The organism is Rhodococcus sp. IEGM 1351, from assembly GCF_030056875.1.
In the GTDB taxonomy this organism is placed as follows: domain Bacteria; phylum Actinomycetota; class Actinomycetes; order Mycobacteriales; family Mycobacteriaceae; genus Rhodococcus_F; species Rhodococcus_F opacus.
Map to the genome: position 1 here is coordinate 1 of NZ_JASHKU010000031.1, position 49,706 is coordinate 49,706.

Below are 49,706 nucleotides of genomic sequence, written 5' to 3' on the forward strand. Positions count from 1 at the left end.
CGCCGGACGAAAGTAGTCACAGTTCAAACAGTTACACCGTTAACTTGACAGACCCGGCGCGGGGGAGAAGACGGGATACGGCCTGCACGAAACCGCGGTGTGTTGAGCGCGATGTCGTCCCGGCCGCCGGTAAAGGTCGCTGGCAGCACGCGCCCGTGACTTCGTGTCAGGTTCCTCGCGAGCGAAACCAGTGAATTCTCGACGAGGATGTCGCGGCCGGCTCGGCCGGATGTTGTCCCGTCCAAGCGGTTCGGGTCGTCGCGTCGTTCGACACAGAGATCGCCGGTGGCGCGGCGCGGCGGAGGATGGCGGAGTCGGGAATCATGATGTGGACCGCGGGCTCGTCGGGGTGGTCCTGGGCGAGGTCGCTCGTCCGGGCCGCGGTACGCCTGGTGTCGGTGGGGTGTCATCCGTCGATGGTGGTGATCTCGGGAAGGCCGCCGCGATTGTGCGTATGACGCGGATGGAGTCGACCTGCATGTGTGCTTCGCTGTCTGTGTCGGCGGGCAGCGGCGGTAGATCTGCACCGGTGGAACGAACTGGGCTTCGGAGGTGTTGCCGTGTGTGCGGCGTCGCTGCGGGTCGGCGGGTTCGTCCACGGCGGGCGGTTCGGTGGGCGTGGGTTTGCCGCAGGTGCCCTGAGCGGTTCGGCCGGCGCATGCTGGCCCCGGGGACCGGGGACCGGGGACCGGGGACTGCGGTCTGGGGTCTGGGGTCTGGGGTCTGGGGTCTGGGGTCTGGGGTCTGGGGGGCGGGTGTTGTGGTGCTGGTTCGGGTAGGCGGGGGTCGTGTGGGGGGGGGTGTTGCGCGTCGCCACGCCCGGGGGGCAGGGCGATGCGGCGGTACGACCGGCGATGCGGCTCGTCGAGGTTCGGGTCGAAGATCGGCGGCGATGTCCTTGTTCGGATTCATCGGATTTCACCGTCGATCTTCGGTTGCGGTCAGGTCGAGGACGGCGGGCGGTGACGCGGCTGGTGCCGGGGGCCGGGCGGTCTGTCCGGGCCTGAGGCGACCGTGGCGCCATCACGTCGTTCCACGCCGCGATGAATACGGAAAATGCGGGGGTCGGTCGGAGTTGAGGTGTCGGGTGGTCTTGGTGGTGAGAAAGACGGTGAGCGTGACCATCACGGCGAGCGGTGTGAAGCCGAGAGGGGCGTGCACGATCATGGCGGTGACAACGGAGATCGTGACCGAGATCGCGGCACCATCCCGACGGCGGAGTACCGGATGCGAATCGGGAGGGTTCTGCCGGAGGTTCCGAGGTGGTGCGAGTCCACGCGAGAGAGCAGATCGGTTGTTGTCGATCACGTGCTTATTCCCTTCGAGGATGTGTTCACAAGCGATGAGCACGCGTGAGACGTCGACGCCGATGAGGCTGGGCCCCGGGCCCGTTCATTGCGCTCTGGCTACCGGTGAGCACGAAGAAGGTGATCGCGGCGAGAGGTAGTCCGCCGACTGTCGGCACCTTCGAGAAGTTGCTCTGGGGGTTCCGGGGTGATCGCGCAGTCAACCAGCAGGAAGATCACGGGCGGACGCGTTGTCGCCGATCCGGTCCTCGAGGTTGTTGGTGTTCATCTCGGTTTCCTGAGCAGGAAGGTCACCACCGTTGTGGGTGTGGGTGAAGCGGGTGCGGCGTCGACGAGGGTGGACGTAACAGGCATGGGGTTCTCCTCGGGTGGTTCTGGCGAGGGCACCTCGAACGTGGTGCGGGCGACGTGAAGGAAAATCGCGCGCCGACTTCACCGGGGTATGTGGATAACGTCCTCTTCGGAGGCGCAGCGGTGGTCGTCGGCGCAGCGGGGGTGCGTGCTTTTCGGCCATCTGGTGACACACGGAGGAGTTGGGTGCGGGCATCGGTTGCGGTGGGCCGGGAGAGTGTCATGCGTAGACCCTGTGACGGGTCGTGTGTGGTGTGGTGTGCGTGTGATCCGCTCAGCCCGAGATCCGGGGTCCGCGGAGCAGCGCTGGCGGGGCGCCCTGGTGGGGTGGTGCGCGGAGGACCCGGCGGAGGAACGGTTGCGGCGTGGCCGTGACAGCACGAAATTCAGCGCTGAAATGTGGTGTCTGACCGACCGTGTTCAGGGGCACGCGTGCAGGCGTCTTCGCGCCCCCCAAGGATGGGATCGAACAGGGCAGTGCTGCGGCACCGATCAGAGTGTGCTCTGCCGTGACATGAGAACGAGCGTCCGAATCGAGTGGTCGGATCCAGCAGTCGAATCGAGCGTCTGAAAAAGGGCGGGGGACACCCACCCCCTCCGGGGGTCACTCCCCCCGGCCCTTCGGGCCTAGGGGGGAGTGTACTACTAGAAATTGCGCCGCGCCAACATGTTTCGGAATGCCCATGTCACACGCCTGCGGTGATGCTGTGTCGACCGCGCAGTGGGACGCCGGTACAGCGTGCCCTTGCGTGGACTCGCCGCGCCGGCATCGGGGCCGCGTGGACCGCCACCACCGACCCTGCCCGTAGCGCTCGCAGATCGGCGTCTCACACGCGGCTCGGCCGGGTGTGAGACATGTCGCCGCAGTGGTCGGATCACCGTCGAAACGCCCGGCACTGGACCGCTCATTCGAGCGCTCTGCGACGGGGGTCCGCGACCGCTGTTCGGAGCGCTGCGGCGGGCGGGTTCCCATGGCCGCACCCACACCGCTGCGCCACCTGCGGCGAACACCGCCTCGAACCTCGCCGACACGGCGAACGAGTCCCCCCGAATGCCCCTACCTCGCGCAGGCTTGCGATGCGGCACACACCGGTCTCGGGGAGTGGCGCAGGGACCGCGGGGATCCGGGTCGCCGAGATGCCCTCGGTGGAGCACCAACCGGCTCGGAGCTGCTCGTCGAACGCGCCGCTCGGAAGTTGTCCACATACCCCGCTGAACCCGGCGCGCGTTTTTTGCCACAGTGCTCCCGCATCACTGCCGTAGTGGTGTCTTCACCGAGCGAAAGGAGCCCGCGGTGAACGCACGTCGTGACACGGTCAAGGACTGGGTGGTTCAGCAGTACCGCGAGATCGTCGGCGACTGCGACACCGCACGCGCAGGCAAGCAGGTCGATTCGGACGCCCAACCCGACACGCGTCGGCCGCTTCACCCCCCACCTCACCGATCGCTGTCACTGGCGTACCTCGGGCGGCAACTGCGTGTCCGGTGCCGCGGCGGTGTACGCGCCACGGCTGCTGCCGGCCGTCGACGGCAACGAGACCGCGACCGAGACCGACGTCCTCACCCAGCTGCACGGGTCCCAGTGGCCTCTGGTGCTGTAGCTGTCCCACTGTGCGCCGTCGACGTGTCCCGCTACCACGCGCACAAGTCGACTCGGATGCTCGAATCCGTGGTACGTCAGGGCGTCGTCGGTGACGTGATGAGATGTCCCGTCCTCGCCGTCGGCGGCCAGAGGGAAGGGGAAGGTTCGCTCGGACCGGTATGTCGTTCACGCGGATCCGATGCAACAGCTGCCCGGTGCCGTGCGCGTGATCGTGGTAGTGGTAGCCGCAGTCGTCGTGGTAGTCGCGGCGGCGCGGTCGCGCGGCCCGGTCATGGAGTAGCTCGATCAGGTCGCAGAACTCGTCGTCCGTCCAGCCGTGGGTGTGGGGTGCATGTCAGGGGCGGTGGATGCTGTCCGTAGCTCGGTGAGTTTGTGGACCAGGTCGCCTTCGAAGGCGCCGTCGACCTCGAGGCAGCCGCTCCTCGAGCACAAACGCGTAGTCGGGCTGGAAAGACTGCCGCTCGCGTGCGGTTCTCAATCATTGCCCGAGCTCCGGCGACGAAGACTTCATGGGGCCACTCCAGCGTATATTCCGGGTCGGTCGGGTCCATGAACACTCCATTCGCGATGTTCGGACCTAGTTTGACCGTTCCTTGTTCCCGTTCTGGGCGGGGACCGGTTGATGCCTTCGGGCGTCGGGTCCGGCGGTCGGCGCCTGGGGGTGTGGGTGCGGGGGATGACATTCCGGCCGCCCACGACCCTCGCGACGGTTTCGGATGCTGCGGCTATTGCGGCGTTGAACCGGTATTACGGTCGCCCGTACCTGGGCGAGGGTGCCTATGTCGGGGCACATTTCGATTCCTGGTCGAGCACCGATTCCTGGTCGAGCACCGATTCCTGGTCGAGCACCGGCGTCCGGGCGGGCAGGTGGATCGGTTCACCGCGGATGATCGGTCGCGGTGGGTGTTCCTGTCGGTGCGGGTCGCACCGAGGGCGGCGCGGGCGATCGATCCTGGACACGGAGGCGGAAGTGCTGAACGCGTTTCTGACGGCGGTGGGCCCGGATCGGGACCTGGGTGACGAACCAGGTCCCGCTCGCCGCTGGGTGGCCCGCCTGGGACCTGGAAACCGCGCTCCCCGGCCTGCGGGAGGTGGGCTGGACGAAAGGCGACAAGCTGATCGCCCGCAAACGCCCGCAAACGCCCGCATCGGCGGTCGGCTGGGCTGGTCCGCGGGGTGCGGGTGTCGGAATCGACCGGGACGTCTGCGGTAGGGGCGGGTCAGGGGGTCAGCTGTTCTCCGGTGACGAGGAATATCACCCGGGGCCCGACGACGACGGTGTGGTCGCCGAAGCGTTCGTAGAAGCGGCCGAGCAGGGTCACCTCGACCGCGGCCGGGATGTTGCCCGTCCAGCCCGGGTCTTGGATCAGCTCGACGAGTTGTCGGTGTAGCGCATCGAGTCCGTCGTCTCGTGGGCCGAGTTCGGCGGCGACGCACGCTTTCAGCGACGTGTTGCGCCAGGCCGCCCATTCGACTCGGATCGGCTACCAGATGGACACCGGTGATGACCTGGCGTAGATCCCGGGCGACCGGGGCCTGCAAACGCCAACAGCGCCAGCGCCTGGTCCTTGCATGGGCCACGCGAGCCTCGACCTGTTCGTTGAGGTCGAAGACCCGCTCGGCCAGGGGGAGGTCCGCGTGAACCACGGCATCGGTGGCGATCTCGATGGCCTCACCCGCGAGGTGGCTCATCGACGCCAACCGGTCGGTCAGCGCGTCGAGCCGGCGTGAAACTGTGTCCCCCATCGCACAATCATCAGTGGTGTGCGCGTCGACCGGTGACTGCTTTGACCAGGAACAACAAGATCACCGCCCCGAGGAGGCAGGTCAGGAAGCTGAAGATCAGCCCTCTCCTTCGACGTCGACACCGAGCAGCTTCAGGAGGAATCGACCGAGTAGTCCGCCGGCGATGCCGCCGACGATGTTGAGGAGGATGCCTTGTTGGGCGTCGGTTCCCATGATTTTGCGGCCGATCCAGCCGGCGAGTCCACCGATGATGATCCAGCCGATGCTTCCCAGTCCGAGCATCGTGTGGTCCTTTCCTGGGTCGCCCGCGAGGTGGTCTTGGGTGCCGTGGCCGTCGTGCCGGGTTGTGACGGCTCTGTGGTGAGTGAGTATCCCGCGATGTCGCGGTGCCCGCCTGCGTCGTGATCACTTACCCGAGAGTGCCGCCACACTGCCCCTCGTTGTCCGCCAGACCTTCGGGTCCGGTGGTGGTGTGGGATCAGGGGCTGGGTGCCTGCTCGAGCAGGGCTGGGTGGCCGTCGGTCCCGGCGCGATCCGGGTAGTAGGTGTGGCCGATGCTCGGGTCGACCACGACATGGGCGCCGTCGGCGAGGTGCCCGGACCCGACATCGGTGAGATGCCTGTCGCGTTGGTCGTACACGCTGACGATGCCGTTCTCGGCGGCGACGTAAAGGCGTTGCTCGCCTTGGTTGTAGGCGAGGACATCTGGTTGTTCACCGACCGCCGTCGTGCCGGCGGTCTGCCAGATCGCCAGGTCGATGGTGAGCAGGGTGGCGTTGTCCGCGCAGGCAACGAACGCGAGCCGCGCTGATGGGCCGAAGCCGAAGCCGAAGCCGAGGCCGAGGCAGCCAGGCGTCGGAAGCCTGCGGGCGACGTCCAGTGTTTCGGGGGCGATGGCGGCGAGATCGCCCTTCCCTTGCACGGCGACCAGTATCTGGTTGGCGACCGGGGCGTAGGCGATGTTGCCGACCTCGCCGCCGAGGTCGACGGTGCCGCGCACCTGTGCGGTGGTGGCGTCGACCACCGGTTCGGATCCGCCGGATTCGTTGGTGGTCCACACCGTCCCGCGTTTCGGGTGGTAGGCGATCCCGTCCGGATAGTTCCCGGTGGGGGCCTGCCCGATCACGGCGGCGGTGTCCTCGTCGAGGATGACCAGGCGGTTGTCTGCGGTGGCGGTGACGTAGACCCGGCGCCGCTCGGGGACGACGAGGACGCCGTGCCTGGGACAGGTTCGGGATCGTTCGGACGACCTGCCGGGTGCGGATGTCGACTTCGATGACCTCGCTGGCGCCGAGGTGGGCAATGAACAGCAGTCCCCGCTCGGGGCGAGACTGGCGTAGTCGAAGCATGAATTGTTCTCGGGGAGGTCGATTTCCGCGACCGGGTGCAATGGCAGCGGGCTACTGCCGGGCGATGATGACTCGGAGGAACATGCGCCGACCAGGATCCACGCCATAACGAGTGCGGGCAGCAGCCGGGCTGGTCCCGGGCTGCGCCGGGCATCGGTGCGGGTGTCCATCCGGCTCCTGTCTGTTTCGGGTGGTCAGGTTCCGGGGCGCCGACGTCGGACCGCTGTTCGTGGAGGTGCTGGTGTTCGCGCAGCCGGCCACCGCGAGGACCAGCGTCGTGGCCATGAGCAGGGAACGGCAGGGTGTCACCTGCCGAATCCGATACATCCGTGCACCCTCGTCACATCCGTGCACCCTCGTCCGAACCGGTCACCCGTGCCGGCGGCCGGTGACGAACTGGGAGATGCCGCGCAGCTGCTGGTCGACGTCGATCAGCACAGCGGCGGCGAGGAAGGCCGGGACCGTGGTGCGGTCGAAGACCCGTACCCCGCACAGCGTTGCGCCCAGCTCGAGTCCCTTCCGCGCAAGGAAGGATTCGCGACCGTAGCTGGTCATCACCGCGATCCGCCCACCCGGCGCCAACACCCGCACCATCTCGTGGAGCACGGCACACGGCTCCGCCACGAGGTACAGCGCCGCGAAGCAGCACACGGCGTCGAACGTCCGGTCGTCGAAGGGAAGCTCGAGCGCGTCGGCGTGAAGGTAGACCGCGCGCGGGCGGGGGTTGTCGTGGACTGCGCGTTCGAGCATCGGCAGTGAGGTGTCCAATCCGATGACGAATCCGTCGCCGGCGAGCCTGTCGGCGAAGAAACCGGTGAAGTTTCCCGGACCGCACGCCACGTCGAGCACTCGTTGCTCACCGTCGAGATGCAGGGCCGCGGCGGCTCGTGCGCGCTCGTCAACCACGGAGAGTCCGTGCAGGCTCAGCGCCGCGACGACGATCGGCCGCCACAGCCGCTCGTAGACGGCGGCAACCCTGTTGTTGGTCATCGCGCGCTGCGCGAGCGTGCGCCGTGTCGGTGGACTCGATTCCAGCAGGTCGATATAGCCGGTGTCCGAGTAGCCCGACGAGCGCAGCGCGTCCTCACGGATCAGCCCGCGGACCAGCGCCGTCGACCACATCCCGTCGGATTCCGGGGCCGCCCCGGATTGTTGTGCGGTCATAACCTTTTCACGAAACCGGACCCTCGATGGTTCACCGAATTTTCCGGGTAGCCCGTCCCACCTGCGGGAACCGTCCCCGACCGACGCCGTCGCCGACGAGCAGAAGGCGCACGCCGGCCGCGCAGAACCCGGATCGGCGATGACCTCGTCACCCGACGGTCAAGTCGCCGTGCATGTTCGGATGATACGTGCAATGGAACGGGTAGGTACCGGGTGCCGACGGCACCGTCAATGTCGCGGTCTCGCCGCCCTCGATCTCGACGTCGAACGCGCCGCCGGCGTCTGCGGTCACCGTGTGTTCGGCCGTGTCGCTGTTGCGTATGGTGACCTGCGCGCCGGGTGCCACCGTGGCGGGCACCGTGTACGCGAATCCCGAGATGACGATCTCGTTCGCTCCCGCCGCCACCGCCCCTTCGGAGGACGGCATCGTCGTCGTGTCGGTGATCGTCGGGGTGGGTGCGTAGTCGACGGTGCTGCCGCCGTCATCGCTGCAGGCGGTGAGCGCACACGCCGCGACGACGGCAGACGCCAGCAGAGCTGCGGAGAGCTTCATACCCGATACCACGAATCATCGACCCATTCCGTTCACCGAACACATGAGAGAAATTTCGCCCGCCCGGTGAACCTGCCGGACTGTCGTTCGTGGGTGTATCCAGAGGGTGACCGGACATTGCCCCGACCGACCACGACACGGGGTCGCATGAGCGCCAACCAATCCCGAGATGAACAGCGACTGGTCGGGTCGTTCGCACAGTGCTGATCGCCTGGCAGCGTTCACCCGGGTGGGCGCAGCCGTGGAGCTGGCATCGCTGCGTCACTCGAACGAATTCGACCAGTTCATCCCCTGGTTCGTCCTCGCCCTTGCGGCGGTCGGCATCGTCGTGCTGACTGTGCGCCGAAGCCCGCCGACGGCGCTGATCGCTCACCCCGACCGTGTGGTTCACGGCGATGGGATTCCGGCCAGGCTCCGTACCGCCGTCAGCCCGTCAGACGTTCCAGACCAATGCTTTTCGATCCTCACCGGTCCAGCTCGACGGGTCACCGACCGCAACGCGATCGCGACGATCACCGCGTCGTCCGCGTAGCCGAGGATCGGAAATGAACTCGGGCACCAGGTCGATCGGCCGCAGCAGGTATCCGAGCAACAGCACCATGACGAACTCGCACCCCACGCGGCAGATCGGGGTCCGCGGCCAACCGCCTGATCAGACGAACCGCATCGGGAAGCAACCGCAACGCGTCCCGGATCCCCAGCTCATCCGGCTTACCAACCCACAACACCACCAATAGAACCAGCCACATCAGCAACAGACCACTGATAACGGCGACGGGATGGACCACCAAGCATCGATCACGCTCTCAGCCCTTCCCGCGTGACGACCGAAGCCGCGTCGGCAACCCCTTCCTGATCTACCCGAGTCATCGCCTGAGCAGAGGGACAACGGTGCGATGGAGATGTGGATCCGCAGCTCGATGTCCGTTCCGGGTACTTCGATCATCACCAGCTTCCTCGGCTCGGTTCGATTCGGTAGAAACTAGGGCACAACAACTTTCGGCTTTGCAGGCCTCTCTTCGGCCAGCCCGGAGACAACACCGGTTTGAGGGGAGCGTTCAGCCGTATCCCGCCGTCTGCGTACCACCCGCGCGCAGCGTCGGGAGTGGATACATCGACCGCGGGAAGTAAGGCCGGAATTGCGGCGGATGCAAGGACGTGCTCGGCGGTGATCCGCACATCGAGGTAGTCGATCGGTCGGGCGGTATCCGAGGGCGGTAGCGGGCTGCTCGGTTCCCGTCGACGAAGACCACCGTCCGGTTGTTCGCGGCCGAGGTCGTCACCACCGCCAGCGACGCCTTGCCGCCGTCGAGGTTTGCGGCGAGCTGTGCCCAATCGACCAGCCGGCACGCGGTCCGGGCCAGCGGGCCGGTCTCGACCAGGCTCGTCAGCCGAACCCCCGGAATTCGGCAGAGCTGCCGGCCCAGCGCACGACCGTGCCGGGACCGCTCCGCAACAACGGCCGGAGGACGTCGTCGATCTCCACGCTCCCGCCACACCGAGAGCGCGGCGGCGGCCCTGTCCGTCCGCCGGAAGGTGCGCGCCCGCGGCGAACAGCGTCGCATTGATCGCTCCGGCGCTGGTTCGGATGAACAGGCCCGGTGCGAGGCCGGCACCTCATAGGAATGGCACGACGACCGATAGAACACCTGCCTCGTATGCCCCGTGTACCCCCGCGCAGGCCACCACCACAGCGATCCGAGACGAGTCGGGGCCATGTCCTCTATCGGGACTGTGCGGTGCGCGCGGTGCCATGACCGTCCCCTTTCATGGCACTCTCGGGCGCGGCAGGCGCCCGAACGGCGGCACTGCCAGACATGTCGCCGGCACGGGACATGCGTTTCCGGCCAGGCTCATTCCTGCAATGCCCGCCTGGTCAGTAATGGCCGCTGGGGCGACGGTTAACCTGCCGCCCCACCTCGACCGCGCGGCAAGTGGGCATGGTTCGGGCCGGGCCGGCACCACTACCGTGGACCGAGAACCGTGTGGTCTGGGCGCAGCCCTCGCTCAAACCCGCGGGCGCCCATGAAAAATTCCAGCGGTGGCCGTGTGTGCCGACCGTTACGCCGGGCTCTGGGACGCTCGGCCGGATCGAGGGTCGTGAAGGGTTGACCAGTCAGTCATCCCCGCCCGTTCTCAGCGCTTGCGTCGATCCCGTACTGCTGTCGATTGCATAGTTATGCGGTGGCTCGACTCATCTCTCATTCGAGAGTTTCTGTGACACGAATGCACCCGGGACAGCCCCGATATTCACCGTGGATCGTCGGGAACCGCCCACAGACCCGAGCCGGTCCGTCGGCCGGTGCCGGGGATCAGTCCCCGCAGCCGGGCGGCGTCTTCGCTCAGTGCCTTCTGCAAGTGGGGGCGTACGTCCTCGGCGACACCTCGTGGGAGTGTGCAGCCTTGTTGCACGAGGTCGGCGGTGTTCTCGATGAGCCGCACCGCTCGCACGACGAGCGGCTCCGGCACAAAGACTGTGGGAAGGTCGCCGTCGTGTTCTCTGGTCAGGACGCCGAGGGTGGAGATCATCGACAACGCTGTCGTCGGCTCGTCGGGACCCCTGTTGGCGCCGGTGAGGGCGGCGACCTCGACGAGGGCGGCGATTGTCGCACCGAGGGCGGACAGGGGCATGGCGATGGTGCGGGGCAGTGTCAGCAGGTCGGCGCCGGGTGCCTCATCTTTGATGCTCAGGGCCAGTTCACGGGCGAGCGTGCGCAGTGCGTGACGATCGAAGTACTGACGGGCGGTGCGTTCGGTGATGTGCATCCGCTCTGCCACGGCAGCGACTCGGTCGGTGAGCAGGTCCTCGAGTCGGTCGGCGGGGACGGTCAGACCGATCCGTGCCAGCTCCTCACCGAGGGCGGACGCCGTCGTCCTCACCCATGATGATGGTCGTGGCATAGGGGCCTCCTGATCAGAGCGTTCCACCACACCTGGTCTGTCTACCAGTTCACCCATGGTGCGTGGTCTGTCTACCAGTTCACCCATGGTGCGGCGGCGGCAGGCGACGGGAATGAACGTCACGTCGGACCCGATTGCGGGTTCGGTGACGCGTGCTGGATCGGACGTTGACAGTTTCCGGGGTGCGCTCGCTGTCGGATCGGAAACTTCCACAGTGGTGTGACAATTTAGTGCAACAATGTGGGAAGGGGTGGGCATGACCGTCACCGACACCAGAAGCGCTCTTGCCGCCAACTCTGCCCGTGAACATCTCCTGCGCCTCGACCGGCTGCGGCTGATCGGCAAGGCGCACAGCGAAGCTCCGGGTTGACGGGGGAGAGGATGCTGCCGGTGACGTCGGCGAGTGTGATGACGATCCATGTCACCACAGCACCATCGGGCGCACGTGCCGCGCCGGCGGACGGGCTAAGGAAACGTCGGCGACGCCCCACGCTGTCGGTGTCCCTCGAAGGCCGCGGTCAGGGAGGGAACACCCCACCATTCCACCGTCGAACATCTCTATGGTGTCGCCGCAGGTTGCGGAGCCGAATCTGCCATTCGCGCTGAACGCGGTGCGCGTGCGCGACAAGCTCTTCTGGTTGTGCGGGTGTCAGCGCATCGGGAGCGGCCAACAACGACTCGGCCACCGCGACCCCGGGAGGCGATGGGTTGAGCTGTCGTCGGCGTTGTCGTCAGACCTGTCGTCGCCCCGACCGCTTGCCCTCGTCGAGGTCTAGGTCTTCTGTGATGACAGGATGTGTCGGACCACTCGGTCATAGTCGGTGACAGCAAAAGAACGCGCGCCACGCGAGCAGAGCTACAGACACGTGAGGACAGATGGCTCAGAGTAAGTTGTCGTCATTGCCCGATACCGGCGATCGTCAGGCCTGGCTGGTGATGACGAAATCGGCGTACCGCCGCCTCGGAGGGGGAAGCAAGTACGACGACAACCCCGCCAGCCACTACAGCTGGGACAGCACCGTCCCGAACCACCTGAACGTCCGTGCCGGTGACATCATCCTGCTGTGGAACGAACGTGAGTCCCTCGGTGTCTCCGTGATCGAGAAGATCGACGAGGGCACCGATACAAAACGTCGCGGGCGCTGCGTCAGCAAGGACTGCAGGAGCACCAATTACGAGCCGAGGAAGACGCTCCGTCCGATCTACCGCTGCTATGAGTGCCGGAAGGTATGATCCTGCCTTCGAGGACGTCGAGGTCATTACCTACCGATCAACGCACGCACAAGCTTGGGTCGACCTGGAGGGTGTGTTCAGCGACAAGGAACTGCGCGCTCTCTGTGTGAAACCGCGATCGCAGAACAGCTTCCGTCCTCTCCGTTGGGATGCCGTACGGGCGGCCGCGATGGACAAGGCCGGTGTCGAGATCTTCGGCCCCCTCGACGCCACTACACGACAGATGCGGGACGGCCACACGACCCGACCCACCAGGGTGCGGCAGGGAATTCCGACAGAACCTGTTGACCAAGTACAACGCGCGGTGCGCCTTCACCGGCGATCTACCTGAGGTGGTGCTCGACGCCTGCCACCTATACAGCTACGCCAAGGTGGGCAGACATCATGAGCATGGCGGGATTTTGCTCCGTCGGGACCTTCACACACTGTTCGACCGCGGCATCATCGCGGTCACGGAAGACGCCACTGTCGATGTAGCTCCCGCTTACCACCAGTTCCCCGTGTACCAGGAACTTCACGGCAAGCAACTCACGTGCGCGTGGATGTCATCCGCTGGGGTATCTGGGCCGCCCTCTCCCTAGGCGGGCGACAGTCACCGACAAGTTCACTCGACACGGCCGAGGCGATGCGTCAGGGATATCTACTTGGAAGTTAAGTCCCGCAGAAGGTTTGGAAGGGCGTGTCGAATCATTGCGAGAGAGAGGTGGTGTGGTCAGACCATTCGTCGCGGCGGTCGAACGCCATCAGCTTTTCGAACGGAGCGGCAGTCCGGGCAGGTTGTTTCGGTCGCGGCGAAGTCAGGTTCCCGGCATGGTTCGGGGACATGGTGTGGGGTCGGGTTCGACGGTGACGGTGTCACCGAATCCGGCGGTGGTCTGCAGGGTGGAGAAAATCAGGAGCCGACCTGCGGGGTGTTCTGCCACCCTTTGTACACCAAAGCGCCGTTGACTACGTTTAAGATAGCAAAAGTACGCTAACATCTCTGTTGTCTACGCTTGCACCGAACCAGGGAGGGCTTGTGATCTGGCCGGAGCACCGCATCGAGACCCGGGACTGGAATCCGCGTCATCGGCAGGGTTCGCGCGCGGACCGCACCCTGGAGACCGTCGACGTGTCGATCCAGCCGATGATCGGCTCCCTCGACTGTGATCTGGTCGGTGGTGTGGCCCGCGCGCACGAGGAGGCGGTCATCGCCGTGGCCCGCCTCGAGGCGGGCTTCGGTGAGCACCTGGCGCCGCTGTCGGATTTTCTGCTGCGCAGTGAGTCGGTGGCGTCGTCGAAGATCGAGCATATCGACGCGGGCTGGCGGGCGTTCGGCAAGGCGCTGGCCGGTGGCAAGGCCAGCGCGGAGGCGAAGTCTCAGCTCGCCGCTGTCAAGGCGCTGATCGCGATGGTCGACGCGGCCGGCGCCGGCCCGATTACCGATGTCACCGTGCTCGGTGCGCACCGGTTGTTGATGGCACCGGACTTCTACACCGCCCGCGACTCCGGCCAGTTCCGCGACGTGCAGAACTGGATCGGCGGCAGCGACTACACCCCGATCGACGCGCTGTTCGTGCCCCCGCCACCGGAACTGGTTGACGAGCTGATGGCGGACCTGCTCGTGTTCGCGAACCGCACCGACCTGCCGATCCTCGCGCAGGCTGCGATTGCGCACGCCCAGTTCGAGTCCATTCACCCGTTCACCGACGGCAACGGACGCATCGGCCGCGCCTTGATCAGCGCGATCCTGCGCCGCCGCGGCCTCACATATCGGGTCACCGTGCCGTTGGCGTCGGTGATGCTCGCCGACACCCGCCGCTACTTCGACCGCCTGACCCGCTACCGAGCGGGCGATGCCGAGGGTTTCGTCGAGTACGTCGCCCGTGCGGCGATCGTCTCCAGCGAGGCCGCGCAGGACTCCGCCCGCGCCCTGGCCGAACTCCCCGGCCATTGGCGCGACATCGCCCGGCCGCGCAGCAACTCCGCCGACGAGAAGATCATCGACGCCCTCCTCGGCACCCCGATCTTCAGCGCCGACACGGCCCAGCGGATCACCGGCACCACCGATGCGAGCGCGTACCGCGCGCTCGGCCGGCTTACTGCGGCCGGGGTGCTCGAGGTGCTGTCCGAGAGTAAGCGCAACCAGATCTGGGCCGCCACCGCCGTACTCGCCGAACTCGACGCGCTGAGCACCACCATCGGCAAACGCACCACCGAGCATCTGTAGCCGCCCGCAGGGCCGCCGTTCTGCGCCTCGGCACCCGTCGGGCGACGGGTGCTGGGTTAGGGCGTGTCTCCCAATAATTTTGGGTATTGTGCGGCAGCATATTTGCTGTGACAGAGGTGATGGATCGCTATCAGATGTTGACCGAGAAGCAGTGGGCGTTGCTCGCACTGCTGCTACCCAGCTCGGATGGCCTTCGGGGGCGGAAGTTCCAGAATAATCGACTCGTGGTGGAGGGGATGCTCTACCGGCTTCGTGCCGGGATCCCATGGCGGGATCTGCCTGCGCATTTCGGCCCCTGGAAGACGGTGTGGAAACGGCATCGACGCTACGCCGGGGATGGAACGTGGGACCGGGTACTCATGGCCCTGGCCGCGATGGCCGATTCCGGTGGCGATCTGGATTGGGCGGTATCGGTGGATTCCACCGTGGTGCGGGTGCACCAGCATGGCGCCAACGCCGCGCGTGACACAGGGGGATCTGCCGAATTACACGAATCTGCTTGACGAACCGGTCGATCACGGCATCGGCCGGTCCCGAGGCGGGTTGACCAGCAAAGTTCACCTGGCGTGCGACGGTGCCGGGCGCCCGTTGTCAGTGCTGGTGGGCCCTGGCCAGGCCGGCGACAGCCCGATGTTCGGCCCACTCCTCGACGGCATCTGTGTGCCGCGTATCGGTGGTGGCGCACCCCGCAGACGCCCGGACGAGATCCGTGCCGACAAGGCGTACACATCCAAGGCCAATCGAGAACTGTTACGCAGCAGGGGTATCAAGGCGGTCATTCCCGAGAAGTCCGATCAGGTGGCCAACCGCAAGAACAAGGGCAGCGCGGGCGGGCGGCCACCGAGCTTCGATGCCGAGTCATACAAGGGTCGCAACGTGGTGGAAAGAGCCTTCAACAAGGCGAAACAGTGGCGAGCGGTGGCAACCCGGTATGACAAGCTTGCCCTGACTTACCGGGCCGGATTCCTCCTCGCCGGCTCGTCGAATGGCTAAAACTATTGGGAGACATGCCCTAGGGCCCTGGCGGAGGTGCTGGCCGATCCGGATCATCGTTCGTGGCTGTCGACGCCTGAGCAGCGCCGGCGGTGAGGGCGTGATGCGTTGCTCCTACTGGGTCGGGATCCGGCAGCGAGAGCTCCGCAGCAGCAACGAAATACACGGTAGCGCAGAACCTGCCACTGTCGGCTGCGACTCTGCCGGGTCATGGACGTGGCGGCGATGGCAAGCCCCACCGAGGGCGGCGCAGGTGATCCTGGACACGAAAGATATAGGCAGGACACGAAAGGCGGAGGCGCTGAACGCCCGTCGTTGGTGCCACTGCAGCATGAACGCGTTCGGTGGTGTCGAGGTTGAGCGCGGCGTCCGCTGGGTTCGGGTGAGGATCAATGAAATTCTGCGGTACCTGATGGTGCCGACCCGGCCGGGTGATGACAACCGGCGGCCGTGTTGCTGGGACCGTGCCGGGTACTCGTCGGCGTACGGTGCTTAGGCGCCGTCGTCGTTAGGCGCCGTCGTCGACCTGGTGGCCGGGTGGGCGGCCTGGTACGTGTTCGAGCCAGTGTGCGAAGTCGTCGGCGAGGTAGTACCGGCCTGCGTCCTCGCGCAGTCGAGGCGTGGCCGGGAGCGAGGCGATTCAGGCGAGCAGTAGGCGGCCGCGGACCGGTGTGGCGGGACCGTGGCCGAGCAGCGATCTGCGATCTGGCTTCGAGTCCGTCCCAGCGGTCGCGAATGGGCCGGCGGCGGTCATGAGCGCAGTGTGCCATTCAGTGGTGTGCTCTTGGAAACGTCCGAACGGGAGGTGCCGTCGGTTCGCGGAGCGCGACAGCGAATCCCGTCGCTCTGCCGTCGAATGTCGGTGCCGCGGGATAGCGTCGAGTCGGTATCCGCCCGACGGAGGAGCAGCGATGAGCGCGGTCACGACGAATCAACCCCTCGGCACCCCCACCTGGATCGACCTGGGCATCCCGGATCTCGACCGGGCGATGGCCTTCTACGGGTCGGTCTTCGGTTGGGAGTTCGACGTCGGTCCCGAGGAGTACGGGCGGTACACGATGTGTCTGCTCGGCGGCAAGAAGGTCGCCGCGCTGATGCCGAATCCCGACGAGAACGCCACCGAGTTCTGGTGGAACGTCTACCTGGCGACCGACGATCTCGATGCGACGGTCGCTCGGTCCGCCGCCGCGGGTGGCACGCTGCTGATGGAGCCGATGGACATCGCCGACCAGGGTCGGATGGCGATGGTGCGGGATCCGTCCGGTGCGCAGTTCGGCCTGTGGCAGGGGCGGGCGCACGTCGGCTGTGAGCTCGTGAACGAGCCGAACGCGTTGTTGCGCAACGACTTGGTGACCCCGAATCCCGGCCCGGCGCGGGAGTTCTACGCGGCGGTGTTCGACTTCACGCTGGACGGGAACGACGACCTGCCCGGCGTGGACTTCACCTTTCTGCGCAGACCGGACGGGCACGAGATCGGCGGCATCGTGGGCGACCCGTCCGCCTCGGCGTCCTGCTGGGGCACGCTCTTCCAGGTCGTCGACACCGATGCGGCCGTCGCCGCCGCGCGGGCGAACGGGGGCACCGCGGACGATCCGACGGACATGCCGTATGGGCGGACCGCGGATGTCGCCGATCCGTTCGGTGCGAAGTTCACGGTGGGTTCCCCGCTGCCGGGTGTACAGGGGTAGACGCTCCCGTCGGGTTACCCGCCCACAGCTGGTGCGTGCGGGGTGGCGCCGAGGGTGATCGCCGGCCGCCAGCCGGGGTGCTCGGACGAGGCGGCAGCGCTGCTCGACGGCGGCCCGATCAGCCCGGTCGTGCGATGAACGCCCTGATCGAGATGCCCGCTCTGCCCCTGTCACGACCAACCACCGATGCCCTGTCGAGGTGGTGACGGACCCCGAGCAGGGCCTGCCAGCACACGCGCGTCAGCGGCCGGACGGCCGTTCACGAGAAATTCTCACTCGTGGGGCGATTGTCTGGGCGTGGGATCGGCGTCCTTGCGGTGAGTTTTCGCTGCACGAGGACTGGTTGGCCATCATCGGAGCATCCGCGCATCGTGGTGGGCCGCCTGGGATGCCGGCGGTTGGTTTCCGGCTTTTCCTGCCTTTTCATACTGGAGTATGATTGCAGTATGACGACGAGGTTCACGATCAGTTTGCCCGACGAGGACGCTCGCGTCCTCGACGCGTACGTTCGTGACCACGGTCTGGGTGGCCGGTCGGCGGGGATTCGAGCCGCGGTTCGGATGCTCGGGGAGGTGGGTCTCGAGCGCGATTACGCGGCGGCTTTTGTCGAGGGTGGTGTCGACGACGACTGGGACGTCACTTCGGCAGATGGCGAATGATCCGCCGGGGTCAGGTGCACTGGGTTGATCTTGATCCGGCGCAGGGCAGTGAAGCGGCCAAGCGTCGACCCGCTGTTGTGGTGAGTAATGATCGCGCCAATGCGACCGCGGAGCGGCTCGGTCAGGGGGTGGTCACTGTGGTGCCGTTGACGAGTAACACGGCACATGTGTTCGCGTTTCAGGTTCTCGTCGAACCTGACGAATCGGGTATGCCGCGTGAGTCGAAGGCTCAAGCGGAACAGGTTCGTTCGGTTTCGGTGCGTCGTCTCGACGGTGACCCGGTCGGGAAGCTTTCGACGAGAACGCTTGCTGCGCTCGAGGAAGCTTTGCGGCTGCATCTCGATCTTCTCTGAGTCGCGTCCCTGCGGTCGGTCTGACGGGTTCATCAGGTGGGGCACCCGTCGCACTTTCGCGGCGGCCGTTCCGATCCCGCCGCGCGGCCCTGCCCACGGTGAACTCGGAGAAATCCGCGAGAGGCGCACCGCTCTCAACACTTTTCTCTTCTCGCGGGCCCCGGTCTGGGAGGGGACCGTGACAACCCGTCAAGGACCGACGTCGGTGACCGCGTTGGCGATGAGCGGCCTTCCCGCGGGTGCAGACCGCCAGCATCGATGCTGTGGTGTGCCCGGGCAGCGTGATCGCAGTCGCGGTTCTCCTAGCTCACGATGAATGTCGCAGCGCTGCGCCGTGCGCCTGCTTCGCGGCGCGCACCGAGATCCGGTCGGGAGCGACGTGCTTCGGAGCCGCCGTGAGCCAGGATGTGCCGTCCCCGTTCGCCAGGAGCAGTTGCGCATCCCGTCGTCCCAGGCCGATTGCGGCGTCGATGAAGGCGCCGTCGAAGAGCAGGTAGCTGAGGAGGACTGATCCTGCGCCTTTCCTCTCACATGACGGTGCTCGCGGAGTCGCTGGGTACGTCGTGACGAGGGCGGGCAGTCGTGAAGGTGGAGAGGTAGTCGTCCGTGATCCTGACGGGCCGACCGAGGTGCCGGGTCCCGATAACGGTGAGCCTGTGGAAGTTGCCGAGAGCTGCATCGATGCCGGTGCGGGCTGGGACTGGGACGACTGGAAGGAACACCGGGGCGACATGCTCGCCGGTGCCTCTCCGGCAGCCCGTGAGCCGATGCTCACATTGCTCGACGGTCCGCCGGCGGGGTCTATGTCCAGGACGAAGCCCCACCGGACCAAGCCTGGACGTAGGAGGTCGCCGCGAACCCTGCCACCGTGGTCGTGTTCGTCGGGGTCCGAGGCTATTGACGGAAGTGCCAGGTCCAAGCGATGATTTGGGTATCCCACCTGCGGTGGGGTGAGGGCCTGTCCCTCTGTTGGAGATCACTCATTGGGCAGCACCACAACGGTCGCTGTCGTCGCGTGTCCGCCAACAGAAAGGGGTTCACATGGCCCAACCCGAAATTCTCGTCTCGATCGCCTTGGTGATTGCCGCCTGCTTCGTCTTCTTCGTGACGGCCTGCCTGGTCACCGCCGTCCTCATCGTTATCCTCACCGGCAGCACCGCCGGTCTCCGCGACTTTGCGAAGGTGATCGTCGCCCTCGGCCGGGTGATCCGGTTCTGGTTCCGGTTCGGCAACTGACCCGCGCGAGGCTTCACACGCGAGGACAGTCCCCGGCCTCGGGCCGGGGACTGTCCGCATTCGAATTTTCGCCTATCCGTGTTGCCGCGTAGCCGTTCCGGGTTCTCATGTGCGTCGGATGGTCACGGGCGTCATCGTCGACTGCGTTCGCGGCGAGCCGATGGAGATGTCATCCGGGTGGATCACCTGGTGGACATGCGGGCCGGCGATCTCGTGCAGGTCATGTCCCAGCAGGGTGGCGAACGTCGGATTGACGTCGAGCAGGCGCTACTGGTCGGCGTGAGCATCGGAATAGGACTGCGCGCCAACAGGAACCGGTATCTTTCACCGTTCAGCGCGCCGTCGTCCGCCGGGGCCGGTGTGCCGGATGTTCGGGCTCCGCATTTGTCGGTGGCTGGTTCAGCCCGCGCGGCGACGGCGGGGCAGGTTCGCCATCAGGGTGTCCCATTCGCCGAACCGGTCCGGTTCCCGGTCGCGCTGGTGCGGGGGCGGTCCCAGCGAGGACGTCATGGCGGCGGCAGGCGATGCATGTCCGGGTCGACGCGCCCAAGGGGGGCCGGCGAGCGGCCGGGCGCCATCGCTATCAGCTGATCGGTGACGCCCGGTGACGGGAGGGAGTCGCCCCGCAGATGATGCTCGAGGTCGATTTTTCGGCGGCCGCGGGCGTGTCCGAGCCTCACGGACCGAGTGGTCCTGGCGGCGTGCCGTGGTCAGTGGCCGGTGAGGGTGCGGTCGGTGTCGATGTGGACGTCGAGGTGGACGCCGACCTTGCTGCCGAGGTTGACCAGGGCGTCGAGGGAGAACTTGCTCAGTTTGCCGCGGTGCAGGTCCGAGATCCGCGGTTGGGTGACGCCGAGGTTGTCGGCGGCCACGGCCTGGGACCAGCCGAAACGGTCGATCTGTGCGCGTATCGCGGTCATCAGGTCGGCGCGCAACTGCCGGTTGTAGGCCTCGCCGGGGGTGTCACTGATCGCCTCCCACACGGAGGTGGTTTCGGTGATGTCTTTGTCGGTCATGATCTCTCCTGTGCGTACGCCTGGGCTGCCTTGTAGCGGCGTCGGCCGAGGTCGATGTCTGCTTTCGAGGTCTTCTGTGTCTTTTTGTGGAAGCAGTGCAGCACGTAGATCGCCTCGCCGAACTGGGCGACGTAGAACGTTCGGAAGGCGCCGTCCGGAGTGCGGACCCGGATCTCGCGGCATCCGGGCCCGACATCCTTCATCGGTTTCCAGTCGTCCGGATCGAGCCCCTGTTGGGCCCGGCCGAGTTGGTAGCCGAGATCGTCCTGTGCGGCGGCGGGCAGATCGCGCAGGTCGTCGAGTGCGCTACCCACCTATCGGATCGGTTTCTCGTCACCTCGGTTCACCTCCCCAGGTTATATCAGTACGAATATATGCTGTTGTGTGAGGTGGAGGCCCGAAGGTGTTGCGCGTCGTTGAAGGTGACGGCGTCATTGAGGTTGACGACGATGCGGTGCGAGAACGCCCCGCTCGGGGGTGGTGAGCGGGGCCGTGGTGGGCGTGGTGACGGGGTGGTCGTCAGGTTGACGCGGTGGTGGTCGGGTTGATGGGGGTCGGGTTCAGTCCGCGGCGATCTCGCTGCCGATGGCGTGGTCGGCGGCGAAGGCGGCGGTAAGCGCGTGCAATGCGAGGTCGTTCACCGCGCGCGGGTGTCCGCGTGAGGCGCCCACGGATGAGCCCGATCGCGTCGTCGGAGAACAGGGTCTCGTCGCGGCCGGCGATGCGACAGTGGTGGCGGATGTAGTCGGCGGTGTCGGCTGCGCTCATCCCGGCGATCGTGTAGCGCACGGCGATGCGCTGGTCCAGCGCGGCGAGCACACCGAGGCGGAGGCGGTGCCGCAGGGTAGGTTGGCCGACCAGCACGACCGCGAACGGGGACCCGGAGAGTCCCGCTCGTGGTTGGTGAGCAGGCGGATCGCTTCGAGCTGGTGGTTTCCGATGCGTTGCTGCTTCTGGTTCATGAACTGAAATCGAGATCTCTTCCGCAGCAAAGTAATACACGACAGCAGCATCTGTGTCGACTGCCGCTCGATCGGGCACGGACGTGGCCTCGATCGCAGAGATCGTCGGTGCGGCGCGGGCGATCCTGGTCACGACGAGGCGGAGGCGCTGAACGCCGTCCTGGCGGGCGGTGGGCCCCGGCACGCCCGCAGGGCCGTGTTCCGGCTCCCAGGCACGCCCCCAGCGGCGAGCCCGGCCGGTTCCTGATCCGGCCCCGATCCGGTCATGATCAGGACTCCGGGAGCGCAGGCAGAACCTGGACCGGGAACCGGCACGGCAGTATCAGCGGCATGATGGAGATGCTGCCGTGGCCTGCGTGCGTGATGCGGGGGTGTGGTCCTGCTGCTCGTGGGGTGCAGTGATCGCTCGATCAGCGGCACGAGCGGATAGGTGCAGACGCGGGAGCTTCCCGATCGGTGGAGCACAATGGGGTGCCATGGACGATGTGGAGTTGGTCGAGCAGGTGCGGCGGCGGTGGGAGCAGGGTGTCCCGCCGAAGGTGATCGCGCGTGCTCTGGGCGTGCGGCCGTCGGTGGTGGCGCCGTTGGTGCGCCGAATCGCTGCCGAGGCGCAGGCGTCCCGAGGATTGGGGCGGGTGCTGGGGTGCTGGGTCAATTGCGGCTGGAGTGTCGGGCTGGGCCTCGAGGGTCATCCGGAGTGGGCGGAACTGGATGCTCCCGCCGGTGAGGTCGAAGGCTTCGCGCAGGTGTTGGTGGCACGAGAGGGGCGGCGTGGTCGGGCGACGCTGCGGGGCTACCTGGCCGACGTGCACTGCCTGGGGGTGAAGAACACCCGTGACCCCGAAACCATGGATGCGGGCAGGATCCCCACCGCCGTCCGCAGGTACTACGCGGCGTTCGACCGTCCTGCGGTGGAGATTCCGATCGAACTCGGCCGTGAACTGATCCTGGGGGCGGCGGCGTATGCGCGTGGGCTCGGTTTCGAGCCCGCGGATACGTTCGATGGTGATGCCGCCGCGTTCCTGGGTGAGTGGGACGGGTCGGGTCGGATCGAGTTCGGGAGGGACGGTCAGCCGTTCTACCTCAACGGGCCCTACGACAATCCGGCTGCTGTCATTGCGACCCTCGAGCGGTCCGTGGGTGCGGGGAACTTCCACGTCTCGGTGGCCGCGGGACCGATGTGATTGTCGCGGACAAACCCGACGTCGAGGGGCACGCCCGACTCCATGGGCGGTGAGCCGAGCAACAGCACACACCGGCACGCGTACGGGAAGCGCCGCGACCAGCCGGACACCACAGACGGACCGGCATCGGTGTTCGATGGGATCGTGGTGGGCGAGCGGGTCGATGTTCGCCTGTCGGCTTCACCGCAGGTGGCGCCCCGTACGGGTGTTTCGAGGGCGAGTCGGACGACGGCGCATTCGACGGTGTCGCCGCCGATCCGTTCGGCTGGCTCCGGCACCCGGCCCCGGGGCCGGTGGGCCCATCCTGTCCGGCCCGCTCGACTCGACCCCGGGGCCGGTGGGCCCATCCTGTCCGGCCCGCTCGACTCGACCCCGGGCGGTCATACATGTGCGCTCTCGACGCCGGCACCCACATGTCGAGTGTGGCGGTGCCGAACGTGCATGCCGAGACCGGATTTCGGTTGTGCTGGCGTGTCTCTCGGACCTGTCTCCGGATCCAAACCGGCCGCGAATACCCGCACGGTAACCGGCTACTACAGGGCAGTCGGCCCACCGCGTTTCGAGCTGATCGTCAAAGGAATGCCGACGAACGGCCAGGACAGTCGGCGGAGGTTGCTTCGATCACCGCACTGGCCGAGCATGCCGATCTGCCAGAGACAGTGCGGAATCTCAGAACGGTGGCGGATCCGCCACGTCACCGCCAAACGTTCTCCCAGAGGTGCGCGATCGGCTATCGCTGTACGGCGCGCTGCGTCACACGGATGCCCTCGCCGGCGAGGAACTCACGGGCACGACCCAGTTGGCGGTCGGCGGCGAAGATGTACCACTGATCGGCGAGGCTCTCCCGGTGGACCAGGTCGCGGAACCGGCCGAACGCGCCCCTGCCCTCGATCGCCCGCTCCAGCCGCTCCCGCAGCGCCGCATCATGGCACCGCCCGGCGAAGGCCGCCATGTCACGCCAACCGTCCCGCGAGCCGGTGCGGTCGAACCGGAGCCACCGGTCGGGTTCGGCCTCCACGTCGACGGCGGCGTCCTCCCCAACCATCGCCGGGTCGGTGCTGCTGTCGTCGTACACCTCCCCGGTGCGCAGGTCGACGTAGCCACCGGTCGACATGCCCGGATCCCCCTCCAGCTCGCTACCGAGCATCTCGAGGTCGACCGGCACCACCCGTCCCGTCAGCGGCTCGCCGCGCAGGCACGCGAGCAGATCCTCGGCCAGCACCCCGTCACCCGTGCCGCCGCGCCACGTCAGCCGGTTGATGACCGACACCGCCACCGGCTCGGCCTGCTCCCGTCGCTGCTGCAGTGCCATCGGCATGCCGGCCCCCACCTGTTGCAGCGCGTCGTCGACGTCACGCCCGCGCACCGCGGCGAGAAAGCGGACGGCATCTGCTGTCGCGATAGCGGCGCGCAGCTCGGACACCTCGAGCGCGGGCACCTGCTCCCGTGCGGGCCACGCGTGCAGCAGCATCGGATGCGGCTGGGGTGGTCTGCGCGGCGCCCGGCCTTCCCCGTCGTCGCCATTCCACCGGCGCCCGTACTGATCCGGAATGCTGCCCCAGCCCCAGTACGGCAGGGGGTTGCCGGGGGCGATGCCCAATACCTGGATAGGGTCGACCTTCTCCCTCCCGACCACACAGCGGTGCGTCCAGTCATCGCCCAGGTCGAAGGTGAACTGGAACTCCACACCCAGCCCCAGCAGCCGGGCGACCTTCGCCGACTCGATGTCCACCGGCTCGGTGATCGGCCCACCGACCGACTCCACCATCTCGGCGCCGGTCTCGGTGTCGGTGACCACTCGTCCATCGGCAAGGGTGAACATCGACAGATGAGAGCGGTCCCACCGGGCGAAGCCGTCGTTGATCGCATTCGCAAGGTCCATGAAGGTATGCGACGGTCCGACCGCGAAGACGCGGCCGGGCCACGGCCACAATTCCTCGCCGCGCCCGCCGAGCAGCTCCACCGTCACCGACAACCACGTTCGTGCCATTATCCGAGGATGGCATGCGGGCCGCGGCGCCGCCCGGCCGCAGCCGCAAACACAGACCACACCGCCGTGCCACGTGTGTCTGTGACCCATCGGCGTGGCCCACGGTCGGGCGTGTTGGGCGGCGAAAGGAGTGGATGTCTTGCTCTGCCGAACTCGGCGCCGATTTGAGAATCGCGGCGACCACGCGGCCGCTGCCGCTCGACCGTCGCCGGCCGCGCGGTAGGTCTGGGTCAGTGCCAGGAGTTCCACCAGAGGACTATGGGCACCAGCGAAGGGTTGCCACACCATCGAGCTGTCTCCCAAGCCGTACGGCGGGATCGGAATCACGTCATCACCTCCTGGTCGTGATCGGGGCTGGTGTCGGGGTGATCGGTCGATGGTTACTCCCATCGGGTGGCGTTCCATGCGTCCGTGCAGAGGAAGAGCCTGTTCTGCTTCTTTTTGGTGATTTCGGTGAGGATGTTTTCGTCGACGAGTTTTTTTGATGGCGGTGTTGGTGGCTTGGAAGGTTTTCCCGGTGAGGGTGGCTGCGGTGTTGACGTCGATCACGGGGTAGCCGATGAGCCATTCGGCGATTTCGATGGCTGAGCCGCGCAGGCCTTGTTCGCGGAGTCCGAGGATCATGGTGTCGCGGATTTTCATCAGTCGCTGGATGCGTTCGAGGCCTTCTTTGGCTTGTTCGGCCACGGCGGTGGAGAAGAACTCGATCCATGGGTTGTAGTCGCCGGTGATGGTGGTGTTGAGGAGGCCGTCTTGGTATTCGTCGCGTCGGGCTTCGAGCCAGGGTGCGATGTTGAGGATCGGCCATCGCAGTTCGCCGGCTTTCATCGGTTGGAGGAGTGTGATCAGGCGGCCCAGTCGGCCGTTGCCGTCGCCGTAGGGGTGCAGGGTAGATTTCTTGAACCTATCCCGCTGCACTCGCGAAAGCTTGAATGAACGGAACCCTCGTTCAAGCAAAACGCCTATTGCTTGAATCGCACCGGCGCACGTTGTAGCCGGCACCCGACCCGCGGGGTGCGGGCCGTCTTCGTTGTGATCCCGTTGTGACCTGATGTGATGGCATGTCCCGGGTCACCCGCCCGGACAGGTCGAGGAGCAGGACGGTGGCGCCTGGACCCTCGCCTGGGGTGCCCCGGGTCGTGAGGGGCGCCGAACGTAGTTGTGATGTGGGGTGCCGGCGGGCACCAGCGTGCCCGGTGTCGAGCATGTCTTGAAAGTTGTTGTATTTCAATATATTTTGCTAACAGGTTGGTGAACAGTGCTTTCCGTTGAGGATGCACAACCGATCGCCGTCCCGCCGTTGTGGTGGATCTTGTGGATCTGAACGCCTTTGACGGGAAGGTGTCGAGGATCGGTTGCACACTGGTCTCCTGCGATTGGGGAGGAATGCACCCCGGGACTGCCACGGTGGTCACGGTGGATCGTCGGGGACCGCCCACAGGCCCGAGCCGGACCGTCGGCCGGTGTGGGGGATCAGTGCCCGGAGCCGGGCGGCGTCGTCGCGCAGTGCCTTCTGCAGGTGGGGTCGGACGTCCTCGGCGACGTCTGGTGGGAGTGGGCAGCCTTGGTGTACGAGGTCGGCGGTGTTCTCGATGAGCCGCGCCGCTCGCATGAGGAGGGGCTCCGGCACAAAGACGGTGGGGAGGTCGCCGTCGTGGTCTCGGGTCAGGACGCCGAGGGTGGAGATCAGTGCCATCGCCGTTGCCGGCTCGTCGGGACCGGTGTTGGCGCCGGCGAGGGCGGCGACTTCGACGAGGGCGGCGATCGTCGCACCGAGGGTGGGCAGGGGCATGGCGATGGTGCGGGGCAGTGTCAGCAGGTCGGCGCCGGGTGCCTCGTCTTTGATGCTCAGGGCCAGTTCACGGGCGAGGGTGCGCAGGGTGTGATGGTCGAAGTACCGGCGGGCGGTGCGTTCGGTGATGCGCATCTGCTCCGCTACGGCAGCGACTCGGTCGGCGAGCAGGTCCTCGAGTCGGTCGGTGGGGACGGTCAGACCGATTCGTGCCAGCTCCTCACCGAGGATGGACGCCGTCGTGCTCACCCACGATGATGGTCGCGGCATCGAGGCCTCCTGATCCGAGCGTTCCACCACACCTGGTCTGTCTACCAGTCCGCCCGCGGTGGCGGCGGCAGGCGACGGGAAACGTCAGGACCCGGACCCGGACCACCCCGCGGTCCGCTCCAGCCCGAGGTACGGGTGCGCCGGGGGAGGTCACCGATCGGTCGAGGCACCATTCGCTGGATCAGCTCTGGTGCCGTGCCGCCGGTGTCGGATCGTACGTTGTAGTTTCCGGCCTGAGCTGGCGTGGGAAAGCGGGGAACTCCTCCAGCCAAAATGGTATAGTTTCTATACATGTCTGGGTTTGAGTTCGATCCGAACAAGAGCGAAGCGAACCTGGCCAAGCACGGCATCGATTTTCTGTCGGCGCAGGCATTGTGGCGAGATCCTCACCGGCTCGAGGTGCCCGCGAGAACTACGAATGAGCCGAGGTGGCTGGTGATCGGTGTGATTGACGGAAAATGGTGGTCCGCGGTGGTGACCTATCGTGCGGACCGGACCCGGATCATCTCGGTTCGGCGCTCACGTGATGGAGAGGTGGCGCTTTATGAGAGCTGACGAGTTCGACGAGCGTTTTGATGCCGGCGAGGACGTGACGTTCGCGCTCGATACGGCCAGGGCCCGGCGGCCGGGTGAGGAGCAGCGGCGTGTCAATGTCGACTTCCCGGCGTGGATGATCGCTGAGTTGGATCGTGAGGCGACTCGTCTCGGGGTTACCCGGCAGTCGCTGATCAAGGTGTGGATCGCCGAGAGGCTCGAACGCAACGGCTCAAGGGTCGCCTGATCCTGCCGCGGTGGCGTGGCGGTACGGAGGGCTCCATCCGTGGACTCGGCTCGGTGGTCTCGGTGTGGGGGCGGTAGTTCCGTCGCCGCGAGTTGGCCCCCATATGGGCGAAGGCGCCTATGTCGGTGCGCATTTCGATTCCTGGTCGAGCACCGGCGCCCGGGGGGGAGTCGGATCGGTTCACCGCGGATGATCTGGTTGCGGCGGGTGTTTGTGTCGGTGCAGGTCCCGCCGAGGGCGCCGCGGGCGATCCTGGGCACCGAAGGCGGAGGCGCTGCGCGCCGACGACGCGGCGTTGCATCACCGGTTGCTGTCGATCCGCGACGCCGCCGGCCTCCCCGAGGAGATCTCCGTACTGCGCGTCTTCGACGTGATCATCTGGATGGACGGCAAGAACCGCGGCCGGGGCATCGGCTCTGACCTGGAAAGATGACACGTCCCACTGTGGCGGTGCAGTAGTTGCAGACGGCCTCGGAATGACCACCCGTCAGAGCGTGCTGAAGGCTCTGCTCTTCGGTCATCGGAAGGCCAAACTTCCACATTGGTGTTTTAATTTGGAACAAGATGGGGAAGGAGGGCGAGTATGACCGTCACCGACACCAGAACCGCGCTTACTGCCAACTCCGCCCGAGAACATCTCGTGCGCCTGGACCGTCTGCGGTTGATCGGCAAGGCGCAGGACGAGGGCTACACGTTGCGGGAGATCGCGGACCTTCTCGAAATCTCGGCCACTCAAGTCCACCGGCTCGCGCAACGCGTTCTGCAGCAGCCTGATGAACTCGCGGAAACCCCGCAGGAGGTTATTTACCAGCGTTCGGCCGGTGTGATCACCGATGCTGAAATGCTGGACAGGCTGGTGCACTGGAACTACACGTTCGGTTACGTGCCCACTGAAGGGGGCCAGCCGATGGACGCTTACGCCAAGGGCAGCTGGGACGACATCCGGCGTGCGTACCGGCGAGGTCTGCTCAGTGAGGACGAGTGGGAGGTCCTGTTCGATTGCACGCGGGGAGCGCGAGAGGCGCAGCGCGCTAAGGCTCGAGGGCGAGCGTGATCGCAGACCCGCTGCGCGCGGTGGTCTCTCGTCAGTTAGTGCATCTCAGCCAAATAGGGCAGCCGTTGCATTTTGCAAGCGGCCTGAGCACCGCTGCCCTGTTATGAGGGTGATCGTTATAGGGACCGGACGTTGCGGGAGGTCATCGAGTGGTACCTCGACCTGGCAGAGCCGGATCGTGACGGGCAATGCGCTGCGATAATCTCTGCGGGTCCCCCGGGTGCCGGCAAGTCCACTGCCCTACGCGAGCGTGGTCTGGTCGACGGTAGCTACCGATATCTCGACGCGGACCGCGTCAAGGATGAACTCTTGCGCCGCGCAATCAGCGATGGTCACTATGCGGAGCTCCTGTCGACGGTGCTCGCCGATTCGCATCCGATAGCCCCCCGGGAACTCGCGGCCTTGGTCCACGCCGAATCCACGGAAGTCATCGACGACGTCCGCGAAGTGTGCCTGCAGCGACGCGAGAACGTCGTCATCGAAGGTACGTTGCAGTGGGGTCCGCTCGGAGACATCCTCATGGCCCAACTCAGTGAGCATGCGTACACCGATGTTCGCATTGTCGACGTCGAAGTACCGGCATCGGTAGCCCACGAGCAGGCGGTGCTTCGGTGGTGGGAGGGCCGGCGCAAAGGAATCAGCGGACAGGACTGGATGGGAGGTAGGTTCACGCCGCCCGCGGCGATCGACATTCTCTATGAGAATGGTCCGGTGAGCCGTTGCGCAGCCCACGCCCGCGCTGCGTTCGAAAGTTCTCTCGCAGCGTCGATTACGCAGGTCACCCTTATCCACATCGATCCGAGACTCGGCGACGAGCCGCTGGTCTCTCGGCGCATTGAGGGCAAGCTGGTCGAGTAAGGAGACCCTGTCTGCCGTGGCGAGCATGATCAGCGTGGCCGAGCGGGGAATGTAGGAGAGTGGGGGCGTACAACGGCAATCCGGCGAACATTGACACCATCGCGGCGGGGACACCGGTGTGGCGGGTGCGCTGGACGTCATCGGCATATCCTCCGAATGCGTTTGGGCCGCATCAACATCGCACCCTGGATCGATGCACGCACCCTCGATACCCGCACGTCTGCCATTCCGGCGCAGGGGCGTTTCGAGCCGGTCCACGACCGGGCCGTGTGCCCGGGTGGGGCCGCGCTGGGCGGTTACCTGTATCTCGGGCTGTCCGTGGGTGCGGTGGTCGCCGAAGGCATCCTGCGTGGCCAGGACATCCCACCGGACTTGATCATCCGAAAGCGGCTCTTGGCGGGGAAGTCCTTGGCGCAACTCGTGGTGTGCGACGACGTCGCAGTCCTGGACGTGTCGGACGGGAATGCCCGGTCGCAGTCGGGCAACGGCTAAATAGGTCTATTGAACTGCACTTATTGCGTTATATAGTCGCAGGTGCGACCATATGCGTATGGGTGAGATGTCGGTGTCGGCGGCGGCTGCCGAGCTGGGCGTGTCCGGCCGGCAGGTCACTCGTCTCGCGCGGGCGGGGGAGTTGGTGGTCACGCGGGAGGTGGGGAAGGCGTTGTTGTTGGATGCGGGGTCGGTGCACCGTGTGGCGCAGGCGGGCCGCCATCGGGGTCGGCCGTGGAACGGGGATGTGGCGTGGGCGGCGTTGGCGATGTTGTCTGGTGTGGGGGTGGATTGGATTTCTCGGTCGCAGGTGAGTCGTTTGAGGCATCGGCTGCGCCGGGCGAGCGCGACCGAGGTGGCGTTTCTTGCCCGCCGGCGCGCGCGGGTGCACCGGATGCGGGGGTGGGGTGATGATCTGAACACTCTTGTCACCGGCGGGTACGTGGCGGCCACCGGGGTCAGTGCGCTGACCCATGTTCCGGGGGTGGCGGGCCGGTTCGGTTTGTCGGGAAGGGCTGGTGGTGCGGTGGACGGGTATGTGGTCGGCGACGACCTCGACGGTGTGATCGATACCTTCGGTTTGGTGGCGGACGGTGAGGGGGACGTGACGTTGCGGGTGGTCACTGCGCTGGACCGGTTTTTCACGACGACGACGTTGCCGGTGGCGACTGTTGCGGTGGATTTGATGGAGTCGCTCGACACCCGGGAGCGCAGCGCCGGGGCGCGGGTGCTGGGGGAGTTGCTCGATGATTTCCGGTGAGCGGCCGGTGTGGACGGTGCAGGCACCGGTCGGTGGGTGGGGGCCGCCGTGGCCGCAGGCCGCCGAGATCGCCCAGATGATTCCGTCCGAGCAGTGGACGTTGATCGGCGGGTTGATGGTTCAGCTTCATGCGGTCCGCGCGGGTGTGCCGCCGACCCGGGCGACGGTCGATGTCGACATGATTCTGCATGTGGAGACCGGTGCCGCGACGTTCGGCGGTGTCCGTGCCCGGCTCGAGCAGCTCGGATACGAGTTGCAGATGCCGGTGAGGGGGCGGGTGCACCGGTTCGTACGTTCGGGTGGTGTCGAGCAGGTCGATGTGATGGTCGCCGACCACCTGGCACCCCGGTATCGGCCGAGGGTGTCGGGACGTGAGGTGTTCGCCGTTCCTGCGGGCACGTCCGCGTTGCGCAAGACGGTGGACTGCCTGATCGAGATCGATGGGGTGTCAACCAAGTTGAGTGTGCCCGATATCCTGGGGGCGTTGGTGCTCAAGGGCGCAGCCTACCTGGAAGATCCCCGCGATCGGGGGCGTCATCTCGACGATGCCGTGGTGTTGGCGTGCGCCATCGAGAACCCCATGGCCGATCGGGCACGGATGAGGGGAAGCGATCGCGGCAGAGTCCGAGCCCTGGCCGAGGTGTTAGTCGATCCGGATCATCGGTCGTGGCTGGTGATGCCCGAGCAGCGCCGGAGACGAGGACGTGATGCGTTGCTACTGCTGGTTCAGGAGCCGAGAACGAGAGCTCCTCTGCAGCAACGGAATACACGATAATGAGACACTTTGTCGACTGCCGCTCTACCGGGCGCGGACGTGGCGTAGATCGCAGGTTCCCCCGACGGCGGTGCGGGGCGATCCTGCACACCGAGGCGGAGGCGCTGAGCGCGCTTCTGGCGGCGGTGGGACCGGATCGGGGCCCGGTTCGATGAACCGGACCCGCTGACCCCTGGGCGGCCCGCCTGGGACCTGGAAATCGCCCTGTGGGCGCTGCCGGGGATCGGGCGGACGAAGGCGACGGACCTGATCGCCCGCAAACGCCTCCTGCTGTACCCGATCTTCGGTTTCGGTCGTGAGTCAGGTCCTGGGCACCGCCCGGGCACATCTGAACTCGGTCCGGGAGGCGTTGCGCGCCGACGACGGGGCGTTGCATCACCGGTTGCTGTCGATCCGGGAGGAGGCCGGCCTCCCCGAGGAGATCTCCGCGCTCCGCGTGTTCGATGTGATCGCGTGGATGGACGGGGAGAAGTCGCGGCCTGGGCGAGCGCTCTGACCTGGGAAGGTGACACGTCCGGGTGGGGTCTTCGGCAGGTGCAGGAGGATGATGGGTATGCGGATGAAGTTTCATGAGCAGCTCGACGAGCTGACGGACCGTTTGGCGTCGATGTGCCGGCTGGCCGGGGATGCGGTGCAGGCGGCGACCGAGGCCCTGGTGCTGGCGGACCTGCCCCTGGCGGAGCGGGTGTTCGACCTGAACGATCAGATCGAGGAACTGCGCGGTCCGTGTGAGGACCTGGCGATGGCGCTGTTGGCGTTGCAGGGCCCGGTGGCGCGTGATCTGCGTCAGGTGGTCACCGGTGTGCACCTGGTGGCGGATCTGAGCCGGATGGGCGGGCTCGTGCAGCATGTGGCCGAAAGCGTCCGCCGCCGTCATCCCGAGCACGTCGCTTCCGGTGAGGCGGAGGAATTGCTCTCCGAGATGGGGCGGGTGGCGGCCGAGTTGGCCGGCCTCGCCGAACGGGTTCTGCGCACGCACGATCCCGAACTGGCCGCTGAGCTCGGTAGGCGCGATGACGAGCTCGACGATCTGCATCGACGGCTGCTCACCTTGATCGAGGATCCGGCCTGGACCGGCAGCATCCCGGCCGCGGTCGATGTGACCTTGTTGGGGCGTTTCTACGAGCGCTTCGGTGACCATGCCGTGGTGGTCGGGCGCCGGGTGATTTTCCTCGTCACCGGGGAACAGATGACCCCGTAGGTCGTCGCCGTCACGGGCCGCATCGCCGCCGATCCGAGTGTGGACTTCGCCCTGCCCGTTGGTGTGCGCGTTCGTGCCGATGGCGGCAATGGTGGTGTGGTTCTTCATGTCGATGGCGCTGTTCTTCACCCCCCGACCGAACCTGCTATTCGGGTTGTTCGGTGTCGCGGGCGGCGGTGATGCGGTCGTGGACCGGAGGTTTCGAGGTTTGTGCGGTGGTGCGGGCGGCGGCGTGGGCGCGGGTGTATTCGTCGTCGCTGAGCCGATGGGGTGCGGGGGTCTGGTGTGGGCCTGTGGGCGAGTTCGCGTCTGGGGTGATGCACCGTGGGTTTTCGTGCCGGCCGAGGCCCGGTCGCAAGCATCCGCTCCCCGGAGCCTGGTGGGGGCAGGTCAGGTTCGGCGACGCTCGGCTGGCCTGGGTGGCGTGCTTGGTGCTTCGGTAGGAACATTCTGCGGCACAATGAATGTCGGTGGCGGTGTGCTTGGGTTCGGGGGGTGGGGGCGTGTCAGGGGGCGAGGGTGTGTCCGCTTCCGGTGGTTTTGGCTTGGTACATGGCGGCGTCGGCGCGTCGGATGAGCGTTACTCGGGTGTCTTCCGGTCGGGCGAGGGCGATGCCGACGCTGGCGGTGTAGCGAAGTTCGCGTCCGGGCGAGTCGGGTCCGATGTGCAGTTCGGTGATGCGGGTGGCGAGGGTGATGGCCTCGGTGGTGGTGGTGTCGGGGCAGACGATGAGGAATTCGTCGCCGCCGATCCGGGCGACGGTGTCGGTGGGGCGTATGACCGATTGCAGTTGTTCGGCCAGCCGGATGAGGGCGTCGTCGCCGACGGCGTGGCCGAGCCGGTCGTTGAGGGTTTTGAACTCGTCGAGGTCGATCAGCAGCGCCGCCACCGTGCGCCCGCTTCCGCGTGCGGTGTCCAGGGCGGCGTCGATCTGCTGATGCGCCAGGGCGCGGTTGGGTAGCCCGGTCAGTGAATCGTGCAGGCTCAGATGCCGCAGCGCGTCTTCTGCCTCGATGCGCCGGATCGCCGCGGCCAGTACGGCGGTCACCGAGCGCAGGAACATCACCTCCCGGTCGGAGTAGTCGCGGGGGCGGGCACTGTGTGCGGTGAGCACTCCCCACACCGTCTCGGCGCCGATGGGAACGCAGACCCCGCTCCGTAGCCCCCGGGAATTCATGGCGTCGGTGGCGAACCGGTGCTCGCCGTACCGGTCGGGGCAGATGATGATCTGATCGGTGGCGGCCGCGTATCCGGGCTGGGAATCGGTACCGGGGGCGAAGGTGTCCGGGACGGGTGGTTGACCGCGGTAGGCGAGCACCCGCAACGCACCGCCCGGCTCCTCGGCCCGGGCGACCGAGGCACAGTTGACTCCGACCAACGCGGCGGCTGCGTCCGCCGCGGCGACGAGGACGTGGTCGAGGTCGCCGTCGACGGCGAGCTGACTCAGGTCGGCGAGGGCGCGTTGTTCGCGGACCCGGTACGCGGCTGCCTCCAACGCGGTGTGCAGGCGCTGTTCGTGCTCCTGGGCGGTGCGCAGGTCCTGGGCGATGCAGGCGATCACCGCAGGGCGCTGGTCCTGCGTGTGCTCGATCACGTAGGTGGACAGGGTCACCGGGATCGGTTCACCGGTCAGGAAATGCCGGAACTCCGACCGGCCCTCCCATCGGCCCTGTTCGAGCAGGGCTGATTCCATGTCGGGGGCCTGGATGAATCCGACGTCGGTGAAGAATTCCGGTGCCCAGCGGGCGGCGACGGCCGCCTCGTCGGTCAGTCCCATCAGCTGCATTCCGGCGGGGTTGAGGTAGCGCAGGCGTCCGGTGTCGTAGTCGGCGAGTGCGACCATGTTCTGGGCTTCCTCGATCGCCGACAGCAACATGCGGGCTTCCGCTGTTTCCGGTTTCATCCTGGCCGTCCTCCCAGCCTCGATGTGCGGCGCCGCCGTGGTGTACACCCTTGCAGGTCGAGCCTTCGCATTGCTTGTGATGAGTCGAGTGAACACCGACAGATCCGATCAGTCGATGGCCGATGCGTCCAGATCGCGGGTGCACCGTCCCTCGCTTGCATCGTGACGGCGCCGGTGGTCGGGTCCAGTTACGTTTTCGGGTTCGGCGTTCGGGGCCCGTCCATTCCCGCACCGCCGCCTACGTCCGCGGCAGATTCGGCCGAACATCCGGACGATCGGGCTATTTCAGGAGCAGCAGGGTGAGCAACACGCACCGCTCTCCGACACCTCTTGTTTCGACATACGTCGATATTGACAGAGGTCGAATCAGGAGGAAAACCCAACAGGCGAACCGATGCCCGGCCGAAGACCGGGGCGGCGCCTCCAACTGGCCTCGATGCTTGTAGTACCGCAGCGTCTTCCGCATTCGCTCCGGCGCGGGCGGCGACCTCCCAGTGGTACGCATGCCGCCATTCTCAAACTCTGCGGCGAAGGCGGTGAGTTCCGCGATCCTGGGACCCGCTGCCGGTGACCGAGGGCCAATGCGGGCTACCGCTTGCGTGCGGTGACGAGCAGGTACTCGGCCTCGTAGAGTGTCCGACCGGGCGCATCGGCCCGATTCCATGCGGTGAGGAACTGCAGGAAATCCTCCTCGAGGTTCGCGATCCGATCCGGGTCCGCGGCGTTGTGGTGGTACACGGCGATCGTCGGGCCATAGTTGCGTTTCCAGAACTCCCGGAATTCGGTCGGGTCTGCGAAGCGGTCGATCACGAGCGACTGGCGGTGCGCGTCAAGCGCGCGCACCCGGTCGCCGAACAGGTCGCGGACGTGTTGCTCGTCGCCCCACAACGGCGGCGGGGTCGCACCGCGCGGCGGGGGCGGTGCGTAGGGTCCCATGGTCTTGAACAGGTTGCCGATCAGGCCCTGCGGTGTCCAGTTGATCATCGCGATGGTGCCGCCGGGCCGGCAGACTCGCAGCATCTCGTCGGCGGTCTGCCGATGGTGCGGCGCGAACATGGCTCCGACGACCGAGATGACGGCGTCGAAGCTGTCGTCGTCGAACGCCAACGCCTCTGCGTCGGCCTCGACCCAGTCCAGCTCGACGCCGCGCTGGGCGGCGATCGCTCGCCCGGCGACGAACAGTTCCGGCGTCAGGTCCGACGCGACGACGGTGGCGCCGCGTGCGGCAGCCGGGATCGCGGCGTTGCCGCTGCCGGCGGCCACGTCGAGCACCCGCTGGCCGGAGCGGATATCGGCTGCCTCCACGAGCACCTCGCCGAGGGTCGGGATCAGCTCGGCGGCGACGGTCGGGTAGTCGCCGGAGGCCCACAACGCCCGGTGCTTGGCCTTGAGCGCGCGGTCGGTGTCTGTATCGGGGGGAATGGTGGTCATGAAAGTGTCCTCGTACTCGATGTCGGGTGCCGGGATGTCGGCACACCTATAGACGCCGGTTGGTTCGGAAGGATGCACGCGAGGTGATCGGCATGGTCGCCTACGTGCGACTGATGCCTCGACTCGTTGCCGCGAACCGGGCCCCGCCAGCTCGCCCGAGTCGCTGGCGGAGTCCTCCTCAGGAAGCCTGACTGCGCGCTGTGGCACTCGGCTGAATGCGTCAGCCGAGTGTGAGCTGGGCGCGGTGGAAGTCGAAGTGCTTGCCCGGGTACCGGTACACCTGTTCGAGGGTCATGGTCTCGGTGAAGAACGGATCCCAGCGCACCGGGAACGCCATGCTGCGCCGCAGATTCGTCTCGGACTCCGTGGCCAGGGAGTGCTGCAGTTTGGCGATGACACGGTCGCAGTGCCGGCCCATCCGGCGGCGGTCGAACACCGTGGCCGCCGCGCACGATCCCCAGTAGTTGATCTGGTGGAACACCGGTGTTCCGGCGTCCAGGGCTCGGGAGAATCCGCGGCCGATCGGGTCGGGCAGCCGGGAGACGACCCGGACCAGCACCAGCAGTCGGCGCACCACCATGTAGCCGAACACCATGTGGAACAGCAACTGTTCGTTGGTCCAGCGGGTGCCGTTCGAGCGGCGCTCGAAGTCCTCCGCCGTGGCGTGATCGAGGAGCTCATGCAGTGCCCACCGGGCGCGATCGAGGTCGGCGGCGATTGCGGCACGATCAACAGGTGGCGGCTCGGACATCATGTGCCCCAGGCGGTTCGAGGGGGACTATCCGGCCACTGGGGAGCGGCGTTCGAGGAAGACGGTGTCGCGCCAGATGCCGTCGAGTTGGGCGATGCGTTCGCGCACGCCGATGGTGCGGAATCCGGCGGAGTGGTGCAGGGCGATGCTGGCCCGGTTCTCCGGGAAGATCGAGGTCTGCAGCGTCCACACTCCGGCCTCGTCGGCGGCGATGACCTGGGTGCGCAGCAGGGCCTTGCCGACGCCGCGCCCGCGCATCCCGTCGGCGACGTAGATCGAGTTCTCGGCCACCCCCTGGTAGCAGTCCCGTCCGGAGGTCGGGGTCAGCGCGGCCCAGCCGACCACGACGTCGTCGATCTCGGCGACCCACCGATGCCCGGGCAGCCACTGTGCGTCCAGGGTGTCCCTGGTGGGGACTTCGGTGGTGAAGGTGGCGGTGCGGGTGGCGATGCCCTCGCCGTAGATCCGGCGCACCGTCTCCCAGTCCTGCTCGCGCATCGGGCGGACGGTCACGTCGTCGGGGAGGTCGTCCGGGCAGCACGGGCGCGGGGTGAGCACGCCCATTACCGCGTCGGCGGCGTGCGGGAGGCCGGTGCAGCAGGACGGGTTGACCACGACGACGGTGCTGGTGCCGTTCTTTTCGGCGGTGACGAAGCCGACGTCGGCGAGCTTGCGGACGTGGTGCGAGACGGTGGGCTGCCCGATCCCGAGTGCCTCGGCCAACTCACCGACGGTGATGCCCGCGGGATGGCTGGCGACCTGGTGCAGCAGCCGGACCCGGGTGGGGTCGGCCAGGCAGGCGAACCACCCGGCGTAGGTGGCCGCATCGTCCGGCGCCAGCGCATCCGCCTGATCGGCGCCGGGGGTGCGGAGGGCCGGCAGGTCCAGGGAAGTCATGGGTTCACTATATCGATATCCGTCGATGGTTGCATTCATCGACACATGTCGATACTCTCCCAACTTAGAGGATCGATGAACGTCGATGGAAGGATTTTCGAGATGAACACCTTGCCCGTAGTCGTCGTAGGGGCCGGACCGGTCGGCCTCGCCGCCGCCGCACAGCTGCGTGAACGAGGCCTGACGGCGCTGGTCTTCGAACGCGGGGAGAGCGCCGGTGCCGCGATCGCGGAGTGGAATCACGTGCGGCTGTTCTCCCGCTGGGGTGAACTGATCGACCCCGCCGCCCGCCGCATGCTCGAGACCATCGACTGGACCGCCCCGGACGACGACGCGTACCCAACCGGCCAGGACTGGACCGAGAACTACTTGCGGCCCCTTGCGGCCGCGCTCGGCGACGACATCGTGCAGCTGAACACCGAGGTGGTCGGGGTGGCCCGCCGCGGCCGCGACCGGGTCGTCGACGCCGGCCGCGACACCGAACCGCTGTCGGTGCACCTGCGCCGATCGGACGGCACCGAGGGCCGCATCGCCGCTCAGGCGGTCATCGACGCCTCCGGCACCTGGACCACCCCCAACCCCCTCGGCGGGGAGGGCCTGCCCGCCCTCGGCGAGCGCGACGCCGTCGATGTCATCGAGTACCGGGTCCCGAACCTCGCCGACGAGGCAGTGCGAGCGAGGTATGCGGGCAAGCACATCGTGATCGCCGGCAGCGGGCACTCAGCGATGACCGCCATCGTCGCTTTGGCCGACTTGGAGAAGCAGGCACCGGGCACCCGGATCAGCTGGGTGCTGCGCCGCGGCGACGTCGGCTCCACCTTCGGCGGCGGCGAGGACGACCAGCTGCCCGCCCGCGGCGCCCTCGGCCTACGCGCAAAGCAGGCGGTCGACGCCGGACTGCTGACGGTGGTTCCCGGATTCCGCACCGCCACCATCGAACCCGACGGCGACAGCGGCCGGGTGGTGTTGGTCTCCGACACCGGGGCCCGCATCGACGACGTCGATCGGGTGGTGGTGCTCACCGGGTTCCGGCCGGACCTGTCCTGGCTGTCGGAGATCCGCCTCGGCCTCGATCCGGTGCTGCAGGCCCCGACCCAGTTGGCGCCGCTGATCGACCCGAACGTGCACTCCTGCGGGACCGTCTACCCGCACGGGGTCGCCGAGCTGTCGCATCCGGAACCGAATGTGTTCCTGGCCGGGATGAAGAGCTATGGCCGCGCCCCGACCTTCCTGGCGATGACCGGGTACGAGCAGGTCCGCTCCATCGCCGCCGCCCTGGACGGGGACCATGACGCCGCGGCCCGGGTCGAGCTGACCCTCCCAGAGACCGGGGTGTGCGGCGGGGCGGGGGTGTTCGACGACCCCGACACCCCGGCCGACGCCGAGGACGCCCCCGCTGGGTGCTGCGCTGCCCCGGATCCGCAGCTGATCACCCTGTCCGCCCGCGCGGGCGGATAACCGATGACGGACACCAGGGCCCTGCCGCAGACCACCCCCACGCTCGATCGGGGTGGTCTGCGGCGGGTCCTGGCGGTGCTGTGCCTGACCGAGATCACCAGCTGGGGCATCCTGTACTACGCGTTCCCGGTGCTCTCGGTGTCCATTTCGGCCGACACCGGGTGGTCCCTGCCGGTGATCGTGGCAGCGTTCTCCCTCTCCCAGCTCGCCGCCGCCCTGACCGGCATCCCGGTCGGGCGGATCATCGACCGAATCGGCCCGCGGGCGGTGATGACCACCGGATCCGTCCTCGCCGTCCCCGCGCTGCTGGTCGTGGCGGCCGCCCTGAACCTGCCGATCTTCTACGCCGGCTGGATCGCGGCCGGGATCGCGATGGGTGCGGTGCTGTATCCGCCGGCGTTCGCCGCGCTGACCCGCTGGTACGGCGACGGCCACGTCAAGGCGCTGATGATCCTGACCCTCGCCGCGGGGTTGGCCAGCACCGTGTTCGCCCCGCTGACCGCGGCCTTGGTGGACCGATATGACTGGCGGGCCACCTATCTCGAGCTCGCCGTCATCTTGGCTGTGGTCACCGTGCCCGGGCACCTGCTGGGGCTCCGTGGGCGGTGGCCGCACCCACCGGCCCCGACCGGGGCGCATCCGGTCGATCACCGCGACGCCTCCCACAGCCGAGCGTTCCTCGCCCTCGTGATCGCACTGAGTTTGGGGGCGTTCGCCGCGTTCGCCGGGGTGTTCAACCTGGTGCCGTTGCTGATCGAGCAGGGCTTCTCCCCGTCCCTCGCGGCTCTGACGTTGGGGTTGGGTGGTGCCGGGCAGGTCCTCGGCCGCATCGGCTACCTGCCGTTGGCGGCGCGCACCACCGCCCGCACCCGGATCGTGGTGATCCTTGCCGCCACCGCCGCGTCTAGGGCGTTGCTCGGGATCGCGTCCACCACCCTCGCGTTGATCTCGGTCGCCATCGGTGCCGGGCTGATCCGCGGGATCTTCACCCTGATCCAGGCGACCGCGATCACCGACCGGTGGGGTGCCACCCATTACGGGCGCCTCAACGGTCTGATGTCCGCGCCGGTCGTCATCGTCATGGCCCTCGCACCGTGGGCCGGAACCGCGTTGTCGGCGTGGACGGGCAGCTACGCCCACGCCTACCTGATCCTCGCCGCCGCAGCCGTGCTCGCCGCCATGGTGGCAACCGCGAGCATCCCCCGCGTGGGCGAAAAGGGTCCAGGGGCAGACGATCCCGCAAGCCAGGACGCGAACTGCCCGAGGTGACTTGACTACTCGCCGTGATCTGCAGGTGGGTCGGCGATGTTGCGGAGCCCACGGCTGTGGTCAACCAGGGTCGGGCGTTTCGCAGCCGCTGTGGATTCACTCGCTTCGGGATTCTCGCCGGCGTGTGCTTCCTCGCAGATTTGCGTCTCCCAGTACGCATCCGATCGTGCCCGCGGCACCCACGGAACGCTCATGCGATGTCCCCTCCGGTGTAGGACGAGAGGAGATCGCTCCACCAGTCACGTATTTCGCGCGGGTGGTGGCCTCTGTTGCCACCGTGCCGTGCCTCATCGGTGTCTTTCCTTTGTACGCCTCGGGGGTGAGTTCTGTCGCCCCCAACGGATCAGGTCGGTGACCTGTGCGGCTCGGCTACCGGACGAGTGGGAGGCATCGCCCGGGGGCGCCCGGATGCACGTCCATTGCCTTAACCGAATATGCGGGGTAGACCTGAGGTACGGATCCACGGCAGACCAAGGTCGAATCGGAAGAGAAGATTCCACCTCTCGGTCGTGGCACCCAGCACGAGTTGTAGGCACCCACGCATAAGCACGGCCCACTAACTGGGCTCAGCGCGGTGGGCCTGCGTCAGGACGAGGGGGTTCTCTGACGCCGAGGCCGCATTTCACCCCGCGCAACCATGCAGCTTGGTAACCAGATGTTCGTGCTCGCGGACGGCGTCCCCCTGATCAGGGGCGCCGTCCGACGTGTGTGCGGTGGGGGTTACGGCAAGATCGCCGTGGACGAGCTGCTCACCAAACCCGCGATCGAGGCCATCTCCTTCGTCGGCTCCACCCCGATCGCGCGGTACGGGGTGGTGATTCGGCCGAATGGCAATAGCGGGCTTTTGAATGTTCTGCGCGGCCTCCGGACGAAGCGTCCGATCTCGTCGAGCGTGCCGGTGGTGCTCGACCGGGTCGCGATGGCTGCCCAAGATCGGCAATGACCGAAGAATCTGCCCTCCGGGCAGCGGTCGATCGGAACGCGTAGGCACCGAAACTCCGCCGAAATGTACCTGCTTTCTGCAAGTGCCGACATAAGGGATTCGATCCGGGGCGCCCGACAATTTCCGGTGTGCGTTGCCTGCTCGCCCACCGGTGTCCGCGATCGCACATCCAGACGAATCATGCCGGCGACATGTCGAACGCCATCCTTCAGCGACGCGATCTGGTGTGCTCGCTGGTCGGTAGGCCTGGGTTCGTGTTGACGCGGCGCCTGACCGGGGATAATCCCTCACCGGGACGGATCAGGCTGCGGGGACGGCCACCGGATGAAGAACCGCATTGGGTCAATCCGTGTATTCGGCGAGACCGCGTGTATTCGGCGCCGGCAGGGGTATCCACCGTTCACGCTGCCCGCGGGATCGTCGGCTGGACCCGCGGCAGCCAGACCCTCTGGCCGCTACCCCTCGGCCGCTGAGGGCCGTCACCGCCGCGCGCGGCCCTGGGGGCGAGTGCACGCCCCCATGCCGCCGCGGCCCGACGTCCCACGAAACACACCCCACCTCATCGCGCAGGCGGCGCCATCGAAGTCGAATCGGCCGTCCACCAACCTCGGAGCGACCTCGTCTTCGAGGATCTCGCCGTGTGGGGCCTCGAGCGCTTGACTGAGCGCGCCTATCTCGTCACGGTGACACCGTTTGAGCTCGGTGAGCTGGACGGTGAGGGTGCTGACGACGCCGCTCGCGGAGTCGTCTCCGATCATGGCCGCTGCCGCTGCCGCTGCCGCTGTGCTGATGGCGGTGTGTTCTGCAGTGGGGAACCTCCACGCGAGCGGATTTGTCGCATTGGCTCATCCCACATTCCCGGGAACGGCGGTGAATTCGAGGGCGGCACTGAAGCAGAGCCCACTCACACCGGCGGGTCCCGAATAATAACCCGGGAGTGCGGGACCAAATCCGACATAACCGCCAGGGTGGGTGACAACGCCCAATCCCGGCGGTACGACGGCGGTCCCTATCCCCGCCGTTGCGAACACCGCGCACGTCCATGCAGGGTCCTTGGCGTCGTCGAGGTACAAAGAGCCCTGGACGCCGGGGGTCGGGTCGCCGCTTATCAACACCGGGTCGGCTGAAGCGAGCCCCGACGAGAGGGCGATCGCTATTGCAAGGCTGACGGAAACACCGACGGCTCGCCACACGCTGTTCATGATTCGATCCCTTCTGATGTACGCCCAGGAGTTCGGCTGCCAACGGTTGGCCCATCCCGCCGGATCCCTTGGACGCGTGGTGGTCTGAAGGCAGTCCTGAGACTGCCGGGGTGAAGATCCGGTGGATCGGATGCAGTCTTATTGATTCGAGGTCCGCTCGAAAAAGGCTCGACAGATTCCGAGCGAAGCCCGATCGCGTGACACGGGCCACACTCCACGCCGGAAAGCCTGATTACCCGGACATTCCGGATGGAAATGCAACGCCACCTGACCCTTAAGCAGACGCTGTTCACCGGCCCCGCCGCATAGCTACCGACCAGCGGCCTGGCACTGTACCCCTGGGACCGGCTGAAGTCTGTGTGCGAGACCGTTCCTAGGGGAGGCCCTGGTACATCGGGCAGGTCCACGATTCGGTCGACGCTATCGCCCCACCGGGTAGGGCCGACCTCGGGAAATGGAGTCGGCTTCAGAACCGGTGAGGCACGGGCGACGCCCGATCCGAGGAGGCTCAGGGGCGGAAGGGCAGCAGATGCGGGGGTCTCCCGAGTGATGTTCTTGTTCATTGTTCTTCCCTTGTCCATGGTCGGCATCGCTGCGGCCGTTATGTGGGTGCTGCAGGGATTCGCGCCCTGGCCGTCCGGTGGTCAGAGGGTGATCTGTGTCGAGGCCTGCGCGGGCTTTGCCGGGTTGCTGTTCTCCCACAGGAAGGTGTACGGGCCGGGCGTGGGTTCGTCCATGACGAAGACGATCCACTCGCCTTCGATCTTGTTGATCGAGGAGACGTTCTCGGAGATGAATCCGCCGCGTTTGTCGCCGCGGCTGGACTGGCCGTCCGGTCCTGTCAGTTCGAAGTCGCCGGGGTTGACATCGGAGAAGCCGCCGGTCGAGCAGCGTCCGCAGTGTGCGTTGATCTTGACCCAGACTTCGTGCTTGTCCTTCTCGCCGGTCTGGTAGCTCGGCCAGAGGAACGCCTCGTCCAGGGTGATCTCCATGTCGGTGCCGAATGTCATCCCGGCCGGGATGCCCCTCGGCTCGATGCTCTCGACGCTGTCGTGTTCGGCGAGCGGGATTCGGGTCTGGTTCTGGTCGGCCTGGCCGTAAACGAGGACGACGCTGTCGACGACGTCGTCGACGTCGGGTGCGTCCGACGGGCTCTTCAGGGAGGCGGTCGCCGTGCCGGACGCTTGTCCGCCGCCGGCGATCTCGGGGCTGTCGAAGGACAGCTTGACCACCGCGCCATCGACCTCGAGGTAGGCCCTGTCGGTGGGGGTGTGGCTGACTCCGACCAGGTTCTTGTAGTTCAGGTCGAAATCGAGTGTCGTCGTGGCATCGTCCGATTTCGCGGTCACCTTGTCGACGGTGATCTCGAAGCCATCGTGCCAGCCGATCTTGTCGATCTCACGCTCGAATGCCGACTGACTTTCTTCCGATGTGGGTTCGGCGGCCGAGGCCAGTGCGGGGAGCAGGAGAGCTGCGGGTACGACAGCACCGATCAGAAGAACCTGGCGAAGGGCGGTGGGCCTCATGGTGAGTCTTTCTTTGACGGGGGTGGCAGGGTTTCCGTGCCGATCAACGCTTACTAGCTTCTCCCGGACGGGCACGGGGAATCGTCGACAGCGGGGTGGAAGTTCCTCACCCCATGGAGTTCGTGCACCCGCTCAACCCGCTTCGTGCGCATCCACGACCCGAGCCCTACACGGACAAAACTCGGGCGAAGACGACTTCCACCCAGGATCAGCGGAGAGACCGGCCCCTCGTCGGCGCGCTCCCCTGTCGAGCTCGTGCCGATCGATCTTCCTGCCGATCATGCTGCAAGGCGTTGTCCCCGAAGTGGTTGCGTTGGATCGCCTGCGGAGCGCCGGATGTCCTGTGCGATCCCGTTGACGGTGTTGTCCTACCGAAATCCGCATTACACCAATATTTTTGGATAACCGTCTCATTCCTGGCGAAGAGAGTGTGCGCCAACGAGTTCGGTGACGCCGCGACACAACAGCGCCGGGCGCGGGCGTATCGATGCCCTGCCGATGCAGGGGTGAGGAACTTCAGACCTGCCGAGGATATCAATTCGCTTCATTTCGCGGGAATCTTGTCAGGACAGCAAAACCGGCAAGCAACACAAGGAGTTTCACATGGCGAACATCAAGAAGCGCACCATCACGGCGATTGCCATTGCAGCCTTCGCGCTGTCGGCGGGTGCGGGAATCGCGTCCGCCGAACCGGCGGCGCCCGGCGGCGCCGGCGGCAGCGCCCCGGGCGCACCGGGTGTCGGTGCACCGGGTGTCGGCGCCCCCGGTACCGGCGGTGACGCGCAGAGCAACGCCGAGAGCGGCAACGCCAATGCCGGTGACGGTGGTGCCGGTGCCCCCGGAATTTCCTTCGGCGGTCCGACCATCGGACTGAACAACGGCAACGGCAACGGCAACAGCGACGCGGGCAGCGGCGGCGACGGCGGCAACGCACGCTCCGGTGACGCCACCACGGGCCCGACCACCGGCGGCGGCGGGTTCGGCGGCTGGGGCCTCGGAGGCGACGGTGCGGGCGGCAACGGTGGAGTGGCCCCCGGAGGCGACGGCGGCACCATCAAGCAGGCACCTGCGCAGGGCGGCGGCAACGGCCCCTGCTTCATCCCGATTCCGTTCGTCTGCTGATCGCGATCTCCTGCCCGGAAGGGATCGCGAACTCGACAGGGCCGGCCCACGGAGACACGGGCCGGCCCCGTGGGGCACATGCGCGCAGGGACCTGCGGCGAGTCCTTCCACCCGAGAACACCGGGTTATCGAGGACATCGGGACAGTGGTGCGCTGCCCGCTCTGACTCCGTCACCGTCGATCACACCAAGCACGGCACGGCGGCGTATCACCCCGAAGACGCTGTGTCGAAACTCCCCTTCCGCATCGACCACTCCGGCTCCACCGCCGGGGATCATCTTTCGTCCTCATCCTCGAGCCCGCGACGCGCGCCACAGCTCGACCGGCCGGTAACAGGTAGGTGGGACGGACCAGTGCCGCTCCCCGTCGCCGCAGACCACCGACTTCCCGATCCGCCGGGGCGCCCAATCGAAGCACTTTCTCGGGATCGACGGTGAGTACACAGGCGGAAATCTGATCTCGGCGATATCCGTACCGTTCCGGACCGTTCCGGGACGCCCCAGACCTCTCACGACCTCATCACGCAAGGAGTTTGACCATGTCGAACACTATGAAATTCGCTGTCCCGCTGATCGCCTTCACCGCAGTTGCCCTGTCCGTCGGTGGGGGAATCGCCGGCGCGGCAACCAACGACAGCGACCCGCGGGAGAGCTACAGCTGGGCAGTGCCGCCACAAGCTACCGCGCCCGAGCCCTCGGCTGCGCCGCCCGAACCGACCGTCTCCGTCGCCATCCCCGGTGTTTCCCTCCCCGGGATCACCGTCGGTGCTGTCGGTGTCGGCACCGACGGGATCGCCTTCCCGGGCCCCACCATCGGCCTGCCCGATCCCCCGGAGATCCCGTAACCGCTCCATCCTCTTCTGTGCGACAACCTCTTTCATCCTCAGATGCCGCGGTTCGCGGCGACAGTCCCACTTCCCGCCGTTCACCTGGTGCTGCGGACGAGGACCGGATGGCCCGGCATCGGGCACCGGCTCTCCGGGCAGATTCGGGGCTCGCGGCTCGCTCCACGAGTGGCCGCGCCCGGGGACCGGGTCGTTCCCGGGCGATGCGGTCGCCAGGTACGAGCTTTACCGCTGGTCGGTGGTGGTGCCCGCGGATCTGGTGTTGCGGTGGGTTCGACGGTAGCGGCGGCGACGGCCGATGCGGGCGGCGCCGATGGCGGCGGCGACCCCGGCTCCCGCCGCGACTGCCGCACAGACCACCACGGTGGTGGTGGTCGGTGGGCGAGCGGTGAGAATCCAGAGGGCGCCGACGATCACGGCGCCGAGCACGCCGGCGGTGACGGCGGCACCGAGGATTCCGGTGATCCGGCCCCGGCCCCGGCGCAGCGAGCGTAGGAACGATTCGAGGTAGGCCACGGCGAACAGGGCCAGAGCGGCGAGTCCGACGGCGGCCGCGGTGGTGGTCGCCGGCTGCGTGGTGCGGACCGGAAACGTCCACGTTTCGAGCACCTGTCCGGCCTGGAGCAGGGTCAGGGTTCCGGTGAGAGTTCCGGCCACGAAGTACTGTCCGCCGAGTGGGGGCAGTGTCGCGGCCGCGGCACCACCCTGGTTGATCAGGGGTGCGGCGGCGGTGTTCTTGACCGGGATGTCGAGGACGTCGAGGGCCAGGGTCGCGGCGTCGGCGAGTCCGGCACCGGCCACCGTCACCGGTATCGGCGCGGTCAGATCGAGGGGGACGGGCGCACCGCCGGCCGGGTCCGCGCCGGCGACGGTGACAGTGCCGATCGGGGGCACATCGGTCGGGGGCGCACCGAGACCGAGCAAGGCGACCAGGACGGTGATGGCCGCGAGGGCGGCGGCGATGAGCAGCGGAATGCGGGGGGAGGGGAGCTTCACGACCGTGCGGACGTTGACGAGGTCGGCGCCGGAGACGTCGGCCAGGCGGGCGCCGCGGGCGTGGACGGTGATCGACGGGCGCACCGTCGGCGGCGGCTCGGTGGCACGCGACCCGGGTGCCGGCGCGGTGGGTGAGGCGGTCGGATCGTTGGGTCCGGTCGGTGCCGTCGGGTCGGTGGTTGCTGCCGGGTCGGCCCGGTGCGATTCGGTGCCGGGAGAGCCCGGGACGGGCCGGCGGGGTGCGGCGTGGGGGCGGGTCAGCGGCAACGGGGGATGGTCGTCGCTGTCGGTCATAGTCGGGGTGTGCGGGGGGCCGAGACCGGTGGCCGAGACGATGGTGTCGGCTCCCATCACCGGGATGCCCTCGGTAGTCAGCCACCCCGGACCCCACCGTCCGGTGGAGGCGCAGGCCAGCGCGATCCCGAAGGACTCGGCGGACGGGTAGCGCAGGGTCGGATCCGTGGCCAGTCCGCGCATGACGACGTCGGCGATCGAGTCGGGGACCGCGGGGGCGGTCTCCTGCAGCGGGGTGGGGTCGTCGAAGGCATGCATGAACAGCAACGCCATCGCGTCGTCGGCGGCCGGGAACGGCAGTTCCCCGGCGAGGAGTTCGTAGAGCATGGTGGCGAGGGCGTAGACGTCGGTGGCGGGGGTGAGCTCGCCGCCGCGGGCCTGTTCCGGCGCGATGTAGGAGGGGGTGCCGAGCACGTCGCCGGCCTTGGTCGCCAGGGTTTCGTTGCCGCCGATGACCTTGGCGATGCCGAAGTCGGTCACCTTGATCGCCCCCGAGGCGGCGAACAGCAGGTTTTCGGGTTTGATGTCGCGGTGCAGGATGGACCGGTTGTGGGCGGCGGTCAGCCCGGCGGCGCAGGCCAGGGCCACCGCGACGGCGGCATGCGCGTTGAATCCGGTGCGGGTGAACCGGTTCCAGACGGTGCCGCCGGGGAGCAGTTCCATGACCAGCAGGCACAGGCCGTCGTGTTCGACGAAGTCGTAGACGGGCACCACGTGCGGGTGGTCGAGGGAGGCGAGCAGCCGGCCCTCGGCGGTGAACCGTCGCCGGATGCCCGGGTCGGTGGCGAAGGCGGGCGGGAGTTGTTTGATCGCGACCGGGCGTCCGAGTGCGCGGTGTTGTCCGGCGAGTACGACTCCCCATCCGCCGTGGCCGAGTTCGCCTCCCACCTCGTACGCGGGGAGGGCGGCGGCGACACGATCGATGTCGGTATCCATGTTCCGGTCCGGTCAGGGGGTGGGTCGGTCGGTGAAGGGGCGGGTGTCCGGCGGCCGCACCGGGGCAGGGGTGCCCGGCGAGAACCGGTCGGTGGCGGCGTCACCGATCCGCCCGGTCCGTTCGTCCTCGTCCATAACGTCTTCGTCCATGATGTCTTCGTTCTCGTCCATCTCGTCGCCGAAGTCCTCGTTCAAGTCGTCCGCCGTGTCCGGGGTCGGGGTGAGGTAGCCGAGCAGGAAGAAGCCGGCCGCGAACCCGCCGGCGAGGAGCAGCCACCGATCCAGGGTCGGCACCCACACCCGGGTCGCCGACAGTGTGAAAGCGAGCACCAGCCCGATCCCGATGCCCGGGGTGAGCAACCGCAGGCCGCGCCGCCACCGGTTCTCGTGCAGCCGGCGCCGGGCGATGCCGAGAGCGGCATCGAGTACCGCAAGCGCGGTGAGGATTGCCAGGGCGAGCCCGAACAGCCCGTACACCGACACCATTGAGCCGCGCACATCGGTGACGGTGGCCGTCTCGGCGAGGACGGCACCGTCCCCGCCGGTGACGGTGACAGTCCCGTTGATCAGGCCTGTGGCCTGACCGTCGAGCCCGGACAGGTCGAGCTCGAAGTCGAGGGCCTGGGTCTGTCCCGGCTCCACGGTCAATCCGACCGCGGTGTGATAGGAGAAGAATGTCAACCCGAGGACGTGCCCGGACAGGTCGACCGCAGCGACGGTCACCGGGGTCGCGGTGTCGTTGTCGAGATTCACCTTCACCTGAGCCGGGCTGTGCGGGTCGAGACGGACCGGATTGGTCGGGCTGGCGGTGGCGATGTCCTGACCGTTGACGGTCACCGTCATCCCCACCGACTCTGCTGCACCGGCGCCGGGAGCGACGAGTATCACTGTCCCGACGGCAATTACGAGCGCAACCATCCACCGCATGATCATGATTCCTCCCCGCGGCCCGGCTGTGGAGTCAGAAGGCGTCGACGGTAAATCGACAGACCTACGAGTAGGAAGAACACGATCACCACGGCGGTGGCGGTGGACCCTGTGGCTTGACTGACGAGCACGACGTCCAATGGCGCGGCGAACGTGGGGCCACAGTCGGCTGACACGTCGTGTCGTCCGACCTCGGCGCCCACCGCGCGTAGCGGTGCCCTAAAGACGCCGGTGTCGTCGGCGCGAATGTCGCCGACTCGCGCACCATCGACCGAGAGTAGTACCTCAGCGTCCGGGGGACATCCTGATCCGGCCAGGGTCACTGCGTCGCCGGGTTCCACGGCCGCAGCGGTGAACACCAGACCGGGCTCTTGCGGTGGTGGAACCGCGTCAGGGACGACAGCAGGAGGAGTGCTCAGGCTGGGCACTTCCGGTAGTAGGACGAACGGCCCGGGAACCGTGAACTCGTCTCCTGGCCCCGGCATCGGTAACCCCGGGATCTCCCGCACAGGAGTACATCGCGCAGGGTCGGTGCATCCCTCCGGCCGTCGAATCTCCGGTGTACACGGCGGGCTGCAGGGGTCCTCACCTTTCCGGGTCAGTGGTTCGCGGGGTATGTCGATATCGCAGGGGAGCGCGTTCGGCCCGCAGATGTCGCCGCCGGTCCGGTCCAGTGGTTCGCGGGGTATGTCGATATCGCAGGGGAGCGCGTTCGGCCCGCAGATG

Annotated in this window: 47 protein-coding genes and 4 pseudogenes; 30 read left to right on the top strand and 21 right to left on the bottom strand. The window is 67.1% G+C overall.

What is annotated here, in order from left to right; genetic code table 11:
* The first annotated feature begins 1,056 nt into the window (after positions 1 to 1,056).
* From QM806_RS35175 to QM806_RS35185, 3 genes are all read left to right on the top strand, one after another.
* Complete coding sequence (locus tag QM806_RS35175; RefSeq protein ID WP_283294409.1) at positions 1,057 to 1,356, top strand: hypothetical protein; 300 nt, start codon at positions 1,057 to 1,059, stop codon at positions 1,354 to 1,356.
* 1,780 nt (positions 1,357 to 3,136) lie between these two features.
* Positions 3,137 to 3,259 carry a hypothetical protein gene (locus QM806_RS35180; protein ID WP_259465535.1) on the top strand — a complete coding sequence of 41 codons (123 nt, stop codon included), beginning with the start codon at positions 3,137 to 3,139 and terminating at the stop codon, positions 3,257 to 3,259.
* A 1,018-nt stretch (positions 3,260 to 4,277) separates the two neighbouring features.
* The gene (locus tag QM806_RS35185) at positions 4,278 to 4,652 is read left to right on the top strand and encodes a hypothetical protein (protein WP_283294490.1); all 375 of its coding nucleotides are present in this window, start codon (positions 4,278 to 4,280) and stop codon (positions 4,650 to 4,652) included.
* Between the two features lie 103 nt (positions 4,653 to 4,755).
* Here QM806_RS35185 and QM806_RS35190 read toward each other — a convergent pair.
* A pseudogene (locus QM806_RS35190) lies at positions 4,756 to 4,908 on the bottom strand (phosphate transport system regulatory protein PhoU); the annotation flags it as partial.
* Between QM806_RS35190 and QM806_RS35195 the strand changes: the two are divergent.
* Complete coding sequence (locus QM806_RS35195; RefSeq protein ID WP_283294491.1) at positions 4,834 to 4,992, top strand: hypothetical protein; 159 nt, start codon at positions 4,834 to 4,836, stop codon at positions 4,990 to 4,992. The pseudogene QM806_RS35190 and the gene QM806_RS35195 overlap by 75 nt on opposite strands.
* A 25-nt stretch (positions 4,993 to 5,017) precedes the next feature.
* Here the strand turns inward: QM806_RS35195 and QM806_RS35200 are convergent.
* The 7 genes and pseudogenes from QM806_RS35200 to QM806_RS35230 all read right to left on the bottom strand — a co-directional run bounded on the left by QM806_RS35200 (position 5,018) and on the right by QM806_RS35230 (position 10,974).
* Positions 5,018 to 5,289: pseudogene (locus QM806_RS35200) on the bottom strand (GlsB/YeaQ/YmgE family stress response membrane protein).
* A 196-nt stretch (positions 5,290 to 5,485) separates the two neighbouring features.
* The gene (locus QM806_RS35205; RefSeq protein ID WP_283294411.1) at positions 5,486 to 6,526 is read right to left on the bottom strand and encodes a YncE family protein; all 1,041 of its coding nucleotides are present in this window, start codon (positions 6,524 to 6,526) and stop codon (positions 5,486 to 5,488) included.
* A gap of 199 nt (positions 6,527 to 6,725) precedes the next feature.
* Positions 6,726 to 7,520, bottom strand: a complete 795-nt coding sequence (locus QM806_RS35210) for a class I SAM-dependent methyltransferase (protein WP_283294413.1) — start codon at positions 7,518 to 7,520, stop codon at positions 6,726 to 6,728.
* 148 nt (positions 7,521 to 7,668) lie between these two features.
* Positions 7,669 to 8,073 (bottom strand): cupredoxin domain-containing protein, encoded by a 405-nt coding sequence (locus QM806_RS35215; RefSeq protein ID WP_120659073.1) that lies wholly within the window; start codon positions 8,071 to 8,073, stop codon positions 7,669 to 7,671.
* A gap of 387 nt (positions 8,074 to 8,460) precedes the next feature.
* Positions 8,461 to 8,875 (bottom strand): annotated as a pseudogene (locus QM806_RS35220) (YkvA family protein).
* 143 nt (positions 8,876 to 9,018) lie between these two features.
* Positions 9,019 to 9,570, bottom strand: a complete 552-nt coding sequence (locus QM806_RS35225) for a patatin-like phospholipase family protein (RefSeq protein WP_502943938.1) — start codon at positions 9,568 to 9,570, stop codon at positions 9,019 to 9,021.
* A 753-nt stretch (positions 9,571 to 10,323) separates the two neighbouring features.
* Positions 10,324 to 10,974: a hypothetical protein gene (locus tag QM806_RS35230; protein ID WP_283294417.1), complete on the bottom strand. Its 651-nt coding sequence runs from the start codon at positions 10,972 to 10,974 to the stop codon at positions 10,324 to 10,326.
* Positions 10,975 to 11,850: 876 nt separating this feature from the next.
* Here QM806_RS35230 and QM806_RS35235 point away from each other — a divergent pair.
* The 8 genes from QM806_RS35235 to QM806_RS35265 all read left to right on the top strand — a co-directional run bounded on the left by QM806_RS35235 (position 11,851) and on the right by QM806_RS35265 (position 19,345).
* Positions 11,851 to 12,207, top strand: a complete 357-nt coding sequence (locus QM806_RS35235) for a hypothetical protein (protein WP_133986696.1) — start codon at positions 11,851 to 11,853, stop codon at positions 12,205 to 12,207.
* 149 nt (positions 12,208 to 12,356) lie between these two features.
* A complete protein-coding gene (locus QM806_RS41925) occupies positions 12,357 to 12,788 on the top strand; it encodes an HNH endonuclease (protein WP_502943939.1) in 432 nt (143 codons plus the stop codon).
* Positions 12,789 to 13,225: 437 nt separating this feature from the next.
* On the top strand, positions 13,226 to 14,416 hold the full coding sequence (locus QM806_RS35240; RefSeq protein ID WP_061043266.1) for a Fic family protein: 1,191 nt from the start codon (positions 13,226 to 13,228) through the stop codon (positions 14,414 to 14,416).
* A 119-nt stretch (positions 14,417 to 14,535) separates the two neighbouring features.
* Positions 14,536 to 15,409 (top strand): IS5 family transposase gene (locus QM806_RS35245; RefSeq protein ID WP_283294489.1). Its coding sequence is split into 2 segments (ribosomal slippage): positions 14,536 to 14,874 and positions 14,876 to 15,409, totalling 873 coding nucleotides; the frame shifts between segments, so codons are not numbered across the junction.
* A gap of 911 nt (positions 15,410 to 16,320) precedes the next feature.
* Complete coding sequence (locus QM806_RS35250; RefSeq protein ID WP_167120118.1) at positions 16,321 to 17,097, top strand: VOC family protein; 777 nt, start codon at positions 16,321 to 16,323, stop codon at positions 17,095 to 17,097.
* A gap of 446 nt (positions 17,098 to 17,543) precedes the next feature.
* Positions 17,544 to 17,756: a ribbon-helix-helix domain-containing protein gene (locus QM806_RS35255; RefSeq protein ID WP_037232310.1), complete on the top strand. Its 213-nt coding sequence runs from the start codon at positions 17,544 to 17,546 to the stop codon at positions 17,754 to 17,756.
* Positions 17,753 to 18,109, top strand: coding sequence for a type II toxin-antitoxin system PemK/MazF family toxin (locus tag QM806_RS35260; RefSeq protein ID WP_061043268.1), 357 nt, complete (start codon positions 17,753 to 17,755; stop codon positions 18,107 to 18,109). Before QM806_RS35255 ends, QM806_RS35260 begins: the two co-directional genes overlap by 4 nt.
* 1,041 nt (positions 18,110 to 19,150) lie before the next feature.
* The gene (locus QM806_RS35265; protein ID WP_061043271.1) at positions 19,151 to 19,345 is read left to right on the top strand and encodes a hypothetical protein; all 195 of its coding nucleotides are present in this window, start codon (positions 19,151 to 19,153) and stop codon (positions 19,343 to 19,345) included.
* A gap of 710 nt (positions 19,346 to 20,055) precedes the next feature.
* Here QM806_RS35265 and QM806_RS35270 read toward each other — a convergent pair.
* From QM806_RS35270 to QM806_RS35280, 3 genes and pseudogenes are all read right to left on the bottom strand, one after another.
* The gene (locus QM806_RS35270) at positions 20,056 to 20,361 is read right to left on the bottom strand and encodes a helix-turn-helix domain-containing protein (RefSeq protein WP_061043273.1); all 306 of its coding nucleotides are present in this window, start codon (positions 20,359 to 20,361) and stop codon (positions 20,056 to 20,058) included.
* A complete protein-coding gene (locus QM806_RS35275; RefSeq protein WP_120659064.1) occupies positions 20,358 to 20,675 on the bottom strand; it encodes a type II toxin-antitoxin system RelE/ParE family toxin in 318 nt (105 codons plus the stop codon). The genes QM806_RS35270 and QM806_RS35275 overlap by 4 nt, the downstream gene beginning before the upstream one ends.
* Before the next feature lie 246 nt (positions 20,676 to 20,921).
* Positions 20,922 to 21,302, bottom strand: a pseudogene (locus QM806_RS35280) (ExeA family protein); the annotation flags it as partial.
* 497 nt (positions 21,303 to 21,799) lie between these two features.
* Here QM806_RS35280 and QM806_RS35285 point away from each other — a divergent pair.
* A complete protein-coding gene (locus QM806_RS35285; RefSeq protein WP_061043275.1) occupies positions 21,800 to 22,507 on the top strand; it encodes a hypothetical protein in 708 nt (235 codons plus the stop codon).
* A gap of 730 nt (positions 22,508 to 23,237) precedes the next feature.
* On the opposite strand, the gene QM806_RS35290 is transcribed toward QM806_RS35285, so the two are convergent.
* Positions 23,238 to 24,497, bottom strand: a complete 1,260-nt coding sequence (locus tag QM806_RS35290) for a UPF0158 family protein (protein ID WP_120659063.1) — start codon at positions 24,495 to 24,497, stop codon at positions 23,238 to 23,240.
* A 393-nt stretch (positions 24,498 to 24,890) separates the two neighbouring features.
* On the opposite strand from QM806_RS35290, the gene QM806_RS35295 reads away from it, so the two are divergent.
* Both QM806_RS35295 and QM806_RS35300 read left to right on the top strand, forming a co-directional pair.
* Complete coding sequence (locus tag QM806_RS35295; protein ID WP_283294423.1) at positions 24,891 to 25,085, top strand: hypothetical protein; 195 nt, start codon at positions 24,891 to 24,893, stop codon at positions 25,083 to 25,085.
* A gap of 12 nt (positions 25,086 to 25,097) precedes the next feature.
* Positions 25,098 to 25,433 (top strand): hypothetical protein, encoded by a 336-nt coding sequence (locus QM806_RS35300; RefSeq protein WP_283294425.1) that lies wholly within the window; start codon positions 25,098 to 25,100, stop codon positions 25,431 to 25,433.
* Between the two features lie 475 nt (positions 25,434 to 25,908).
* Here QM806_RS35300 and QM806_RS35305 read toward each other — a convergent pair whose 3' ends face one another.
* Positions 25,909 to 26,559, bottom strand: coding sequence for a hypothetical protein (locus tag QM806_RS35305; RefSeq protein WP_283294426.1), 651 nt, complete (start codon positions 26,557 to 26,559; stop codon positions 25,909 to 25,911).
* Between the two features lie 291 nt (positions 26,560 to 26,850).
* On the opposite strand from QM806_RS35305, the gene QM806_RS35310 reads away from it, so the two are divergent.
* From QM806_RS35310 to phoU, 10 genes are all read left to right on the top strand, one after another.
* Positions 26,851 to 27,114, top strand: a complete 264-nt coding sequence (locus QM806_RS35310; RefSeq protein ID WP_283294427.1) for a BrnT family toxin — start codon at positions 26,851 to 26,853, stop codon at positions 27,112 to 27,114.
* The gene (brnA, locus tag QM806_RS35315; protein WP_283294428.1) at positions 27,104 to 27,340 is read left to right on the top strand and encodes a type II toxin-antitoxin system BrnA family antitoxin; all 237 of its coding nucleotides are present in this window, start codon (positions 27,104 to 27,106) and stop codon (positions 27,338 to 27,340) included. The genes QM806_RS35310 and brnA overlap by 11 nt, the downstream gene beginning before the upstream one ends.
* Before the next feature lie 211 nt (positions 27,341 to 27,551).
* The gene (locus tag QM806_RS35320) at positions 27,552 to 27,773 is read left to right on the top strand and encodes a DUF6308 family protein (protein ID WP_283294429.1); all 222 of its coding nucleotides are present in this window, start codon (positions 27,552 to 27,554) and stop codon (positions 27,771 to 27,773) included.
* A 150-nt stretch (positions 27,774 to 27,923) separates the two neighbouring features.
* Positions 27,924 to 28,394: a MerR family transcriptional regulator gene (locus QM806_RS35325; protein WP_283294430.1), complete on the top strand. Its 471-nt coding sequence runs from the start codon at positions 27,924 to 27,926 to the stop codon at positions 28,392 to 28,394.
* Between the two features lie 132 nt (positions 28,395 to 28,526).
* Positions 28,527 to 29,252, top strand: coding sequence for a zeta toxin family protein (locus QM806_RS35330; RefSeq protein WP_283294431.1), 726 nt, complete (start codon positions 28,527 to 28,529; stop codon positions 29,250 to 29,252).
* A gap of 156 nt (positions 29,253 to 29,408) precedes the next feature.
* The gene (locus QM806_RS35335) at positions 29,409 to 29,744 is read left to right on the top strand and encodes a hypothetical protein (protein ID WP_283294432.1); all 336 of its coding nucleotides are present in this window, start codon (positions 29,409 to 29,411) and stop codon (positions 29,742 to 29,744) included.
* 52 nt (positions 29,745 to 29,796) lie between these two features.
* Positions 29,797 to 30,504 carry a hypothetical protein gene (locus QM806_RS35340; protein ID WP_283294433.1) on the top strand — a complete coding sequence of 236 codons (708 nt, stop codon included), beginning with the start codon at positions 29,797 to 29,799 and terminating at the stop codon, positions 30,502 to 30,504.
* Positions 30,491 to 31,279: a hypothetical protein gene (locus tag QM806_RS35345; RefSeq protein ID WP_283294434.1), complete on the top strand. Its 789-nt coding sequence runs from the start codon at positions 30,491 to 30,493 to the stop codon at positions 31,277 to 31,279. Before QM806_RS35340 ends, QM806_RS35345 begins: the two co-directional genes overlap by 14 nt.
* A 295-nt stretch (positions 31,280 to 31,574) precedes the next feature.
* The gene (locus QM806_RS35350; protein WP_167121206.1) at positions 31,575 to 31,775 is read left to right on the top strand and encodes a DUF6308 family protein; all 201 of its coding nucleotides are present in this window, start codon (positions 31,575 to 31,577) and stop codon (positions 31,773 to 31,775) included.
* A 57-nt stretch (positions 31,776 to 31,832) separates the two neighbouring features.
* Positions 31,833 to 32,480 carry a phosphate signaling complex protein PhoU gene (gene phoU, locus QM806_RS35355; protein WP_283294435.1) on the top strand — a complete coding sequence of 216 codons (648 nt, stop codon included), beginning with the start codon at positions 31,833 to 31,835 and terminating at the stop codon, positions 32,478 to 32,480.
* Between the two features lie 506 nt (positions 32,481 to 32,986).
* Here phoU and QM806_RS35360 read toward each other — a convergent pair.
* The 4 genes from QM806_RS35360 to QM806_RS35375 all read right to left on the bottom strand — a co-directional run bounded on the left by QM806_RS35360 (position 32,987) and on the right by QM806_RS35375 (position 37,463).
* The gene (locus QM806_RS35360) at positions 32,987 to 34,384 is read right to left on the bottom strand and encodes a sensor domain-containing diguanylate cyclase (protein WP_283294436.1); all 1,398 of its coding nucleotides are present in this window, start codon (positions 34,382 to 34,384) and stop codon (positions 32,987 to 32,989) included.
* A gap of 588 nt (positions 34,385 to 34,972) precedes the next feature.
* Complete coding sequence (locus QM806_RS35365) at positions 34,973 to 35,815, bottom strand: class I SAM-dependent methyltransferase (RefSeq protein ID WP_283294437.1); 843 nt, start codon at positions 35,813 to 35,815, stop codon at positions 34,973 to 34,975.
* A gap of 220 nt (positions 35,816 to 36,035) precedes the next feature.
* Entirely contained in the window at positions 36,036 to 36,566 is a 531-nt protein-coding gene (locus tag QM806_RS35370) for a DinB family protein (protein WP_283294438.1), read from the bottom strand.
* Positions 36,567 to 36,593: 27 nt separating this feature from the next.
* Positions 36,594 to 37,463, bottom strand: a complete 870-nt coding sequence (locus QM806_RS35375) for a helix-turn-helix domain-containing GNAT family N-acetyltransferase (protein WP_283294439.1) — start codon at positions 37,461 to 37,463, stop codon at positions 36,594 to 36,596.
* Between the two features lie 102 nt (positions 37,464 to 37,565).
* Between QM806_RS35375 and QM806_RS35380 the strand changes: the two genes are divergently transcribed.
* The 3 genes from QM806_RS35380 to QM806_RS35390 all read left to right on the top strand — a co-directional run bounded on the left by QM806_RS35380 (position 37,566) and on the right by QM806_RS35390 (position 41,133).
* Positions 37,566 to 38,921, top strand: a complete 1,356-nt coding sequence (locus QM806_RS35380; protein WP_283294440.1) for an NAD(P)-binding domain-containing protein — start codon at positions 37,566 to 37,568, stop codon at positions 38,919 to 38,921.
* A 3-nt stretch (positions 38,922 to 38,924) separates the two neighbouring features.
* On the top strand, positions 38,925 to 40,190 hold the full coding sequence (locus QM806_RS35385) for an MFS transporter (RefSeq protein ID WP_283294441.1): 1,266 nt from the start codon (positions 38,925 to 38,927) through the stop codon (positions 40,188 to 40,190).
* 736 nt (positions 40,191 to 40,926) lie between these two features.
* A complete protein-coding gene (locus QM806_RS35390; RefSeq protein ID WP_283294493.1) occupies positions 40,927 to 41,133 on the top strand; it encodes a hypothetical protein in 207 nt (68 codons plus the stop codon).
* A 479-nt stretch (positions 41,134 to 41,612) separates the two neighbouring features.
* Here the strand turns inward: QM806_RS35390 and QM806_RS35395 are convergent, their stop codons facing one another.
* The gene (locus tag QM806_RS35395) at positions 41,613 to 41,891 is read right to left on the bottom strand and encodes a hypothetical protein (RefSeq protein ID WP_169695649.1); all 279 of its coding nucleotides are present in this window, start codon (positions 41,889 to 41,891) and stop codon (positions 41,613 to 41,615) included.
* Positions 41,892 to 42,979: 1,088 nt separating this feature from the next.
* Complete coding sequence (locus QM806_RS35400) at positions 42,980 to 43,861, bottom strand: hypothetical protein (RefSeq protein ID WP_283294443.1); 882 nt, start codon at positions 43,859 to 43,861, stop codon at positions 42,980 to 42,982.
* Positions 43,862 to 44,464: 603 nt separating this feature from the next.
* Between QM806_RS35400 and QM806_RS35405 the strand changes: the two genes are divergently transcribed.
* Positions 44,465 to 44,983: a hypothetical protein gene (locus QM806_RS35405; protein WP_283294444.1), complete on the top strand. Its 519-nt coding sequence runs from the start codon at positions 44,465 to 44,467 to the stop codon at positions 44,981 to 44,983.
* Positions 44,984 to 45,521: 538 nt separating this feature from the next.
* Positions 45,522 to 45,827, top strand: coding sequence for a hypothetical protein (locus QM806_RS35410; RefSeq protein WP_169695651.1), 306 nt, complete (start codon positions 45,522 to 45,524; stop codon positions 45,825 to 45,827).
* A 225-nt stretch (positions 45,828 to 46,052) separates the two neighbouring features.
* Here QM806_RS35410 and QM806_RS35415 read toward each other — a convergent pair whose 3' ends face one another.
* Positions 46,053 to 48,053 (bottom strand): serine/threonine-protein kinase, encoded by a 2,001-nt coding sequence (locus tag QM806_RS35415; protein WP_283294445.1) that lies wholly within the window; start codon positions 48,051 to 48,053, stop codon positions 46,053 to 46,055.
* A 12-nt stretch (positions 48,054 to 48,065) separates the two neighbouring features.
* The gene (locus QM806_RS35420; protein ID WP_283294446.1) at positions 48,066 to 48,986 is read right to left on the bottom strand and encodes a hypothetical protein; all 921 of its coding nucleotides are present in this window, start codon (positions 48,984 to 48,986) and stop codon (positions 48,066 to 48,068) included.
* Positions 48,987 to 49,706 lie beyond the last annotated feature (720 nt).

Coding starts and splice junctions, on each gene's coding strand:
- QM806_RS35175 (WP_283294409.1), top strand. CDS start 1,057: ATGCGGGGGTCGGTCGGAGTTGAGGTGTCGGGTGGTCTTGGTGGTGAG.
- QM806_RS35195 (WP_283294491.1), top strand. CDS start 4,834: ATGGGCCACGCGAGCCTCGACCTGTTCGTTGAGGTCGAAGACCCGCTC.
- QM806_RS35205 (WP_283294411.1), bottom strand. CDS start 6,526: ATGGACACCCGCACCGATGCCCGGCGCAGCCCGGGACCAGCCCGGCTG.
- QM806_RS35210 (WP_283294413.1), bottom strand. CDS start 7,520: ATGACCGCACAACAATCCGGGGCGGCCCCGGAATCCGACGGGATGTGG.
- QM806_RS35215 (WP_120659073.1), bottom strand. CDS start 8,073: ATGAAGCTCTCCGCAGCTCTGCTGGCGTCTGCCGTCGTCGCGGCGTGT.
- QM806_RS35230 (WP_283294417.1), bottom strand. CDS start 10,974: ATGCCACGACCATCATCATGGGTGAGGACGACGGCGTCCGCCCTCGGT.
- QM806_RS35235 (WP_133986696.1), top strand. CDS start 11,851: ATGGCTCAGAGTAAGTTGTCGTCATTGCCCGATACCGGCGATCGTCAG.
- QM806_RS41925 (WP_502943939.1), top strand. CDS start 12,357: ATGCCGTACGGGCGGCCGCGATGGACAAGGCCGGTGTCGAGATCTTCG.
- QM806_RS35250 (WP_167120118.1), top strand. CDS start 16,321: ATGAGCGCGGTCACGACGAATCAACCCCTCGGCACCCCCACCTGGATC.
- QM806_RS35255 (WP_037232310.1), top strand. CDS start 17,544: ATGACGACGAGGTTCACGATCAGTTTGCCCGACGAGGACGCTCGCGTC.
- QM806_RS35260 (WP_061043268.1), top strand. CDS start 17,753: ATGATCCGCCGGGGTCAGGTGCACTGGGTTGATCTTGATCCGGCGCAG.
- QM806_RS35265 (WP_061043271.1), top strand. CDS start 19,151: ATGGCCCAACCCGAAATTCTCGTCTCGATCGCCTTGGTGATTGCCGCC.
- QM806_RS35270 (WP_061043273.1), bottom strand. CDS start 20,361: ATGACCGACAAAGACATCACCGAAACCACCTCCGTGTGGGAGGCGATC.
- QM806_RS35285 (WP_061043275.1), top strand. CDS start 21,800: ATGGACGATGTGGAGTTGGTCGAGCAGGTGCGGCGGCGGTGGGAGCAG.
- QM806_RS35290 (WP_120659063.1), bottom strand. CDS start 24,497: ATGGCACGAACGTGGTTGTCGGTGACGGTGGAGCTGCTCGGCGGGCGC.
- QM806_RS35305 (WP_283294426.1), bottom strand. CDS start 26,559: ATGCCGCGACCATCATCGTGGGTGAGCACGACGGCGTCCATCCTCGGT.
- QM806_RS35310 (WP_283294427.1), top strand. CDS start 26,851: ATGTCTGGGTTTGAGTTCGATCCGAACAAGAGCGAAGCGAACCTGGCC.
- brnA (WP_283294428.1), top strand. CDS start 27,104: ATGAGAGCTGACGAGTTCGACGAGCGTTTTGATGCCGGCGAGGACGTG.
- QM806_RS35325 (WP_283294430.1), top strand. CDS start 27,924: ATGACCGTCACCGACACCAGAACCGCGCTTACTGCCAACTCCGCCCGA.
- QM806_RS35335 (WP_283294432.1), top strand. CDS start 29,409: ATGCGTTTGGGCCGCATCAACATCGCACCCTGGATCGATGCACGCACC.
- QM806_RS35340 (WP_283294433.1), top strand. CDS start 29,797: ATGCGTATGGGTGAGATGTCGGTGTCGGCGGCGGCTGCCGAGCTGGGC.
- QM806_RS35345 (WP_283294434.1), top strand. CDS start 30,491: ATGATTTCCGGTGAGCGGCCGGTGTGGACGGTGCAGGCACCGGTCGGT.
- phoU (WP_283294435.1), top strand. CDS start 31,833: ATGCGGATGAAGTTTCATGAGCAGCTCGACGAGCTGACGGACCGTTTG.
- QM806_RS35360 (WP_283294436.1), bottom strand. CDS start 34,384: ATGAAACCGGAAACAGCGGAAGCCCGCATGTTGCTGTCGGCGATCGAG.
- QM806_RS35365 (WP_283294437.1), bottom strand. CDS start 35,815: ATGACCACCATTCCCCCCGATACAGACACCGACCGCGCGCTCAAGGCC.
- QM806_RS35370 (WP_283294438.1), bottom strand. CDS start 36,566: ATGTCCGAGCCGCCACCTGTTGATCGTGCCGCAATCGCCGCCGACCTC.
- QM806_RS35375 (WP_283294439.1), bottom strand. CDS start 37,463: ATGACTTCCCTGGACCTGCCGGCCCTCCGCACCCCCGGCGCCGATCAG.
- QM806_RS35380 (WP_283294440.1), top strand. CDS start 37,566: ATGAACACCTTGCCCGTAGTCGTCGTAGGGGCCGGACCGGTCGGCCTC.
- QM806_RS35385 (WP_283294441.1), top strand. CDS start 38,925: ATGACGGACACCAGGGCCCTGCCGCAGACCACCCCCACGCTCGATCGG.
- QM806_RS35395 (WP_169695649.1), bottom strand. CDS start 41,891: ATGATCGGAGACGACTCCGCGAGCGGCGTCGTCAGCACCCTCACCGTC.
- QM806_RS35400 (WP_283294443.1), bottom strand. CDS start 43,861: ATGAGGCCCACCGCCCTTCGCCAGGTTCTTCTGATCGGTGCTGTCGTA.
- QM806_RS35405 (WP_283294444.1), top strand. CDS start 44,465: ATGGCGAACATCAAGAAGCGCACCATCACGGCGATTGCCATTGCAGCC.
- QM806_RS35410 (WP_169695651.1), top strand. CDS start 45,522: ATGTCGAACACTATGAAATTCGCTGTCCCGCTGATCGCCTTCACCGCA.
- QM806_RS35415 (WP_283294445.1), bottom strand. CDS start 48,053: ATGGATACCGACATCGATCGTGTCGCCGCCGCCCTCCCCGCGTACGAG.
- QM806_RS35420 (WP_283294446.1), bottom strand. CDS start 48,986: ATGATCATGCGGTGGATGGTTGCGCTCGTAATTGCCGTCGGGACAGTG.